Source organism: Streptomyces sp. NPDC007929 (genome assembly GCF_042959065.1).
GTDB lineage: Bacteria > Actinomycetota > Actinomycetes > Streptomycetales > Streptomycetaceae > Streptomyces.
The window spans coordinates 1-55,747 of sequence record NZ_JBIBKD010000018.1; the positions used below are offsets into that span (position 1 = coordinate 1).

At 72.2% G+C, this 55,747-nt stretch carries 55 protein-coding genes (1 of these 55 cut by a window edge); 17 read left to right on the forward strand and 38 right to left on the reverse strand.

Annotation, left to right across the window (positions count from 1 at the left end; genetic code table 11):
* The first annotated feature begins 126 nt into the window (after positions 1-126).
* Positions 127-483 (forward strand): 5-carboxymethyl-2-hydroxymuconate Delta-isomerase, encoded by a 357-nt coding sequence (locus ACFZDE_RS37280; RefSeq protein WP_390997807.1) that lies wholly within the window; start codon positions 127-129, stop codon positions 481-483.
* Positions 484-489: 6 nt separating this feature from the next.
* Here the strand turns inward: ACFZDE_RS37280 and ACFZDE_RS37285 are convergent, their stop codons facing one another.
* From ACFZDE_RS37285 to ACFZDE_RS37295, 3 genes are all read right to left on the reverse strand, one after another.
* Positions 490-1,179 (reverse strand): TetR family transcriptional regulator, encoded by a 690-nt coding sequence (locus tag ACFZDE_RS37285; protein ID WP_391212290.1) that lies wholly within the window; start codon positions 1,177-1,179, stop codon positions 490-492.
* A gap of 94 nt (positions 1,180-1,273) precedes the next feature.
* Complete coding sequence (locus ACFZDE_RS37290) at positions 1,274-3,196, reverse strand: hypothetical protein (protein ID WP_391212300.1); 1,923 nt, start codon at positions 3,194-3,196, stop codon at positions 1,274-1,276.
* A 47-nt stretch (positions 3,197-3,243) separates the two neighbouring features.
* A complete protein-coding gene (locus ACFZDE_RS37295) occupies positions 3,244-3,771 on the reverse strand; it encodes a tetratricopeptide repeat protein (RefSeq protein WP_391212311.1) in 528 nt (175 codons plus the stop codon).
* 162 nt (positions 3,772-3,933) lie between these two features.
* On the opposite strand from ACFZDE_RS37295, the gene ACFZDE_RS37300 reads away from it, so the two are divergent.
* Positions 3,934-4,386 (forward strand): hypothetical protein, encoded by a 453-nt coding sequence (locus tag ACFZDE_RS37300; protein WP_391212318.1) that lies wholly within the window; start codon positions 3,934-3,936, stop codon positions 4,384-4,386.
* A 76-nt stretch (positions 4,387-4,462) separates the two neighbouring features.
* Here ACFZDE_RS37300 and ACFZDE_RS37305 read toward each other — a convergent pair whose 3' ends face one another.
* The 8 genes from ACFZDE_RS37305 to ACFZDE_RS37340 form a co-directional block, all read right to left on the reverse strand.
* Positions 4,463-6,007 carry a DUF1996 domain-containing protein gene (locus ACFZDE_RS37305; RefSeq protein ID WP_391212327.1) on the reverse strand — a complete coding sequence of 515 codons (1,545 nt, stop codon included), beginning with the start codon at positions 6,005-6,007 and terminating at the stop codon, positions 4,463-4,465.
* A 204-nt stretch (positions 6,008-6,211) separates the two neighbouring features.
* The gene (locus tag ACFZDE_RS37310) at positions 6,212-6,865 is read right to left on the reverse strand and encodes a LuxR C-terminal-related transcriptional regulator (RefSeq protein WP_391212338.1); all 654 of its coding nucleotides are present in this window, start codon (positions 6,863-6,865) and stop codon (positions 6,212-6,214) included.
* Positions 6,856-8,115 carry a sensor domain-containing protein gene (locus ACFZDE_RS37315; RefSeq protein ID WP_391212349.1) on the reverse strand — a complete coding sequence of 420 codons (1,260 nt, stop codon included), beginning with the start codon at positions 8,113-8,115 and terminating at the stop codon, positions 6,856-6,858. The genes ACFZDE_RS37310 and ACFZDE_RS37315 overlap by 10 nt, the downstream gene beginning before the upstream one ends.
* A gap of 132 nt (positions 8,116-8,247) precedes the next feature.
* Positions 8,248-9,258, reverse strand: a complete 1,011-nt coding sequence (locus tag ACFZDE_RS37320) for an NAD-dependent epimerase/dehydratase family protein (protein ID WP_391212362.1) — start codon at positions 9,256-9,258, stop codon at positions 8,248-8,250.
* A gap of 86 nt (positions 9,259-9,344) precedes the next feature.
* Entirely contained in the window at positions 9,345-9,935 is a 591-nt protein-coding gene (locus tag ACFZDE_RS37325; RefSeq protein WP_391212371.1) for a winged helix-turn-helix domain-containing protein, read from the reverse strand.
* A gap of 479 nt (positions 9,936-10,414) precedes the next feature.
* Positions 10,415-11,446 carry a glutamine synthetase gene (gene glnII, locus ACFZDE_RS37330; RefSeq protein WP_390997836.1) on the reverse strand — a complete coding sequence of 344 codons (1,032 nt, stop codon included), beginning with the start codon at positions 11,444-11,446 and terminating at the stop codon, positions 10,415-10,417.
* A gap of 372 nt (positions 11,447-11,818) precedes the next feature.
* Positions 11,819-12,505 (reverse strand): hypothetical protein, encoded by a 687-nt coding sequence (locus ACFZDE_RS37335; RefSeq protein WP_390997838.1) that lies wholly within the window; start codon positions 12,503-12,505, stop codon positions 11,819-11,821.
* 119 nt (positions 12,506-12,624) lie between these two features.
* Entirely contained in the window at positions 12,625-12,984 is a 360-nt protein-coding gene (locus ACFZDE_RS37340; RefSeq protein ID WP_391212394.1) for an ArsC/Spx/MgsR family protein, read from the reverse strand.
* Positions 12,985-13,212: 228 nt separating this feature from the next.
* On the opposite strand from ACFZDE_RS37340, the gene ACFZDE_RS37345 reads away from it, so the two are divergent.
* Entirely contained in the window at positions 13,213-13,527 is a 315-nt protein-coding gene (locus ACFZDE_RS37345) for a hypothetical protein (RefSeq protein WP_184912193.1), read from the forward strand.
* A 301-nt stretch (positions 13,528-13,828) separates the two neighbouring features.
* On the opposite strand, the gene ACFZDE_RS37350 is transcribed toward ACFZDE_RS37345, so the two are convergent.
* The 6 genes from ACFZDE_RS37350 to glnA form a co-directional block, all read right to left on the reverse strand.
* Positions 13,829-15,448: an alpha/beta fold hydrolase gene (locus ACFZDE_RS37350; RefSeq protein WP_391212407.1), complete on the reverse strand. Its 1,620-nt coding sequence runs from the start codon at positions 15,446-15,448 to the stop codon at positions 13,829-13,831.
* Between the two features lie 41 nt (positions 15,449-15,489).
* On the reverse strand, positions 15,490-16,074 hold the full coding sequence (locus tag ACFZDE_RS37355) for a hypothetical protein (protein WP_390997846.1): 585 nt from the start codon (positions 16,072-16,074) through the stop codon (positions 15,490-15,492).
* 7 nt (positions 16,075-16,081) lie between these two features.
* Entirely contained in the window at positions 16,082-16,999 is a 918-nt protein-coding gene (gene htpX, locus ACFZDE_RS37360; RefSeq protein WP_390997848.1) for a zinc metalloprotease HtpX, read from the reverse strand.
* Positions 17,000-17,096: 97 nt separating this feature from the next.
* On the reverse strand, positions 17,097-17,462 hold the full coding sequence (locus ACFZDE_RS37365; protein ID WP_391212426.1) for a signal peptidase I: 366 nt from the start codon (positions 17,460-17,462) through the stop codon (positions 17,097-17,099).
* Between the two features lie 49 nt (positions 17,463-17,511).
* Positions 17,512-17,778, reverse strand: coding sequence for a hypothetical protein (locus ACFZDE_RS37370; protein ID WP_391212433.1), 267 nt, complete (start codon positions 17,776-17,778; stop codon positions 17,512-17,514).
* A 112-nt stretch (positions 17,779-17,890) separates the two neighbouring features.
* Positions 17,891-19,300 carry a type I glutamate--ammonia ligase gene (glnA, locus tag ACFZDE_RS37375; protein ID WP_391212442.1) on the reverse strand — a complete coding sequence of 470 codons (1,410 nt, stop codon included), beginning with the start codon at positions 19,298-19,300 and terminating at the stop codon, positions 17,891-17,893.
* Positions 19,301-19,510: 210 nt separating this feature from the next.
* Here glnA and ACFZDE_RS37380 point away from each other — a divergent pair, with 210 nt between their 5' ends.
* A complete protein-coding gene (locus ACFZDE_RS37380; RefSeq protein ID WP_189594573.1) occupies positions 19,511-19,978 on the forward strand; it encodes an RDD family protein in 468 nt (155 codons plus the stop codon).
* 105 nt (positions 19,979-20,083) lie between these two features.
* Here ACFZDE_RS37380 and ACFZDE_RS37385 read toward each other — a convergent pair whose 3' ends face one another.
* From ACFZDE_RS37385 to lipB, 4 genes are all read right to left on the reverse strand, one after another.
* Positions 20,084-20,785, reverse strand: a complete 702-nt coding sequence (locus ACFZDE_RS37385; RefSeq protein WP_390997860.1) for a DUF4191 family protein — start codon at positions 20,783-20,785, stop codon at positions 20,084-20,086.
* 71 nt (positions 20,786-20,856) lie between these two features.
* Positions 20,857-21,060, reverse strand: a complete 204-nt coding sequence (locus tag ACFZDE_RS37390; protein ID WP_030837456.1) for a hypothetical protein — start codon at positions 21,058-21,060, stop codon at positions 20,857-20,859.
* Between the two features lie 289 nt (positions 21,061-21,349).
* The gene (lipA, locus tag ACFZDE_RS37395) at positions 21,350-22,315 is read right to left on the reverse strand and encodes a lipoyl synthase (protein WP_390997864.1); all 966 of its coding nucleotides are present in this window, start codon (positions 22,313-22,315) and stop codon (positions 21,350-21,352) included.
* Positions 22,316-22,419: 104 nt separating this feature from the next.
* Complete coding sequence (lipB, locus tag ACFZDE_RS37400; RefSeq protein ID WP_390997867.1) at positions 22,420-23,220, reverse strand: lipoyl(octanoyl) transferase LipB; 801 nt, start codon at positions 23,218-23,220, stop codon at positions 22,420-22,422.
* A 238-nt stretch (positions 23,221-23,458) separates the two neighbouring features.
* Here lipB and ACFZDE_RS37405 point away from each other — a divergent pair, with 238 nt between their 5' ends.
* Positions 23,459-24,937 (forward strand): regulator, encoded by a 1,479-nt coding sequence (locus tag ACFZDE_RS37405; RefSeq protein ID WP_390997870.1) that lies wholly within the window; start codon positions 23,459-23,461, stop codon positions 24,935-24,937.
* 78 nt (positions 24,938-25,015) lie between these two features.
* Here ACFZDE_RS37405 and ACFZDE_RS37410 read toward each other — a convergent pair whose 3' ends face one another.
* Both ACFZDE_RS37410 and ACFZDE_RS37415 read right to left on the reverse strand, forming a co-directional pair.
* A complete protein-coding gene (locus ACFZDE_RS37410) occupies positions 25,016-26,422 on the reverse strand; it encodes an FAD-dependent oxidoreductase (RefSeq protein WP_391212474.1) in 1,407 nt (468 codons plus the stop codon).
* 283 nt (positions 26,423-26,705) lie between these two features.
* Positions 26,706-27,605, reverse strand: coding sequence for a TIGR01777 family oxidoreductase (locus tag ACFZDE_RS37415; protein ID WP_391212479.1), 900 nt, complete (start codon positions 27,603-27,605; stop codon positions 26,706-26,708).
* A gap of 143 nt (positions 27,606-27,748) precedes the next feature.
* Here ACFZDE_RS37415 and ACFZDE_RS37420 point away from each other — a divergent pair, with 143 nt between their 5' ends.
* On the forward strand, positions 27,749-28,246 hold the full coding sequence (locus tag ACFZDE_RS37420) for a GNAT family N-acetyltransferase (protein ID WP_391212497.1): 498 nt from the start codon (positions 27,749-27,751) through the stop codon (positions 28,244-28,246).
* Positions 28,247-28,253: 7 nt separating this feature from the next.
* Here ACFZDE_RS37420 and ACFZDE_RS37425 read toward each other — a convergent pair whose 3' ends face one another.
* Complete coding sequence (locus tag ACFZDE_RS37425; RefSeq protein ID WP_390997879.1) at positions 28,254-29,438, reverse strand: MarP family serine protease; 1,185 nt, start codon at positions 29,436-29,438, stop codon at positions 28,254-28,256.
* A 189-nt stretch (positions 29,439-29,627) separates the two neighbouring features.
* Here ACFZDE_RS37425 and ACFZDE_RS37430 point away from each other — a divergent pair, with 189 nt between their 5' ends.
* Positions 29,628-30,488 (forward strand): N-acetylmuramoyl-L-alanine amidase, encoded by an 861-nt coding sequence (locus ACFZDE_RS37430; RefSeq protein WP_391212511.1) that lies wholly within the window; start codon positions 29,628-29,630, stop codon positions 30,486-30,488.
* A gap of 53 nt (positions 30,489-30,541) precedes the next feature.
* Positions 30,542-30,787 carry a hypothetical protein gene (locus ACFZDE_RS37435; protein ID WP_391212516.1) on the forward strand — a complete coding sequence of 82 codons (246 nt, stop codon included), beginning with the start codon at positions 30,542-30,544 and terminating at the stop codon, positions 30,785-30,787.
* Here ACFZDE_RS37435 and ACFZDE_RS37440 read toward each other — a convergent pair whose 3' ends face one another.
* The 7 genes from ACFZDE_RS37440 to ACFZDE_RS37470 all read right to left on the reverse strand — a co-directional run bounded on the left by ACFZDE_RS37440 (position 30,788) and on the right by ACFZDE_RS37470 (position 41,419).
* On the reverse strand, positions 30,788-31,306 hold the full coding sequence (locus tag ACFZDE_RS37440) for a DUF4240 domain-containing protein (protein WP_298565787.1): 519 nt from the start codon (positions 31,304-31,306) through the stop codon (positions 30,788-30,790).
* Between the two features lie 56 nt (positions 31,307-31,362).
* Complete coding sequence (locus ACFZDE_RS37445; protein ID WP_391212522.1) at positions 31,363-32,349, reverse strand: WYL domain-containing protein; 987 nt, start codon at positions 32,347-32,349, stop codon at positions 31,363-31,365.
* A 138-nt stretch (positions 32,350-32,487) separates the two neighbouring features.
* Positions 32,488-35,190, reverse strand: coding sequence for a pyruvate dehydrogenase (acetyl-transferring), homodimeric type (gene aceE / locus ACFZDE_RS37450; RefSeq protein ID WP_390997890.1), 2,703 nt, complete (start codon positions 35,188-35,190; stop codon positions 32,488-32,490).
* A 293-nt stretch (positions 35,191-35,483) separates the two neighbouring features.
* Positions 35,484-36,107, reverse strand: a complete 624-nt coding sequence (locus ACFZDE_RS37455) for an FCD domain-containing protein (RefSeq protein ID WP_391212531.1) — start codon at positions 36,105-36,107, stop codon at positions 35,484-35,486.
* A 236-nt stretch (positions 36,108-36,343) separates the two neighbouring features.
* Positions 36,344-38,128 (reverse strand): 2-oxoglutarate dehydrogenase, E2 component, dihydrolipoamide succinyltransferase, encoded by a 1,785-nt coding sequence (gene sucB, locus ACFZDE_RS37460; protein ID WP_390997896.1) that lies wholly within the window; start codon positions 38,126-38,128, stop codon positions 36,344-36,346.
* A gap of 62 nt (positions 38,129-38,190) precedes the next feature.
* Positions 38,191-39,579, reverse strand: coding sequence for a dihydrolipoyl dehydrogenase (lpdA, locus tag ACFZDE_RS37465; RefSeq protein ID WP_266462833.1), 1,389 nt, complete (start codon positions 39,577-39,579; stop codon positions 38,191-38,193).
* A gap of 313 nt (positions 39,580-39,892) precedes the next feature.
* Positions 39,893-41,419 (reverse strand): leucyl aminopeptidase, encoded by a 1,527-nt coding sequence (locus ACFZDE_RS37470; protein WP_390997900.1) that lies wholly within the window; start codon positions 41,417-41,419, stop codon positions 39,893-39,895.
* Positions 41,420-41,789: 370 nt separating this feature from the next.
* On the opposite strand from ACFZDE_RS37470, the gene ACFZDE_RS37475 reads away from it, so the two are divergent.
* Positions 41,790-42,569 (forward strand): endo alpha-1,4 polygalactosaminidase, encoded by a 780-nt coding sequence (locus ACFZDE_RS37475; protein ID WP_391212557.1) that lies wholly within the window; start codon positions 41,790-41,792, stop codon positions 42,567-42,569.
* Here the strand turns inward: ACFZDE_RS37475 and ACFZDE_RS37480 are convergent.
* Positions 42,529-43,140, reverse strand: a complete 612-nt coding sequence (locus ACFZDE_RS37480; RefSeq protein ID WP_391212564.1) for an RDD family protein — start codon at positions 43,138-43,140, stop codon at positions 42,529-42,531. The two genes, ACFZDE_RS37475 and ACFZDE_RS37480, sit on opposite strands and share 41 nt — an antisense overlap.
* 128 nt (positions 43,141-43,268) lie before the next feature.
* Positions 43,269-44,051 (reverse strand): adenosylcobinamide-GDP ribazoletransferase, encoded by a 783-nt coding sequence (locus tag ACFZDE_RS37485; protein ID WP_391212571.1) that lies wholly within the window; start codon positions 44,049-44,051, stop codon positions 43,269-43,271.
* 60 nt (positions 44,052-44,111) lie between these two features.
* On the opposite strand from ACFZDE_RS37485, the gene ACFZDE_RS37490 reads away from it, so the two are divergent.
* Positions 44,112-44,873 (forward strand): hypothetical protein, encoded by a 762-nt coding sequence (locus tag ACFZDE_RS37490; RefSeq protein WP_391212579.1) that lies wholly within the window; start codon positions 44,112-44,114, stop codon positions 44,871-44,873.
* Here the strand turns inward: ACFZDE_RS37490 and ACFZDE_RS37495 are convergent.
* Positions 44,813-45,511, reverse strand: a complete 699-nt coding sequence (locus tag ACFZDE_RS37495; RefSeq protein WP_391212585.1) for a hypothetical protein — start codon at positions 45,509-45,511, stop codon at positions 44,813-44,815. The genes ACFZDE_RS37490 and ACFZDE_RS37495 overlap by 61 nt on opposite strands.
* 134 nt (positions 45,512-45,645) lie before the next feature.
* Positions 45,646-46,806: a nicotinate-nucleotide--dimethylbenzimidazole phosphoribosyltransferase gene (gene cobT, locus ACFZDE_RS37500; RefSeq protein ID WP_391212597.1), complete on the reverse strand. Its 1,161-nt coding sequence runs from the start codon at positions 46,804-46,806 to the stop codon at positions 45,646-45,648.
* Between the two features lie 139 nt (positions 46,807-46,945).
* Between cobT and ACFZDE_RS37505 the strand changes: the two genes are divergently transcribed.
* Positions 46,946-47,992, forward strand: a complete 1,047-nt coding sequence (locus ACFZDE_RS37505; RefSeq protein ID WP_391212605.1) for a methyltransferase domain-containing protein — start codon at positions 46,946-46,948, stop codon at positions 47,990-47,992.
* 28 nt (positions 47,993-48,020) lie between these two features.
* Here ACFZDE_RS37505 and ACFZDE_RS37510 read toward each other — a convergent pair whose 3' ends face one another.
* Positions 48,021-49,220 (reverse strand): bifunctional adenosylcobinamide kinase/adenosylcobinamide-phosphate guanylyltransferase, encoded by a 1,200-nt coding sequence (locus tag ACFZDE_RS37510; protein ID WP_390997921.1) that lies wholly within the window; start codon positions 49,218-49,220, stop codon positions 48,021-48,023.
* 212 nt (positions 49,221-49,432) lie between these two features.
* Between ACFZDE_RS37510 and ACFZDE_RS37515 the strand changes: the two genes are divergently transcribed.
* The gene (locus ACFZDE_RS37515; protein WP_030837510.1) at positions 49,433-49,645 is read left to right on the forward strand and encodes a hypothetical protein; all 213 of its coding nucleotides are present in this window, start codon (positions 49,433-49,435) and stop codon (positions 49,643-49,645) included.
* 51 nt (positions 49,646-49,696) lie between these two features.
* Here the strand turns inward: ACFZDE_RS37515 and ACFZDE_RS37520 are convergent, their stop codons facing one another.
* Both ACFZDE_RS37520 and ACFZDE_RS37525 read right to left on the reverse strand, forming a co-directional pair.
* Complete coding sequence (locus ACFZDE_RS37520; RefSeq protein ID WP_391212621.1) at positions 49,697-50,398, reverse strand: methyltransferase domain-containing protein; 702 nt, start codon at positions 50,396-50,398, stop codon at positions 49,697-49,699.
* An 83-nt stretch (positions 50,399-50,481) separates the two neighbouring features.
* Positions 50,482-51,081: a DUF3043 domain-containing protein gene (locus tag ACFZDE_RS37525; RefSeq protein ID WP_390997928.1), complete on the reverse strand. Its 600-nt coding sequence runs from the start codon at positions 51,079-51,081 to the stop codon at positions 50,482-50,484.
* Positions 51,082-51,397: 316 nt separating this feature from the next.
* On the opposite strand from ACFZDE_RS37525, the gene ACFZDE_RS37530 reads away from it, so the two are divergent.
* From ACFZDE_RS37530 to ACFZDE_RS37550, 5 genes are all read left to right on the forward strand, one after another.
* The gene (locus ACFZDE_RS37530; RefSeq protein ID WP_390997931.1) at positions 51,398-52,183 is read left to right on the forward strand and encodes a PspA/IM30 family protein; all 786 of its coding nucleotides are present in this window, start codon (positions 51,398-51,400) and stop codon (positions 52,181-52,183) included.
* A 23-nt stretch (positions 52,184-52,206) separates the two neighbouring features.
* Positions 52,207-52,485: a hypothetical protein gene (locus tag ACFZDE_RS37535; RefSeq protein WP_391212632.1), complete on the forward strand. Its 279-nt coding sequence runs from the start codon at positions 52,207-52,209 to the stop codon at positions 52,483-52,485.
* Positions 52,486-52,631: 146 nt separating this feature from the next.
* Positions 52,632-53,852, forward strand: a complete 1,221-nt coding sequence (locus ACFZDE_RS37540; protein WP_390997936.1) for a histidine kinase — start codon at positions 52,632-52,634, stop codon at positions 53,850-53,852.
* Entirely contained in the window at positions 53,849-54,532 is a 684-nt protein-coding gene (locus tag ACFZDE_RS37545; RefSeq protein WP_390997938.1) for a response regulator, read from the forward strand. The genes ACFZDE_RS37540 and ACFZDE_RS37545 overlap by 4 nt, the downstream gene beginning before the upstream one ends.
* Before the next feature lie 160 nt (positions 54,533-54,692).
* Positions 54,693-55,747, forward strand: the 5' end (the start) of a protein-coding gene (locus tag ACFZDE_RS37550) for an efflux RND transporter permease subunit (RefSeq protein WP_391212655.1). Its footprint extends 2,065 nt past the window's final position; only the first 1,055 of its 3,120 coding nucleotides appear in the window; it begins with the start codon at positions 54,693-54,695; the stop codon falls past the right edge of the window.

A 55,747-nucleotide genomic window follows, 5' to 3' on the forward strand; every position in this document is an offset into this window, starting at 1 on the left:
GGAGTCGATGCGGAGCATCGGCGAGTGACGACAACGCGGCAGATGCGCGTGCCAGGCCCCGCGTCTGCGGGCTGATCCAAACGACAGGCCCTAGGGTGAGCAGACCCACCTGGAACAGGAGTACTGATGCCGCAGATCACCGTCGACTACTCGGCCGACCTCGCCGGCGACTTCGACCGGCCCGGTTTCGCGAAGGCGCTGCACGAGGCGACGGTCGAGATCGCGGCCGCCAAGCCGCCCGCCTGCAAGACCCGGTTCCGCCCCACCGAGGACATCGTGGTCGGCCCCGAGACCGCGGGGCACGCCCATGTGCACATCCACATCGCCCTGCTCGCCGGCCGCACCGACGAGGTCAAGGCCCGGCTCACCCAGGCCGCACTGGAACTGCTCCGGGCCCATCTGAAGCCGGCCGAGGGCCTCGCACTGCACGCCTCCGCCGAGGTCCGCGACCTGGACCCGTCGTACGCGAAGTTCGAGAGCTGAACGGGATCAGCTCGCCAGGGCGATGAGCCGGCCGACCAGGTGCGCGAACGGGCCGTCGGCCGGCTCGTCCTTGACGACCTCCCGCAGCAGCGTGGCCATCTCCTCGTCGTAGGCGGCACTGACCGCGGCGAGGGCGGCGAAGTCGTTGACGAGCTGGGGTTCCAGCTCCTCGCGCGGGATGCGCCGGCCGTCCAGCCAGATCAGCGCCGTCGACTCGGCCAGCGAGATCCAGGAACGGACCACCAGTTCCAGGCGCGCGGGCGGATCGGTCACGCCCAGGTGCGAAATGATCTGGACATACGCGGCCTGCCGCACCGAGTCGACGAGCGCGTTGGTCGTGGAGGAGCCGACGGCCGGGCCACCGCGCATGAGGGCGGAGAAGCCGGGCCCGTGCTCGTCCACGAAGTCGAAGTAGCGGTGCATGACACGCAGCAGCCGCGCTCCCAGCGGACCCTCGTGCGGCTCCACGAAACGGGCCGCGAGATCGTCCGACGCCCGTTGCAACGCCGCCTCGTACAGGCTGAGTTTGCCGGGAAAGTAGTGATAGACCAACGGGCGTGAAATGCCCGCGGCCGACGCTATCTCGTCGATCGAGACCTCGTCGGGCGAGCGGCGGCTGAACAGTTCGAGGGCGACGCCGATCAACTGCTGCCGCCGCTCCTCGACTCCCATTCTGCGGCGAACCCCGATAGTCATACGAACACCTTACCGATCGATTCCGGCCTTGAACGGCCCGGATCGATCGCGGGATGCCGCGGGCGGCACCGGACGGCCCCGCGAGCCGCCCGCGTCAGCGCAGCCCGTTGAGCAAACGGCCGTCCTTCAGGGTCCCCTTGAGCTGGGCCCGCGCCCCCTGCTCGGCCGGCACGGTCAGCAGACTGCTCCGGGCCTGTCCGTTCACCGCGCCCGTCGCGCGGATCGACGCCGTCTCCCGGCTTCCCGCGGCCAGCAGGTACCAGTCACCCGCCTTCGCCTTCCACAACACCCCGGCCAGCACATGCGGGTCGCGCGGCCCGCACGCCGGGACGTTCTCGGCCTGCGCGGCGGCGGCCCCGTACGCCCCGCCCGGCGTGTGGAACTGCGCCAGCACCCGCGCCCCGCCGCCCCGCCAGGTCTCGGCCCGGGTGCACACCCACGCCGCCGAGCCGCTCGCGTCGGGCAGCGGCTGCTCGTTGAACGCCCAGGCGTTGACGCTGCGCACCCCCGCCGAGCGCATCGTGCCCAGCGAGCATGCGAACGGCTGCCAGGTGCGCAGCGCCGCGGCCCCGGACACCTCGCGCGCGGAGCCCGGCCGTCCGGTGGTGAGCCGGGCCGGGACCAGTTCGCCCAGGTCGGTCAGCAGCCGGGTCCTGGGGCCGTCGGTCACCTGCAGCACGTTCCACGAGGAGCAGTCGCCGGACCGCAGCGCCGGGCTGGCCAGCGGTGCGGTCACCCCGTCGGTGACCGCGAGATCCATCGCGCCCGAGCCCGGCTTCATCAGGTCCCGCTCCCCGGCCTTACGCACCCAGGGGGCCGTCAGATAGCGGACGTTGCCGTCGGAGCGGCCCAGGACCACCGCGCCCGACTCGGCCCGGCCGGCCCCGTCGACCCGGGCGAAGTCGAGGGCGGCGCCCTGGGTGCCGTCCTTCGGCTCGGCGTACCGGGCGATGCGCAGACCGTCGTAGAGGATCACCACGCGCGCCGCGTCGACCGTCCCCGCGTACAGCAGCTGGGGCGGTCCGGCCGGGCCGCCGGACAGGGTGCCGGGGGTCACCGACACCTGGACCGTCTCGCCGGGGCGGGCCCACACCGCCAGGGCGCGGCGCAGCAGGGCCTTGTCGCCGGTCAGGTCCCCGCGGGCCGGCCACACGGAGAAGTCGGCGCGTGCGGAGCTGCGCCAGGCGGACGGGGGCATCCGGGTCAGCTTCGCGGGGTCAAGGGCAGCCTGCGCGGCCGGGTTGCGCGCGTACGGGGGTGCCGCGGCGCCCTCGGGGCCCCAGCCCTCACCGGGCAGGCCGAGCAGCGCCCCGCAGGCCAGCAGCGCGGCACCGGCGGCCAGGGCGGCCTTCAGATGCTGGCGTCGGCGCATCAGGTCGGTGGGGCGGGCCTGGAGCGAGCAGGGGTCGAACTCGGGGGAGTCGAGCAGCCCGTACTGGGCGGGGATCCCGCCGGCCTCCAGGACGGCGCCCTCGGGGTCGGCGACACCCGCCGCCGCGAGGACCTCGCACACCCCGTCGTCCGTCAGCCGCTCCAGGCCGCTGAGCGCGTAGGCGGCCCGGGCCGGGCCCGACAGCGTGGACAGCCTCTGGTCCAGGGAGAGTTCGTCGGCGCCGCCGGAGCGCGGGAACAGTTTCAGACCCCACACGTGTGGCAGGAGCGGCGGCAGCTGAGCCCTCTTGGGCCATGCCCTCGCCCTCAGCGGCAGCCCCGCCTCCAGCGCCGTGCGCAGCACCTGGAGGCGGACCAGGGCGTACCCCGGGTCGCCGTCCCGGCCGGTGGACTGGGCCGGGATCACCGGGGCCGGGGTGCGGGTGCGGGGCAGGGCCCGCTGGGTGAGGGCGTGCGCGGTCAGGACACGGCGGCTGCGGCCCAGCCCGGGCGGCAGCACCAGGTAGGCCAGCCGGACGAGCCGCGGGTAGTGCTCGACGAGCGCGGCCTCGGCCTGCTCGACGTCGACGACCGGGCCGGCCGGGGAGGGGGGTGCGGGGCGCTGGGCGACATCCTGTGACTGCACGTTCAGCAGAACGAGCGAATCGTTGGATGGTCACCTGGCCCGGCGCGTCACGCGCTCGGGTGTTCTCCGGGTTCCACGAGCAGCCGGGCGTAGTTCGCCATGGACCGTTGGTAGCGCGGCAGGTGCGGGGCCAGGGCGCCCAGGGTCAGCGCCAGGGCCTCCCGGTCGCGGCCGAGGCTCGACAGGCACAGGGCCAGACATGCCCGCACGGCGTCGTCAAGCTCGTCGGACGGCGCGACGAGCTCGGGCGTCAGCAGGGCGACGCCCTCCTCGGCCCGGCCGGTGTTCCGCAGGGAACTGGCCAGCTGGATCTTCGCCCGGCGGGCCTTGTAGGGGCTGGCGTCGGCGAGGCCGTTCTCCAGCGCCTGCCGGTACAGCGGGACCGCCTTGTCGGAGCGGCCGGTGGAGTCCCAGGCGCAGGCCTGCTCGAACGGGCCGTGCGGACTGCCCCCGGGCAGCTCGGCGACGAGGGCGCCGACGTCGGCGCGGAAGCGGGCCTCGCCCTCCTCCGTCTCGGCGTAGTCGTCGAAACGGTCCCACAGGGCGGCCACACGGTCTTCCCAGTCCTGATCCACCGGACCACCCTCGCACAGGAGTGCACACCGGGGCAGCGGGATTTTGAGCACGGCGGGCTTCTCGGCCGTATCGAGGGCGAGAGCCTCTTGCCGGGGCTCCGTGCGGCATGCGTCCGGATCGTGCCGTGACAGGGACCGTGCCGACAAGGACCGGAGGAACAGATGAGGGTGACCCGACCGATGCTGGCGCTGAGCGGCGCGGTGGCGATACTGGCGCTGACCGGCTGCGGCGGATCCGGCGACAAGGACGAGGCGGCCGTTCCGAAGGAGGTGAGCGGCAGCCTGGAGCACATCGCGGCGGAGGCCGACTGCAAGCCGAACATGCAGACCGACGCGGACACCATCCGCCAGGCCCTGTGCAAGAAGGGCAAGGACAAGTACGTCCTGGCGACCTTCGCCACCGACCGAGGGCAGCGCGAGTGGCTGAACACCGCCAAGGACTACGGCGGCTACTACCTCGTCGGCCGCAAGTGGGTCGCCGTCGGCGCGCAGAAGACGGTCACGGCGTTGCAGGGCACCCTCGGCGGCACCATGGAGGAGGGCTCCGAGCACATGAACCCCGGCGGCAGCCACAACAAGGGCGGGCACGACGGCGGCGCCGGCCACCACGGCTGACCCCACGGGCCGCGACAAGCCGAAGGCCGGCGGTGGGAATTCCCACCGCCGGCCTTCCGCCGTCATCGGCCCGGGACTACTGGCAGTCCTGACCGTTGTTGATGCACTGGACCATCTTGTTCATCAGGTTGTCGTCGAAGAAGTTGATGAAGTCGTTGTGGTCGGTGATCGGCTTGTGCAGCTGCTCCGGGAAGGAGTCGAGCGCGAAGGCGTTCTGCACCTGCCCGTTGTTGATCTGCGGCGCCTGGATGTCGTAGACCAGACGGACCTGGAGCTGGGGGATGGCCTGGAAGCCGTTCGAGCAGCTGCCGTCCGCCTCCACGAAGTCCACGTGGGTGCGGTGGTTGGCGCTGTCGGTGTTCTGGCCGTCCCAGCAGCTCTGGAAGTTGGTCGTACGGACCACGCTGCTGCCGTCGGGGCAGAGCGGGTACTTGTCCGTCACCTGCCGGTCCTCGAAGCCGGTGCAGCTCCAGGAGGTGTTGGCGTTGTTCAGGCCGTTGGTGAGGGACTTGGCGTCACCGGTGATGATGCGCAGGGCCTTCGGCATCGCGACGACGTCGCTGGTGCGGTTGCCGACGAACTTCAGCTGAGCCTCGCTCGGGCCGACGATCTTGCCGACGTTGCCGTCCTGACCGCCGCCGGGCTGACCCTGGTCGGCTTCCTGCGTGCCGTCCTGGATCCGGATGACCGGCCAGAAGTACGTGGACTTGTCGCCCTGGTTCTGGCAGCTCGTCTGGCCGTTGGCCAGGTCCTGGTCGCTGGCGAAGGCGTTGTTGTTCTGGTTGCCGACGTAGTCGTGCATGTGCTGCGCGCCGTTGGAGACACCGGGGGCCGCGATCACGTTGTCCGAGTTGCGGTTGTTGTTCTCGTTGGTACCGCAGTTCGTGGTGAACGTGCCCGTGGAGCCGCCGTCGCCGTTCGCCGGTAGGCCGTTCGGCAGGTTGCGGGAGTTGGGCTGGACGTTCTCGATGTTGATGAAGTCGTCCGCCGCGGGGCCGTTGCCACCCTGGCCGCCGTTGCCGCCCTGACCCTGCCCGTTGTCCTGGCCGCCGTTGTCCTGGCCCTGGTCCTGACCGCCGTTGTTGTTCTGGCCGTCGTTGTTCTGACCGTCGTTGTTCTGGCCACCGCCGCCCTGGCCGTCGTTGGTGTTGGCGTCGGCCGCCATGCCCTGGCACTTGGCCAGCTGCTCGAGGTTGGCCGGGGCCTTGCCGCCGACCCGGCGGATGTTGATGCCGATCCGGTCGATGACCGCGGTCCGCTTCGACTTCAGCGGGCCGAGGATGGCGTTGTCGACGAAGCCGGCGTCACCGGCCTGGGCCTGGCGGGTGGAGGCGAGCCGGGTGTAGGCCTCGCTGATCTGCTTGTCGAGGTTGGCCAGCTCCTTGTCCACCCCCTGGCGGGCACGGTCGGGGACGTCGGTCAGTTTCTGTCCGACGTCCGGGCACTGGATCGTGGCGATCTGCGCGCCCGCGGACTTGGTCTGGTTCGCCGAGTTCTCCTCGTGCGCCGAGGCGTAGAAGTTTGCCCAGATCAGCCCGCCCCCACCGAGCGCTAGGGCCGCCGATGCGGCAATGGCCTTGGTGGCCAGCGGCGTACGGCGTTTTCTTGTGTTGCGTCCCATGGAACTCCTCTGACTTCCTTTTTCGGGGGCATCGAGGCGCCCGACAGGAGTGAAGCGGCTCCCTTCCATACGGAGGTGGTCCCAGGGGTGTTCAGATGTCTCGGAAATTGATGCGAGATTCGTGGGAGGCCATCTGTTCTCAACAACCCTTCTAACACCGGGAGTTGTTGATCCCCCACGGTAGGTGAATGGGCTCGTCCGGTTTCACCGGCCATGGTCGAGATAGGCCAGAACCGCCAGCACGCGACGGTTGTCGTCGTCCGAGACCTCAAGGCCCAGTTTGGCGAAGATATTGGCGGTGTGCTTGGCGATCGCCCGTTCCGTCACGACCAGCTTCCCCGCGATCGCCGCGTTGGAGCGGCCCTGCGCCATCAGCTCCAGCACCTCCCGTTCCCGGGGCGTCAGCCGCGCCAGCGGCCGGTCCTCGCCCGAACGGCGGGCCAGCAGCTGCTGGATGACCTGCGGGTCCATCGTCGTGCCCCCGGCCGCGACCCGCCGTACCGCGTCCACGAACTGCTCGGCGTCGAAGACCCGGTCCTTCAGCAGGTAGCCGACCCCGCCGGTGCCGTCGGCCAGCAGCTCGCGCGCGTACAGCTGCTCCACGTGCTGGGAGAGCACCAGCACCGGCAGCCCGGGCCGCTTCCGGCGGGCGTCGAGCGCGCACTGCAGACCCTCGTCGGTGTGTGTCGGGGGCAGACGGACGTCGACCACGGCGACGTCCGGGTTCTGCTCGGCCAGCGCGGCAGCCAGTTCCGGCCCGGTCTCGACGGCCGCCGCGATCTCGAAGTCGTGTGCCTGGAGCAGCCGGACGAGTCCGTCGCGCAGCAGGAAGAGGTCTTCGGCCAGGACTACGCGCAAGGGATCTCCATGGTGACCATGGTGGGGCCGCCCGCGGGACTGCTGACGGCCAGGACGCCGTCGAATGTACCCAGTCGCCGCTCGACCCCGGCCAGCCCCGAACCGGCCCCGATCACCGCACCGCCCTTGCCGTTGTCCGTGACCGTCGCCCGCAGCATGCCGTCCGCCCGGTGCAGGTCGACCCAGATCCGGTCGGCGCCCGAGTGCTTCACGGAGTTGGTGAGCACCTCGCTGACGGCGAAGTACGCTGCCGACTCCACGGGCGCCTCGTACCGCCCCGGCAGCTCCACGCTCACCTCGGTGGCCACCGGCAGCCGCAGCGCCAGCGCCCGTACGGCGTCTCCCAGGCCGCGCTCGGCGAGGACCGGCGGGTGGATGCCCCGCACCAGCTCGCGCAGCTCGGTCAGCGCCTCCACCGAGGACTCCCTGGCCTGCGCGATCAGCTCCTTGGCCCGGGCCGGGTCCTTGTCGACGAGCATCTCGATGGTGCCCAGGTCCATGCCGACGGCGACCAGCCGGGCCTGCGCCCCGTCGTGCAGGTCCCGCTCGATACGGCGCAGTTCGGCGGCGGAGGTGTCGACGGCGTCGCGCCGCGTCTCGGTCAGCACCCGCACCCGCTCGGCCAGTTCCCCCCGGCCACCGGTGAGCACGGCCCGGGTGAGCCGGAAGTGGAGGCCGAGCAGGCGCGGGGTGAGGAAGTGCGCGAGGAACAACAGCACCAGACCCAGGGCCGCCGCACCGAACGCGGAGGCCTGCCCGGTGACCGGCACGAACCCGTACCAGTACCCGTCGGGGAAGACCCGCCACAGCCCGAGCGCCAGCGCGAACCCCTCCAGCGGGTACAGCAGCAGCACCGCCGGCAGCAGCGCCGTGAGGAACCCGGCGGTCATGTCGACCGGCAGCCACCGCAGGTCCCGCCAGGTCGCCGGGTCGCGCAGCATCCCGAAGGTGCGCGCCCACGGGTTGGCGTCCTCGGGGAGCGGCCGGTACGTGGCGGGGATCCGCACCTCGCCCCACTCCGCCGCGAGCACCCGCCGCGCGTTGGCGAACGCCCGCACCCCCATCAGCACGTACGGCGTGGTGACGAGCCCGACCCCGACCGGGATGAGCGCGATCGAGACCAGGGCCAGGCAGAGGCACAGCACCGCCCCCGGCAGACCGACGAGGGCCAGCGCCAGCCCCCGCATCGCGGCGAGTCCGATGCCCCGCCCTGCCGTCCGCCCGCTGCCGTTCTCCGTGTCCATGGTCATGACGTCAGTCTCGTCGAGCCCGCCCGCCCGGTCACGGGGCCGGGACACCCGGCCGGGGGTGGTGCCAGGTACACCCCGGGGCACCGGAGTACACCTCGGACGGATCACAGCTGCCGGTCCGGGACGGCTCGTTCAGGTACCCGCGTCGGACGCCAGCACCTTCGCCTCCACCTCCGGGTCGAGGCCGCAGCGCGGCCGGTCCGGGCGCTGGGGCGCCACGCCCCCGAGGCCCAGGAGCCAGCGCCAGGTGTCCGCCACGGTCTCCTCGACGGGCCGGCACACCAGCCCCGCCCCGACCGCCCGGGAGACGTCCGCGCTGTGCAGGGCGTCGTGCAGGTCGCTGCCCGGCGGCACCCACACCGGCAGCTCGGTCCACGGCTCGATGCCCGCCTCCAGGATCACCCCGGGCTCGGTCCAGCGGAGCTCGGCGGTGCCGCCGGTGACCCGCGCGCATGCCTCCAGCAACGTGCCCATCGTGGCGTGCCCCTGCGGACTGACCAGGTTGTACGGCCCGCTCAGCCCCCGCTCGGCCGCGAGCAGCAGCCACTCGGCCAGGTCCCGGACGTCCACGTACTGAAGGGGCAGTTCACGCGGACCGGGCGCCAGCACCGGGCCGCCGCGTGCCGTACGGCCCTGCCACCAGGGCAGCCGGCCGATGTTCTCGTACGGGCCGAGGATCAGCCCGGACCGTACGAGCACCGACCGCTCCGCGCCGAAGGCGTCCAGCACGGCCCGTTCGCCGCCCCGCTTGTCCTGCGGGTACGCGGTCTGCTCCGCGTCGGCCGACGCCCCCTCCACCAGGGGCGCGTCCTCGTCGTACCCGGCGGGCGGGGCCCAGTCGTACACCGAGCAGCTCGACACGTACACGCACCGTCCGGCGCGGCCCCGCAGCAGCCGCGCCGTGTCCCGCACCGCGCGGGGCGCCGCCGACCAGGTGTCGACGACGACGTCCCAGTCGCCCGCGTCGTCGGCGAGGGCGGCCAGGCCGCCGGGCGCGGTGCGGTCGCCGAGCAACGACCGCACACCCGGCGGCGCGTCGTGCCGCCCCCGGTGGAAGACGGTCACGTCCCAGCCCCGCCCACGCGCCGCCTCCACGACGGCCCGCCCCACGAACTCCGTACCACCCAGCATCAGAAGCCTCATGCGGTGACTCTGCCCGGCCGGGGGAGAGGGGGGAACGGGGATCTGCTGTCAGCAGAGGGAACGCGGCGGGACGGCGCAGGGCGGTGTCAACGCGCGGTCGGCGGCACGTACTTGTAGCCCACGCGGCGCACGGTGCGGATCGCGTCGCGGTGCTCCGCGCCCAGCTTGCGGCGCAGCCGGGCGATGTGGACGTCGACCGTACGGCCGTCACCCACGTGCCCGTAGCCCCACACCGTGCCCACCAGCTGATCGCGGGTGTGCACCCGGCCCGGGTGCGCCACCAGGTGCGCCAGCAGCTCGAACTCCAGGTACGTGAGGTCGAGCGGCCGCCCGGCCACCCGGGCGGTGCGCTGCACGGTGTCGACGTGGATCAGCGGCTCGCCGCCCGGCTCGGGGCCGGGGTCCTGGTCGGCGGAGTGCGGCAGGTCGGGCACCGCCACCGGGAACGGCGGCTGCTGGTCGGCCGGGACGAGCACCAGGTAGCCGACCATCGGCGGCTGTCCCGGCAGCGTGGGCAGGGTGTGCTGCGGAGCGGGCAGCCAGGTGGCGCCCGGCGGCAGCAGATCCGCGACCGTCACCACCTCGTCCCGGTCGACGGCACGCAACCGGTGCCGGGGGCCGTGCGGCGCGGGGGCGGTGAGGGGGGCGGCGGTGGACAGGGAACGAGTGGTCGCCATGAGAGGTCAGCTCTTTCGCGCGAGGAGTTCGTCGGGAGGACGACGGCCGCGATGCGTGTCGGGCTCGCCGAGGGACGTACGCGGTTCGCGCGGGCCGAAGGCCGGGGTGTACGGCTTTAGAGGGCCTGCGCGTTCATCGCGCGGCAACACACCCGGTCGAAGTCGTGGTCCTGACGGGACGGCCAGAAGGGCTCAAGGTCGTGACGACCCGTCGCGATGCACTTCCGGTGGCTGGCCATGACTCCATTGAAGCAGAGCCGATCCGTCACGGGGACCCTCCTCTCACTGCTTGGACAACAACGTCCCCGTCAGGGGCGCGGGGAACTGCGCGACGAGCCACGACGGTGCGGCAGACGAAATTGGACAACAGCGTCCCCGTCAGGGGCGCGGGGAACTGCGCGAGAAGCCACGACGCCGCGGCAGACGAACCGAGGCGCCCACCGCGAACGGTGAACGCCTCGGGGAGCTCGCGGGACAGGTCAGACCTGGCCGGCCTTCTCCAGCGCCGAGCAGCACGTGTCGACGAGCAGCCGCGTCACCACGTACGGGTCGACGTTGGCGTTCGGGCGGCGGTCCTCGATGTAGCCCTTGCCGTCCTTCTCGACCTGCCAGGGGATGCGCACCGAGGCGCCGCGGTTGGAGACGCCGTAGGAGTACTCGTTCCACGGGGCGGTCTCGTGCAGACCGGTCAGGCGGTCGTCGATGCCGGCGCCGTAGTTCTTGACGTGGTCGAGCGGCTTGGAGCCCTCACCGAGCGACTCGGCCGCGGTGATGATCGCGTCGTAGGACTCGCGCATCGCCTTGGTGGAGAAGTTGGTGTGCGCACCGGCGCCGTTCCAGTCGCCCTTGACCGGCTTGGGGTCGAGGGTGGCGGCGACGTCGAAGTCCTCGGCGGTGCGGTAGAGCAGCCAGCGGGCCACCCACAGCTGGTCGGAGACCTCCAGCGGGGCCAGCGGGCCGACCTGGAACTCCCACTGGCCGGGCATGACCTCGGCGTTGATGCCGGACAGGCCGAGGCCCGCCTTCAGGCAGTTGTCGAGGTGGGCCTCGACGACGTCACGGCCGAAGATCTCGTCCGCGCCGACACCGCAGTAGTAGCCGCCCTGCGGGGCCGGGAAGCCGCCCTTGGGGAAGCCGAGCGGGTAGCCGTCCTTGAAGAACGTGTACTCCTGCTCGATGCCGAAGATCGGCTCCTGCGCCGCGAACTTCTCCGCCACCTCGGCCAGCGCCGCGCGGGTGTTGCTGGCGTGCGGGGTGAGGTCGATGTTCAGGACCTCGCACAGCACCAGGATGTCGTCGCCGCCGCGGATCGGGTCCGGGCAGGTGAAGACCGGCTTGAGGACGCAGTCCGAGGCGTGCCCCTCGGCCTGGTTGGTGGAGGACCCGTCGAAGCCCCAGATCGGCAGCGCGTCGAGACCGGCGGGCGAGCCCGAGATGATCTTGGTCTTGGAGCGCAGTTTGGCCGTCGGCTCGGTGCCGTCGATCCAGATGTACTCAGCCTTGAAGGTCACGGGCCACATCCTTCGGGGGTGTGTCTGGGCGCGTATCGCGGGTGCTGCGGCGCTGCGGCACCGGTGCGCCGCCTCTGCTGCCCGGCAGCCTGGCAACGGGCGATTTCCCGGCCATTGCTCGGATGTGAACCCCGTGTTACCTGGTGACACTGTGCCGTACTTCACGCCGGGAGGGGTGTTGCCGGCGCGTGACGGCGCCGGTCACCGGCTCCCCTCCGTCAAAGCCGGTGACCGGCGCCGCACGGCCCGAGCCCCTGGCCGGACGCGCCGGTCCTGCCACCCCTGGCCGGGGGTGGCAGGACCGGTGACACGTACGAGGGGGGCGGCCGAGGGGGTGGCCGCCGCCTCATGCGTTCAGTCGGTCGAGACGCCTCACCCCACCTTCTCGATCAGGGCCCGGCGGATCAGGAACTTGCCGGGCTCACGGACCTGTTCGAAGGCCGCGTTGTTGAGCAGCGCACAGCTGCCGGAGACCGAAGTGACCTCCACCGTCGTGGACTTGTTGTTGTCCAGGTTGGTGACCTTCAGCTTCGTGCCGGCCGGGAACTGGTTGCTGGACGCGGCAGGCGCGCCGCCCTCGCCGGAGAGCGTGACCGTGGAGCCGTTGCACACCTGCTGCCCGGAGGCCGCATCGCCGCCGGTGTCTCCCGCGGGGGCGGACGCGGCGGGCTGTGACGGCTGGGCCGACGCCGCGGGCGGCTGCGCCGGCTGGGCGGGCTGCGAGGGCTGTCCGGTCTGGGAGTCCTGAGCCGACTCCCCGACGGCGCACCCCGACGCCTCCTGCTTCCGCTTGATCTCCGCGACGACCGCCTCGCGGTTGGCGATCCGCGCCTCGGACTGCGCGTCCGGGTTGGCCCGCTGGTCGGCGATGAACTTCTGGTTGTTGCCGAGGGCGGTGGCGAGGCCGAGGCAGACCGTCGACTCCGACGCCGACTTGGGGGCCGGCGGCGCCGCGTTCGACGTGCTCGCCATGACGAAGGCCCCGCCTCCCGCCACCGTCGCCGCGCTGACCAGCAGCGCGATCTTCTTCTTCGTGCCGAGAGTTCTCCTGCGCGACATGCGCGCCTCCTGAAGAGATAGGGGAGCGTACGCCGCTATGTACGAGATACCGAACGGGGTTACTCATCGGTTACAGGAGTCACTCAAGTGACCTGCGCCACACGGGAGTGGATGGCTGGTCAGCGCGACAGAGCGTCCCGCACGGCCTCGTCGGTACGGCCGACCACCGCCGTGCCGTCGTCGGCGGTGATGATCGGGCGCTGGATCAGCTTGGGGTGCCCGGCGAGTGCGCTGATCCAGCGCTCGCGCGAAGCGGCGTCCCGCGGCCACTCCTTGAGCCCGAGCTCCCTGGCCTCGGCCTCCTGGGTGCGGGTGATGTCCCAGGGTTCGAGACCGAGGCGCTCCAGCACGCCCCGGATCTCGTCCTCGCTCGGCACGTCCTCCAGATAGCGGCGGACGGTGTAGTCGGCGCCCTCGGCGTCGAGCAGTGTCAGGGCGCTGCGGCACTTCGAGCACGCGGGGTTGATCCAGATCTCCATGCGCACACGGTACGCGCCACCCTGCTTGTTCGATTTCCTGACGCCCCACGGGCACCTCGCCGACCTGCCGTGACATGCCGTCAAATTCCCTGCTCACCTGGGCTTTTGCCGGTCCTTGCGGACTCCCCGTTGTCAGTGCCGGGCGGTAGACTGTAAGCAGTGTTCGAGGGTGGCGCCGGGGATGCCGACGTCTTCGGTGAGCCGCCCGACCGCGACAGGAGGATGCCTGTGCCCGCTGCCGCCCTGAAGTCGAAGCCGCTGCCCACCCAGTCCACCGCGAAGCGTCCCGTCCTGCTCGACCTGCCCTATGTACCCGTGCAGAAGCGCCCCCTGCCGCCGGGCCGGCCGCGCCAGTGGTACGTGACGCACAACCGTCGTCTCAAGGCGATGCGCCTCGCCATCGCCCTGCTCGACTCGGGCGTCTACATGCCCAACCAGGCCCGCAACGAGACAATCCGCGACACCGCCGAAATGATCGGCGTACACCCGCCGTCGGACACGACGTGCCACATGGTCCGGGCCTTCATGCGGTACGCGCGCTGACCTCCTCCACCCCGAGCGCCGGCACCCCGAACGACGGGGCACCGGCGCTCGCTCACACCACCCGGCCGTGCGTCGCGTCGAGCTTCGCCACCTGCCCGGGGGAGGCTCCGGCCGAGGGCGCCGGAACCCCGGCGCGGCTGCCGCTCGGCCGCCGTCGTCCCCTTCGGGGGTCTCACCCCGCCGCCCGTTCCTTCTCCAGCGGGGTGCGGAAGCGGCGCCCGTGCCCGGCCTCCACTCGCCGCGTCCGAACGGCCCTTCCGCATCCTCGCGGACGCCACCGACCAGCATCCCCAACGACGCCTCAGCCGTACCGCTCCAGCAGCCCCGTCACATACGCATCGAGCCGCCCGCCCAGCACCTCGGGCGTCAGGTCGGTCCGGCCCAGTTCCCGCCACGGCCCCGCCAGTTTCGCCGCGTCGGGGACGTAGGCCAGGGCATCGAGCAGCCGCCAGTACAGATGCTCCGGACCGTCGGCCAGACGGCGCCCGCCCCCGGCCTCGTAGCGCTCCCGGAAGGTGAGGCCGCACTCCGGGCCGTACAGCAGCGCGAGTGCCGTGGAGCAGTGGGCGACATCCAGGTCGGCGGGCCCCCACGAGGTCTCCACCCAGTCCACGACCCCGCTGATCCGCAGCCCGGCCCCCGACCCGGTGAACAGGACGTTCCCGGGGTGGAAGTCCCGGTGCAGGAAGCAGCCGTCGTACGGCGGGGGATCGCGGCGGATGACGTCGACCGCCCGCTCCCACCCCGCAGGGACCGCCGCCGGTGACGTCCACGCCTGGTAGGTACGCGGACGCTCCCGGGGCACGACCCGGTGGATCCGGGCCAGCTGGGCCGCCAGCAGGTCCGCCCGCGCGTCGACTTCCTCCTTGTCGACCCGGACCCGGCCCGGCAGCAAGGACATCAGCAGGGACGGATGGTCGCAGTGCTCCCCGGTCGCGTCCACGCCGACCAGCTCGGGGGCCGGCACGCCCTCCTGCTCCGCCAGCAGCGTGAGCATCTCCGCCTCGCGGGTCAGCAGTCCGGGCGCGTGCCGCCGGAAGAACGGCTTCACGAACGTCCGCAGCGCCAGCTCGCCGCCGTCGTCGAGGACCAGCCTCCGCATCTGCGCGCTCCAGCCCCCGGCCAGAAAGGACGACCTGGCGACCGTACGGCCGTGGGGGAGCTGTTTGGCCACCCAGGCGCGGGTCGCCGACCAGCCCTGCTCGCCCAGCCCGGCCAGCACGGCGGTGACGAACTCCCGCCGATCGACCGGGTGATCGCCGAGCCACAGGCCCAACCGGTGCCCGGCGCCCGGGAGTTCCCGGTGGGTGAACTGCGCGCGCCGGGCCAGCGCCTCGCAGAGGGCCGCCGTCACGGCCGGCGGGATCACCTCGTCCGTGTCCGGCACCGCGAGCACCGCCCGGCCCTCGAACCCCCGCAGCACGTCCAGCGCGGGCGCCGCACGCCAGCTCCCGGGCCTCCGGATGATCTCGCTGAACCGCCCGTCGCCCGAGCCGAACGGCACGTCCCACGCCTCACCGGCGTACACCGCCGGCGCGCACAGCCCCAGGGCCGCCACCCGCTCCCCGTAGTGCCGTACGAGATCCGCCACCGTCTGGCCGCTCATGCTGAACCCCACCAGGACCAGCGGCGCCTCCGCACGCGCGCGTGCGTCGATGACGGACACGGCCTGCTCGAAACGGCGGCGCAGACTCAGCTCCGGCAGCAGGCCCGTGCTCTGCCCGTGCCCCGAGAAGTCGAAGGCGAGGGCGTGGCAGCCGTGTGCCGCGAACTCGACCAGCAGCGGCATCAGTCGCTCCTTGCTGCCGTTGCCCGCGCCGTGCAGCAGGACGACCGTCGCCCGGGCCCGCTCGCCTCCGGCGGACAGCCCGCTGAGCCGTTCGCCGTCGGTGACGTGGGTGAAGGGGATCAGCTCACTCATACGGCCATTCACTCACGCGGCACCGGCGCCTCGTGGGCCGTTCAGAGCCCGGGCGCTCCCCACACGGGGAACCAGCGGCCCAGGTCCGGCTCGATGCGCAGGTCGCCCGAGAGCGCGGCCCGCACCCGGAGTTCGAGTGCGTTGTCACGCCGCTGGGTGCCGCCCGGCAGGGGCGCGAACGGGTAGAACGTGCCGCGCTTGTAGAGGTAGACCAGCGCGAGCCGGCGGCCCGGTGGATCCTCGAACCCGGCCAGGGAGCACAGCAGTTGGGGGCCGAACCCGTTGACCTCCAGCTGGCTGTTCACGGCGTGCAGGTCGTTCACGAGCGCGGAGAGCTGGTCGGGGGCACGGCGGGAGACCAGCCAGGAGTAGCCGTAGTCGTCCAGGCTCAGCTCCACCGGCGGGCCGTCGCGGTCGGTGTCGGCGTCCAGCAGCGCCCGCACCTCGCGGTGGGACTGCTCGAAGGCCGCGCCCTCGACCGTGGCGAAGCACACCGCGCCCTGCCCGGTCGGGGTGAAGCCCGCGGCGGCCTCCAGGGTCACGGCCGCCGAGGGCAGCGCGAAGAGCCGGTCGAGATCCGCCACGACCGGTTTCGTGCGGCCGAGCAGGATGTCCAGCAGCCCCATGCGCCGATCACACCCCTCCCGGTGCTGCCGCCTCGCCCAGCTCGGCGGAGATCCGGCCCAGCTGGTCGAGCCGCTGCTCCAGGCTCGGGTGGGTCGAGAAGAGGCGGGCGATGCCGGGCTCACGGCCCAGCGCGGGCGTGAAGTAGAAGGCGTTGAAGGCCTGGGCCGTGCGCAGGTCCTTGGTGGGGATGCGGGCGATGTCGCCGGTGACCTTGGTGAGCGCGGAGGCCAGTGCCGAGGGGCGGCCGGTGAGCTGAGCGGCAGCCCGGTCGGCGGCCAGTTCCCGGTACCGGGACAGGGCCCTGATCAGCAGGAAGCTGATCGCGTAGACGGCCGCCGACACCCCCATCACCGCGGCGAAGACGGCCGCCGTGTTCTGGTCCCTGCGGCCCCCGCCGAACAGCTGCGAGTAGAACGCGAACCGCACGATCAGCCCCGCGATCACCCCGAGGAACGACGCGACGGTGATCACGGCGACGTCCTTGTGCGCCACGTGCGACAGCTCGTGGGCGAGCACGCCCTCCAGCTCGGCCGGCTCCAGCCGCCGCAGCAGCCCGGTCGTCACACAGACCACCGCGTGGTCGGCGTTCCGCCCGGTGGCGAACGCGTTCGGCATGTCCATAGCGGACACCGCCACCACCGGCTTGGGCATGTCGGCCAGGGCGCACAACCGGTCGACCACCGCGTGCAGCTCGGGATACTCCGCACGCTCCACGACCCGCCCGCGCATGGCGTACAGCGCGATCCGGTCGGAGAACCAGTACTGCGCCCCGAGCAGCCCCGCCGCGATCACCACGACCAGCACCCACGACTTCAGCAGCACGATCAACGCGGCGACGAACCCCACGTACAACAATCCGAGCAGGAACAGCGTGATCCCCATCCGGGTGGTCAACCGCCGGTCGCTCCGGAAACGGCTGTGCATCTGCATCACCCCGCAGTCACGCACTCGTCCCACAGCCAGTGTGCACCCGGGCCCGCCCATGAACGGGTCGCGATCATCCCCAGGCCGGGCAAAGCCGTCAGTTCCCGACCGCGTACCCCGGCACCGAGGGCCACCGCACCGTCAGCACGACCGACTCCTCCTCCGCGACCCACGAGTGATCGACCCCGCGCCCCCACACGACATAGTCGCCCTGCCGCTCCAGCAGCACACTGCGCCCGGGCAGCTCGACCCGGAAACGCCCGCTGACCAGCACGAGCAGCGCGGTCCGCTCCTCCCCGCGCACCCACGCGGCCCGCTCGTCCCCCGGGGGATGCACCCCCCACTTGACCTCCACGTCCGCACTGCGCCGCGGATCCCCGGCCCCCTTGAAATGCCCGAGAATCCACCCCCGATCCAACGCGGCATCCACACCGGCGTTCCCCACATACACACTGTCGTCCACGGAGCCGGACGCTAGCAGCGGTCTCAGGCGCAGTGCCGACGGACAGGCCCTAGTACGGCGCCCTGAAGTTGATGTATCCCAGCAGCATGATCACCGCCGCCACGCAGCCCAGCACCACGACCGTGGAGATCCACGAGGAACGGTGGCGGGAACCGACGTGCTCCGGGTCGGCGCGGAAGGGGACGGGGCCGGGCGGGTTGTGCTTCCAGCGGGCGGCGAGCATGCGGGCGCGGGCCGAGGGCTCCTTGTGCTCGGCTCCGTCCGCCCACCTGAGGTCGAACTCGCGCTCCTGGTCGTCCTGTTCGTGCTCGGGCATTCCCGCTCCACCCCCGTGTGGTCCGTGCCTCCAAGAATAGAACAGACGCCCGCGCCCCCGCCGTCGGAACGGACGGCGGGGGCGCGGGCGTGCTGCCTCGGTCAGGTGCCGATCACACGTCGAAGTAGAGCTCGAACTCGTGCGGGTGCGGGCGCAGCGCCAGCGGGGCGATCTCGTTGGCGCGCTTGAAGTCGATCCACGTCTCGATCAGGTCCGGGGTGAAGACGTCACCCTGGAGCAGGAACTCGTGGTCGGCCTCCAGGCGGTCCAGGACCGCGCCGAGGGAGGTCGGGACCTGGGCGACGTTCGCGTGCTCCTCGGGAGCCAGCTCGTACAGGTCCTTGTCGATCGGCTCGGCCGGCTCGATCTTGTTCTTGATGCCGTCGAGGCCCGCGAGCAGCAGCGCCGAGAAGGCCAGGTACGGGTTGCCGGAGGCGTCGGGCGCGCGGAACTCGACGCGCTTGGCCTTCGGGTTGGAGCCCGTGATCGGGATGCGCATCGCGGCGGAGCGGTTGCGCTGCGAGTACACCAGGTTCACCGGCGCCTCGAAGCCCGGCACCAGACGGTGGTACGAGTTCACCGTCGGGTTGGTGAAGGCCAGCAGCGACGGAGCGTGCTTGAGGATGCCGCCGATGTAGTAGCGGGCGGTGTCCGACAGGCCCGCGTAACCGGCCTCGTCGTAGAAGAGCGGCTGGCCGCCGGTCCACAGCGACTGGTGGACGTGCATGCCGGAGCCGTTGTCACCGAAGATCGGCTTCGGCATGAAGGTCGCGGTCTTGCCGTTCTGCCAGGCCACGTTCTTCACGATGTACTTGAAGAGCTGGAGGTCGTCGGCGGCGGCGAGCAGCGTGTTGAACTTGTAGTTGATCTCGGCCTGGCCGGCGGTGCCCACCTCGTGGTGCTGGCGCTCGACCTGCAGCCCGGCGCGGTCCAGCTCCAGGGAGATCTGGGCACGCAGGTCGGCGAAGTGGTCGACCGGCGGGACCGGGAAGTAGCCGCCCTTGTAGCGGACCTTGTAACCACGGTTGTTCTCGAGGGCGCCGGTGTTCCAGGCGCCGGCCTCGGAGTCGATGTGGTAGAAGCTCTCGTTCGCCGAGGTGGCGAAGCGGACGCTGTCGAAGACGTAGAACTCAGCCTCGGGACCGAAGTACGCCGTGTCGGCGATGCCGGTCGACGCGAGGTAGGCCTCGGCCTTCTTCGCCACGTTGCGCGGGTCACGGGAGTACTGCTCGCCCGTGATCGGGTCGTGGATGAAGAAGTTGATGTTGACCGTCTTGTCGCGGCGGAACGGGTCGACCCGGGCGGTCGAGAGGTCCGCGCGCAGAGCCATGTCGGACTCGTGGATGGCCTGGAAGCCGCGGATCGAGGAGCCGTCGAAGGCCAGCTCCTCGGCCGGGTCGAAGGCCGATGCGGGGATCGTGAAGTGCTGCATCACGCCCGGCAGGTCGCAGAAGCGGACGTCGATGAACTTGACGTCCTCGTCCGCGATGAACTTCTTGGCCTCGTCGGCGTTCTGGAACATCCAGCTCCTCCTACTCCCGACCGTCCCGCCGGGGTGGTAGTTCGTTCGTGCGGCCAGTGCGGGTGGCACACGCTGACCTCGACCCTAGGGACGGGTGGTTTCTCGGGCGTGACTCATTTGTTTCGCACAAGTTAACCGGCTCAGCCTCCACCGTAGCCCGGACACACCCCGCCGTGCCCTGGTCATTTACGGGCGCAGTACCGTGGACGGGTGGACAACAGGCAAGCACTCGGATCGTGGCTCTCCGGGCCCCGCGCGGCCGCGGAAGAGGCCGGTGTCGACTTCGGATACCGGGGCGAGCAGCTCGGTCTGCCCGAGGAGGGACCCGGCTCGATCGCCCGCCCGGGCCGCCGGATCGGCGCCCTCGCCGTCGACTGGGGCCTGTGTCTTCTGATCGCATACGGTCTCATCACCCAGAGCTACAACGAGGCGGCGCAGATCTGGGCGCCGCTCATCATGTTCGCGCTGATGGTCCTCACGGTCGGTACCGTCGGCTTCACGCCCGGCAAGCGCCTGTTCGGCCTGCGGGTGCTCGCCCTGGACACCGGCCGGGTCAGCCCGTGGCGCGCCGCGCTGCGCACGGTCCTGCTCTTCCTCGCGATCCCCGCCCTGATCTGGGACCGTGACGGACGCGGACTGCACGACCGGCTGGCGGGCACGGTCGAGGTCCGCATCTGACCCGAGCGGTGCAGGAACGTCCGACATGAAGCAAGAACGTCCGACATGAAGGAGGGGCGCCCGGTGTGATCCGGGCGCCCCTCCTTCATGTCGGTGTGCGGAGTGTCAGCGAGCCTTCGGCCCGCCCTTCGGCAGCCGCATGCCCTTCGGCATCGGGCCCTTCGGCAGCGGCATGTTGCTCATCAGGTCACCGAGGGCGCGCAGCCGGTCGTTGGTGGCCGTGACCTGCGGGCCGGTCAGCACGCGCGGGAGCTTGAGCATGGTCGTGCGCAGCTTCTTCAGCTCGACCTGGCCCTCGCCCGTGCCCACGAGCAGGTCGTGCACCGGGACGTCCGCAACGATGCGGTTCATCTTCCGCTTCTCGGCGGCCAGCAGGGTCTTCACCCGGTTCGGGTTGCCCTCGGCGACCAGCACGATGCCGGCCTTGCCGACCGCGCGGTGCACCACGTCCTGGTTGCGGTTCATCGCCACCGCGGGGGTCGTCGTCCAGCCCCGGCCGATGTTGTCGAGCACCGCCGCCGCGGCGCCGGGCTGTCCCTCCATCTGCCCGAAGGCGGCCCGCTCGGCCCGGCGCCCGAACACGATCGCCGACGCGAGGAAGGCGAGCAGGAGGCCCAGGATGCCGAGATAGATGGGGTGACCGATCAAGAAACCGATCGCGAGGAAGACACCGAAGGTGACGATTCCGACTGCCGCGAGTACAAGGCCGATCTTCTTGTCGGCCTTGCGGGTCATCTTGTAGGTCAGAGCGATCTGCTTCAGTCGCCCGGGGTTCGCAGCGTCCGCTGCAGGTTCCTTCCTCGCCATGCCACGAAGTCTACGTGGCCCCACAAGCCCCGACGACGGCAGTGTCCGCGGGGCCCCGGGGAGGGCCGGGGTCAGGGACGGACGGACAGGGACTGCTCGATGACGCGCTGCGTCTCGACCCGGTCCTTGGCACGACGGCGGTCCTCCAGCACGGAGGTCCAGGCGTTGCGGCGGGCGGTGCGCTGACCGCTGCTCATCAGCAGCGACTCGACGGCGCGCAGTGCGGTCGTGAAGGACGGAATCGCGGTGGCGCGGACGGGCGGCGCGGCCTGCATGGGTGAGGTCCCCCCTCGGGTGACGGATGTACGTGCGGTGAGCGGTGACGGATGTACGTGCTGTGAGTTCAGCGTCACTGATTGGTGTTACCAGGGCGTGACCGGGCGGTCAAACACCCATGAAGCCCTGGCGGGGAGGGGTGGAACGCCGACGCGGTCCTGACATGTGCCCTCATCTGCGAGGACGGTCAGGACCGCGTCGAATCGGTCACTACCGGTGGGTAGTCTCTTGTGCGCGAATTCACACGCTTGTCCTGCCCTTATGTGGGCAGCGGCTGGTGACGATGCGTCAGACGGCCTGCGCCGCGATGTACCCGTCCCGCTTCTCGACGGCCATCTGGTACAGCCGCCCGGCGCGGTACGAGGAGCGCACCAGCGGTCCGGACATCACGCCGGAGAAGCCGATCTGCTCGGCCTCCTCCTTCAGCTCCACGAACTCGTGGGGCTTCACCCAGCGCTCCACCGGGTGGTGGCGCACGGAGGGCCGCAGGTACTGGGTGATGGTGACCAGCTCGCAGCCCGCGTCGTGCAGCTGCTTGAGCGCCTCGCTGACCTCCTCGCGGGTCTCGCCCATGCCGAGGATCAGGTTCGACTTGGTGACCAGGCCGTAGTCGCGGGCCTCGGTGATCACCTTCAGGGAGCGCTCGTAGCGGAAGCCCGGGCGGATGCGCTTGAAGATCCGCGGGACCGTCTCGACGTTGTGCGCGAAGACCTCGGGCCGCGCGGAGAAGACCTCCGCGAGCTGCTCGGGGACCGCGTTGAAGTCGGGGGCCAGCAGCTCGACCTTGGTACGGCCGGCTTCGCGGCCCGCGGTCTGCTGGTGGATCTGGCGCACGGTCTCGGCGTACAGCCAGGCGCCGCCGTCCTCCAGGTCGTCGCGGGCGACGCCGGTGATCGTGGCGTAGTTCAGGTCCATCGTGACCACGGACTCGCCCACGCGGCGGGGCTCGTCACGGTCGAGCGCCTCGGGCTTGCCGGTGTCGATCTGGCAGAAGTCGCAGCGCCGGGTGCACTGGTCGCCACCGATGAGGAAGGTGGCCTCCCGGTCCTCCCAGCACTCGTAGATGTTGGGGCAGCCGGCTTCCTGGCAGACCGTGTGCAGGCCCTCGCTCTTCACGAGTTTCTGCATCGCGGTGTACTCGGGGCCCATTTTCGCCCGGGTCTTGATCCACTCGGGCTTGCGCTCGATGGGGGTCTGGCTGTTGCGGACCTCCAGGCGCAGCATCTTGCGTCCGTCGGGTGCGACTGCGGACACGACCGGCTCCCTAGCGATTGATTCTTCGGCGTCCTCAAGGGTACGCCCGTTGATTTGAAAGCCTGCGGGGGTGCTGACCCCTTTCAGCTCCCGCGGGGGCCGATTTATGCCGCCGGGGTCTTCTCGATCTCCCGCGGCTTCAGGTCCGCGTTCTCCAGGACCTCCCGCAGATGGCGCTCCACCACCGGCAGCACCTCCTCGATCGTGACGTCCCGGCCGAGCTCACCGGCCAGCGAGGCGACGCCCGCGTCCCGGATGCCGCACGGGATGATCCGGTCGAACCACTTGTTGTCCGGGTTCACATTGAGCGCGAAGCCGTGCATCGTGACGCCCTTGGCCACGCGGATGCCGATCGCGGCGATCTTGCGGTCCTCCCGGCGCTGCCCCGCGTTGGACGGCGCGTACTCCGGGCCGTTCATGCGCGGGTCGAACTCCTCGTCGTGCAGCCGGGGGTCGAAGTCCAGCGAAAGACCGCCGAGCGCGGGACGCCGCTCGACCGGGTCGCCCAGGACCCACACGCCGCTGCGGCCCTCGACCCGGCTCGTCTCCAGGCCGAACTCCGCGCAGGCGCGGATCAGGGCCTCCTCCAGGCGGCGCACGTGCGCCACGACGTCCACCGGGCGGGGGAGCTTCTGGATGGGGTAGCCCACCAGCTGGCCGGGGCCGTGCCAGGTGATCTTGCCGCCGCGGTCCACGTCGATGACGGGCGTGCCGTCGAGGGGGCGCTCGTTGTCCGCGGTGCGGCGCCCGGCCGTGTAGACCGGGGGATGCTCCAGGAGCAGCACGGTGTCCGGGATCTCGTCGGCGAACCGCGCCGCGTGCACCCGGCGCTGCTCGTCCCACGCCGCCTGGTACTCGACGGCCTCGTCACCGAACCCCATGCGGACGAACCGCAACTCACTCACGGCAAGCGCCTCCCTCGGACGGGTGTATCAGGCACGTAGCGCGCCCAAGCCACTGTACGTCCGGCCCGGACACGTCAGTCCCGGGGCCAATCCTCACACGATCGGATGAATGTCCGCGAAAATGTGTGATGGCGTGCTTACTCTCCGCTACATTCGCGCCGTCCAGCAAGCCAAAAGGCCTGCTCACAGGCAATCCGGCACATCACCAACACCGGAAGGCAGGAGACCGCACCGCACCATGACGGAACGACCCGCGCAGCGCACCCCCAACCGACAGCTCGCCGCGCTCATCGCAGAAGCGGGGTTCTCCAACGCGGGACTCGCCCGTCGCGTGGACCAGCTCGGTCTCGAACACGGGCTCGACCTGAGATACGACAAGACATCCGTCACCCGGTGGCTGCGCGGTCAGCAGCCCAGGGGCACCACGCCCGCCCTGATCGCCGAGGTCTTCACCCGGCGCCTGGGCCGTCGCCTCACCGCCCAGGACCTCGGCCTGGACGCCTGCGCCCCCGTCTACGCGGGGCTGGAGTTCGCCGCCGCCCCCGAGGAGGCCGTCGACATCGTCAGCGGGCTGTGGCGCAAGGACTCCGGCAGCCATGCCGAGCTCCGCAAGATCGCCTTCACCCCGGCCGGGCTCGTCGTGCCCAGCCGGGACTGGCTCATCGGCCGGGCCGACGAGAAGGTCGCCCGCGGCGAACCGGCCCCCGCCCGCCTTCCCGCCCAGGGCCGCCCCGCCCTGCGCCCCCCGGGCACGGCCGAGCCGGGCGTGCCGACCCTGCCCCGCCAGCGCGGCCAGGCCGAACGCGGACCCGGCCAGAAGGTCACCGCCGGTGATATCGCCGCCCTGCGCTCGGTCGCCGAGTTGTTCCGCACCCTCGACGACGCCTACGGCGGCGGCCACGCCCGCCAGGCCCTCGTGCGCTACCTGGAGCACGAGTGCGAGCCCATGCTGCGCGGCACCTACGGCGAGCAGACCGGCCGCCGGCTGTTCGCGGCCGCCGCCGACCTGACCCGGCTCGCGGGCTGGACCTCGTACGACATCGCCGCGCACGGACTCGCCCAGCGCTACTTCGTTCAGGCCCTGCGGCTCGCCCAGGCGGCCGGGGACCGCACGTACGGGGCCTATGTGCTGGTCACCATGAGCCGCCAGGCCGTCTACCTCGGGCACGGGCGGGAGGCCGTCCAGCTCGCCCGGGTGGCCCAGCAGGGCGTCGGCACCTCCGGGCCGCCCGTCGTCCAGGCCCTGCTGCACGCCTCCGAGGCGCGCGGGCACGGGGTGCTCGGCGAGGTCCGGGCCTGCACCGCCGCCCTGGTCCGCGCCGAACGCGCCCTGGAGACGGCCCGGCCCGGCGACGACGTCCCGTACTGGGCACGGTTCTTCGACGAGGCCCAGCTCGCCGACGAGTTCGGCCACTGCCACCGCGACCTTCAGCAGTTCCGTGCCGCCGCCCAGCACGCCGAACGCTCACTCCAGCTGCGCGCCCCCTCCTTCGCCCGCAGCCGCCTCTTCTGCCGCGTCGTCCTCGCCACCGCCCGCCTGGGCCTCGGCGAACTCGACCAGGCCTGCCAACTGGGAGCGGAGGCGGCGGGCCAGGCCGCGGAGATGCGCTCGGTGCGGGCGGTGGAGTACGTGCGGGACTTCGAGCGGCGTCTGGAGCCCTACAAGGACGCGGCTCCGGTGCGGACGTACCGCGACAAGGTGGCGGCCCTTCTCTAGGGGCGCGGGGCTGTTTCGATCTGCGGCTTTGCCGCGTGGGCGCGAGCAGCCCCCACGCGCCCGCACCCGACGCATCACCTACGCGGCCCGCGGCACCGTAGGCAACGGATCGGCGACGTGCATCGACCGCCCCGCCCCCAGGTCCGCCAGGATCGCCGCCGACGCCCGATGCCCCGAGTGCAGAGCACCCTGGACCGTGCTGGTGTCGCGGTGATCCCCGCACACGTACAGCCCGGCGATCAACCGCACCGGCCGCCGCAGATCATGCGGCGGCCGCATCGCCGGCACCGCCTCCACCGTCCGGTGCACGGCCAGCGTCTCCCACCGGGCCGTCGACACCCCGTACAGCCGCGCCAGATGCATCCGCACCGCCGTGTCGACGTCACCCGGCGGCCGCCCCAGCACGGTGGAGGAGACCAGCGCCCGCCCGGCCGGGGCCCGGGTGGGATCGACGTCACTGACCACCGCCGTGTGCGCGACCGGCCCGCCGAGGTCCGCGTCGAGCAGCAGGGACGCCCCCGTAGCCGGAGGTTCGTCCGTGGTGTGGTGCACCACCGTCACCGGGTGGAACTCCGGCACCCGCAACCCGGGCAGCAGTTCGGCGGCGGCCTGGGCGCCCGTCGCCACCAGGACCGCCCGGCACCGGATCTCACCGTGCTCCGCGGTCGTCACCGCTGTCGTCGAGACGGAGGTGACGCGCACGCCGGTACGGACCGTCCCCGGCGGCAGGGTGCGCGCCAGCAGCTCCGGCAGGGCCTCCGCGCCGCCCTCCGGCAGACACAACCGGCCCCGTGCGAAGGCGCGCAGCGCGAGGTCGGCGCACCGGCTGGAGGTCGTCAGGTCCGGGTCGTACAGCAGCGCGGCGAGCAGCGGACGCAGAAAGCCGTCGATCGTACGGGCGGGCAGCCCGCGGGCCGCCAGTGCCTGACCGGCGGGCAACTCCGGGCGGGCCAGCAGCCGTTCGGCCGGTGTGCCCGCCAGCCGGGTCAGGGCGGCACCCAGCCGGGCCTGGTCGACGGCCGTGCCGAGCGGGGCGCCGGAGCGGCTGCGGGGGACGGAGACCTGCCGGCCGGGCACGGCCACCGGCCTCCTGGGCGGCCTCGGCGCGGACGGCGGGCGGGGAGCACTCGCCAGCGCACGTACGGCGTGCAGTGCGCCCCGTGCGCCCCCCGCACCCGGCTGGACGCCCGCGCGGTGGTGGCGTCCGTCGCCGTGCAGCAGGACACCGGGCGCGAAGGGCCGCAGCACCAGCCCGTCGAGACCGGGTGTCTGCCGTAGCTCGGGATACGCCGTGGACAGCAACTGGCCGATCCTGTCGAGCCGGAAGCCGTCGACCTTCTCCGTCGCCATGCGGCCGCCGACCCCGTGGGCGGCCTCCAGGACCATGGTCGTCACTCCTGCGCTGGTCAGCCGGTGCGCGGCCGAGAGTCCGGCGACCCCGGCCCCTACGACGACCACGTCCGCCTGGTACGCGGGCTCAAGCACGTGCCCCTCCTCGAGGTTGCGCGGGCGCTGGAGACGTCATGCCCTCAACAGGCCGCAGGGATACGCGAGTTCTGGTCGAGGGTAGGACCGTGATCGGTCAGGGGGAGTCGCGCATCGGCAGGGCACGGTCGCACGGCGGTCGCATACGGACATCTGGTGGGCATGAAGTGGTCGCAGGGGGCTGGTGTGCGCCCAGGGGAGCTGTCTCGGAACGACCGGTCGGATCCCGGACAGGCGGCCGGAGTGCGTCGCCCGCCCGGCTTCCGGCGAGGCGGCGAGGCCGTCACAGGGCCGCCCGGATCGCCCCCTCGATCTCTGGGAAGGCGAAGCGGAACCCCGACTCCAGCAGGCGGGCCGGCAGCACCCGGGCGCTGCCGAGGACGTCCCCGGCCATGTCGCCGAGCACGGTGCGCAGCACGGCCGCGGGCACCGGGAAAAGGGTCGGGCGGTGCAGCACGCGGCCCATCGCCGCCGTGATCTCACGGTTCGTCACGGGATTGGGAGCGGTGATGTTGAACGGTCCGGACAGACCGTCGGTCTCGATCAGGTGCCGGATCGCGGCGACCTCGTCGTGCAGCGCGATGAACGACCAGTACTGCCGCCCGTCGCCCATCCGCCCGCCGACGCCCGCCCGGAACAGCGGGAACAGCCGCCCCCAGGCGCCGCCCGCACGGGAGACGACCAGCCCGGTCCGGGTGAACACCGTGCGGACACCGGCCTCCTGGGCGGGTGCGGCGGCCCCCTCCCACTCCACGCACAGCTCGGGCAGGAAGCCCACTCCCGCGGGCGCGCTCTCGTCGACTGCCCGCTCGCCGGTCTCGCCGTAGTAGCCGATGGCGCTGCCGTTGACGAAGACCCGCGGACGGTCCTTCGCGTCCAGCGCGGCGACCGCCGCGGCGAGGGCGGCCGTGCCGTTCACCCGGCTGTCGCGGATCCGCCGCTTGTAGGCGTCCGACCAGCGCCGGTCGCCGACGCCGGCCCCCGCCAGGTTGACCACGGCGTGGCAGCCGGCCAGCCCGGCCGCGTCCACCCGCCCGCCCTCGGGATCCCAGCGGATCTCCCCGGCCCCGGGCGTGCCGCGCACCAGGCGGCGCACCTCGTGCCCGTCGGCGGTCAGGGACCGCGCCAGAGCGCCGCCGATCAGGCCGGACGCCCCGGCCACCGCGATTCTTGAACGTTCCATGAACCCATCCTGCCGGGTCGCTCAGTAAACGCCGTGCAAGCGGTAGACGCCGTGCAGGCGGGAAATGCCGTGCAAGCGGTAGACGCCGTGCAAGCGGGAAATGCCTTGCGAGGCCTTGATCCGCCCGTCGTAGGGTGACGCCCATGCCTGAGCACCCCGCACCGCGCATCCGTGTCGCCCGGCCCGAGGACGACGCGGAGCTGGCCCTGCTCGACCGGCTCACCTGGTCGCCCCGGCACGCGGTGACCCCCGAACCGCGGCCGCCCCACCCTCCCTTCTTCAGCGAGCGGCACGCCCCCGAGGACTGCCTGGTCGCCGAGCTCGGCGGGCGCCTCGCGGGCTATGTCCAGCTCGGTTTCCCCACCCCGCTCGACTCCAACCGGCATGTGCGCCAGATCCAGGGCCTCGCCGTCGCCGAGGAGGCACGCGGCCGTGGCGCCGGGCGGGCGCTGGTCCGGGCCGCAGTCGACGAGGCCCGCCGACGCGGTGCCCGCCGCATCACCCTGAGGGTTCTCGGCCACAACACAGCGGCCCGGGCGCTCTACGAGGCCGAGGGTTTCGTCGTCGAGGGGGTCTTGCCCGAGGAGTTCCTGGTCGGCGGGGCCTATGTCGACGACGTGTTCATGGGGCGCTCGCTGTGAGCCGGGGCTACGACGCGGCCGGCTCGCCGGTGTCCACCGGGGTCGTCGCCCGCGCGGCGCCGCGCGCGTCGGAGGCGACCTCGTCCGCCGTCAGGACGTAGCCCGTCTCGGCGTCCGAGGTGGAGCGCGCGAAGACCACGCCGAACACCCGGCCGTCCGTGGTGAGCAGCGGGCCGCCGGAGTTGCCGGGGCGGACCGTGGAGCGGATCGAGTAGATCTCGCGGGTGGCCGTCCCGTCGTTGTAGATGTTCTGGCCCGTCGCCCGCACCCGGTTCGCGACCGTCGCCGCCTGGAGGTCCAGGTCGCCGTCCTGCGGATAGCCCGCGACCACCGCGGAGTCGCCGCGCTCGGCGTCGTCGTGGAACCGCAGCACCGGCGCCTTCAGACCCGGCACGTACAGCACGGCCACGTCCTTCTGCGGGTCGAACAGCACCACCCGCGCCTCGTACGTCCGCCCGACCCCGCCGATCTGCACGGTCGGCTCGTCGATGCCGGCCACCACATGGGCGTTGGTCATCACGTGCTCGCGCGCGTACACGAACCCGCTGCCCTCGCGGCCCTGGGTGCCGGTGACGCCCTCGACCTTCACCGTGCTCCGCTTGGCCGCCTCGGTCGCGGCGGCCGTGACACTGTCGCCGGTGGGCCGGGCGACCTCGGCCGTCGACTCGTTCTCGAAGGGGTTGAAGACCTGCGGGAAGCCCGCCTGCGTCAGCGCGGAGGTGGCGCCCGAGAACCAGGCCGGCGTGGTGTCCGGCATCGTCCGCTGCACCGCGCCCAGCAGCCGCGAGTCCCGGATCGCCGAGGTGACCAACGGCGACGACGACGCGCCGAGGACACTCGCCGCCACCCACGCCACGATCAGCACCGCCACCGCGTTGGCCACGGCCCCGCCGACGCCGTCGGCCACTCGCAGCGGCCCCCGGTCCAGCTCCCGCCGCAGCCGCAGCGCCAGGCGCCCCGCCAGCTCGTGCCCCACCACCGCCGGGAGCAGCACTGTGAACACCGCCGCCACCGTCGCCCGCGTGGTGCCCGGCTCCACCAGGTCCATGACCCACGGCAGGACCCATACGCCGATGACCGCGCCGCCCACGAAGCCCGCCAGCGACACACAGCCGGCCACCAGACCGCGCCGGTACCCGGACGCCGCGTAGGCCAGGACGACCAGCAACAGCAGGATGTCGAGCAGGTCCACGCACGCCGCCTTTCTCTCGGAACCCCTTAATACGCGGGGGGAGGGCCCGGTGATCAGTCACACGCGCACGCGTTGACCGGAATCGGCCGCGGCCGTGCACAGGGAGAAACGTCGCGGACCGTGACGATGGTTCCACCGGGTGGCACATCACACATCGCGGACGGACCGGATCAGGCCGACAGTGGGACCATGCGTGTCTTCCGAAGACGGCGGGGCGCACGCAGGCACTCCGCCGACGGGACACCCGGCATAGCCGGCCTGCCACGCGCGGCCCGGGTACTGCTCGGCTGTCTGCCGGGCGTCGCCGCCGTCGTGGCGCTGTTCCTGTGCGCCCACGGCGTCGAGAACGCCGCGGACACCGGCCCCCGCGCCGCGCCCCGCCCCCCGGCCACCGCCCACACCGCCCCGCGCCCGCCCATCGAGCCGAGAGCGCACTGGCTGGGGGACGCCGCCCGCGCCCAGCCGCGCCCCCGCTACGACGACCGGGTCGCCGCCGTCTTCGTCCACCACACCGACTCGCCCAACGGCTACGACTGCGCCGACGCGCCCCGCATCATCCGGGACCTCTACACCGGCCAGACCGGCACCCGCGATTGGGACGACATCGGCTACAACTTCGTCGTCGACCGCTGCGGCACCATCTACGAGGGTCGCGCCGGGGGCGTGGAACGGGCCGTCACCGGCGCCCACACTCAGGGCTTCAACCACCGCACCGCGGGCATCGCCGCCCTCGGCACCTTCACCGAGGGCATGCCCGTCCCGCAGCCCATGATCCGCTCGATCGCCGCGCTGGCCGCCTGGAAACTGGGCCTGACCGGCACCGACCCGCGCTCCAGCGTCCGCCTGGTCTCCAGCAACGGCCTGAGCCGGTACGCCGCCGGCGCCACCGCCCGGCTGCCCGCCCTGGCCGGACACAACGACGGCTACATGACCAGCTGCCCGGGCGCCGCCCTGCACGCCCGCCTGCCCGAGATCCGGGAGCTCGCGGCCCGGCTCCAGGGCCGGCCGGACGGCCCACAGCAAGGCCACAGCGAACGCGCGGCGTCCTGAGAGCCCGGCCTCCTACGGTCGTCCCCACAGACAGCCGACCGGAGGTGGGGACCATGGACAACGGCCTTACGAAGACCCTGGGGCACGCGGGAAGCACCCGGGAGCCGGGGACCCGGGCAGTGGCCCCGCGCGGCGCCTGGGCGGTGCTGTGCGCGGTCGTGACCGTCGTCCTGGGCCCGGCCGCGGTCACCGCCGCCGCGCTCGACCAGGCCAACGCCGCCCCGCCGCACCACACGGTGCGGGCCGATCAGGCCCAGGCGTACCTCCCGTCCGACGCGAGCCGCCGCCGGGCCGCCTGATCAGCCCCTGAAGCGCTCCCACAGCCGCGGGTAGCGCTCGGCGAGCAGCCCCTCGTTCTCGAAGTCCAGCGGCGTGCCCTCCGGTTCCGGGGGCGCCGGCGCGATCTCCAGGTCGGGCGCGACCACACCGGTGAGCTGTTCGTAGGCCTCGTCCGCCGCGTAGCCGAGCTCCTCGCCGTCGCCGTCGATCTCCTCGTCGAAGTCGTCCAGCAGGTCGGCGAGCGCGTCCGGGTCGTGCACGGCGCCCTCGAACACCTCGCGCCCCTGGCCGATCAGCCAGCACCGGAAGAAGTCGAAGGCGTCGTCGCTCGCCCCGTCGAGCAGCACCCACGCGGCGCCCCACAGGTCCCAGCGGTAGGCGCGGTTGTAGCGCGACTCGAAGTGCCGGGCGAAGTCCAGGACCGAGTCCGGGTCCAGCTGGGCGAGCCGGTCCACGAGCAGGTCGGCCTGCTCCTCGGGGTCGCCCTCGGAGGCCTCCCGGGCGTCGTCCACCAGCTCCCAGAACTCCGTCTCGTCCATCACGGGTCAAGCATCGGCCCTGGCGCACAGGGGCGCACCCGGAGTGCGCGGGATCGTTATGCGCCGCTCTCGGGCCGGTAGAGCCGGGCCAGCCGCTCCGCGTCGGCGGCGAACCGCTCGCGCAGGCTCGGCGGCTCCAGCACCTCCACCTCCGGTCCCAGCGCCGCCAGCTGCGTACGGGCGACCTCCTCGGACTCCACCGGGAGGTCCACCGTGACCCAGCCGTCCTCGTCCGGGTCGTCCGCGTCCGCCAGGGCCTCCCGGGCGGTCAGCGCGTCGAGGGCGTACGGCAGGGCGCGTACGCCGTCGGGGGACAGCCGCACCACGACCCGCGCCCGCAGGATGGACCGGGCGAACTGCTCGGCCCGCTCCTCCCAGAACGCGGGCAGGTCGAAGCCGGGCTCCCGCTCGAAGCGCTCACCGTCCGCGTCCACCGCCGTGAACCGGTCGATCCGGTACACCCGGAAGGACGCGCTCCCGGCGACCCGCGCGCACAGGTACCAGACGCCCGCCTTCAGCACGAGCCCGTACGGCTCCAGCTCCCGGACGACCTCGTCCTCACCGCGCCGGTAGCGGGCGCTGATCCGCCGGTCGTCCCACACCGCGTCGGCGACGGCCGGCAGCAGCTCGGGCGTCCTCGGCTCCCTGAACCAGTTCGGCGCGTCCAGGTGGAACCGCTGGGCGGCCGTCCGAGAGGCGTCCCGCAGGGAGGGCAGCAGCGCCGCCGACACCTTCAGCCGGGCCGCCGAGGCGGCGTCCTCCAGACCCATCTCGCGCAGCGCCCCGGGCACCCCGGACAGGAACAGCGCCTCCGCCTCGCCGCGGTGCAGCCCGGTCAGCCGCGTCCGGTACCCGCCGACCAGCCGGTAGCCACCGGCCCGGCCCCGGTCGGCGTACACCGGCACGCCCGCCTCCGACAGCGCCTGCGCGTCCCGGGTGACCGTCCGTTCCGACACCTCCAGCTCCCGGGCGAGCTCGGCGGCCGTCATGGCGGGCCGGGACTGGAGCAGCAACACCATCTTGATCAGCCGGGCAGCACGCATGGGGCCATCATGGTGGGTGTCCGGGCCCGAGTGTGTTTCAGGGGCGGGGGCGGGTTCTCAGGGGCGCGGGGAACTGCGCGAAGGCCCCCACCGGTCCGCAGCCGACGTACGACCGGGACCGATGGGGGCCGTGGAGACCTACAGGCCGTACTTCTCGCGCGCTTCCTTCACCGCCGTCGCCTTGACCTCGCCGCGCTTGGCCAGCTGGGCCAGCGCCGCGACGACGATCGACTCGGCGTCCACACCGAAGTGGCGGCGGGCCGCCTCACGGGTGTCCGAGAGGCCGAAGCCGTCGGCGCCCAGCGAGGACCAGTCCTGCTCGACCCACTGCGCGATCTGGTCCGGGACCTGGCGCATGTAGTCGGAGACCGCCAGCACCGGGCCCTCGGCGCCCTGAAGCGCCTGCCGCACGAACGGCACCCGCTCCTCGCCGCGCAGCAGCGCCTCGTCCGCCTCCAGGGCGTCCCGGCGCAGCTCGCTCCAGGACGTCGCCGACCACACGTCGGCCGCCACGCCCCACTCCTCGGCCAGCAGCCGCTGCGCCTTGAGCGCCCAGTGGATCGCCGTACCGGAGCCGAGCAGCTGGATCCGCGGGGCGTTGGCCGGGGGCGTGATGCCCGCCGACTCCGCCGTGTTGAAGCGGTACAGGCCCTTGACGATGCCCTCGTCGACCCCGTCCACCGACGGCTTCGCCGGCTGCGGCATCGGCTCGTTGTAGACCGTCAGGTAGTAGAAGACGTTCTGGTCCTCACCCGGGGCCGCCTCGCCGTACATCCGGCGCAGACCGTCCTTGACGATCGTCGCGACCTCGTAGGCGAACGCCGGGTCGTACGACAGCGCCGCCGGGTTGGTCGCCGCGATCACGGGGGAGTGGCCGTCGGCGTGCTGCAGGCCCTCGCCCGTCAGGGTCGTACGGCCGGCCGTGGCGCCGACGAGGAAACCGCGGCCGAGCTGGTCGCCGAGCTGCCACATCTGGTCGGCCGTGCGCTGCCAGCCGAACATCGAGTAGAAGATGTAGAACGGGATCATCGCCTCGCCGTGCGTCGCGTACGACGTCGAAGCGGCGATGAAGTCGGCCATCGAACCGGCCTCGGTGATCCCCTCGTTGAGGATCTGGCCGTTCTTGGCCTCCTTGTAGTACATCAGCTGGTCACGGTCGACCGGCTCGTACGTCTGGCCCTTGGGCGAGTAGATGCCGAGCGACGGGAACAGCGACTCCATGCCGAAGGTGCGCGCCTCGTCCGGGACGATCGGCACCCAGCGCTTGCCCGTCTCCTTGTCGCGGACCAGGTCCTTGACCAGACGGACGAACGCCATGGTGGTGGCCACGTTCTGCGAGCCGGAGCCCTTGTCGAAGGCGGCGAACGCCTTCTGGGCCGGGGCGGGCAGCGGGGCGACCGGGTGGACGCGCCGGGCCGGGGCCGGACCGCCGAGGGCGGCACGCCGCTCCTGGAGGTAGCGGACCTCGGGGGAGTCGGCGCCCGGGTGGCCGTAGGGCACCACGCCGTCGACGAAGTCGCTGTCCTTGATGGGCAGTTCGAGCAGATCGCGCATGTTCTTGAACTCGTCCACCGAGAGCTTCTTCATCTGGTGGTTGGCGTTCTTCGACGCGAAGCCCTCGCCGAGGGTGTGACCCTTGACCGTCTGGGCCAGGATCACGGTCGGCGCGCCCTTGAACTCGACGGCGGCCTTGTACGCGGCGAACACCTTGCGCGCCTCGTGGCCACCGCGCGAGAGGTGGAAGCACTCGAGGATCTTGTCGTCGCTCAGCAGCTTCGCCATCTCCACGAGCGCCGGGTCGCCACCGAAGAAGTCCTGGCGGATGTAGGCGGCGTCGCGGGTCTGGTACGTCTGGATCTGCGCGTCCGGTACCTGGCGCAGGCGGCGTACGAGCGCGCCCGTGGTGTCGAGCCGGAACAGCTCGTCCCAGGCGGTGCCCCAGAGCGTCTTGACGACGTTCCAGCCGGCGCCACGGAACTGGGCCTCCAGCTCCTGCACGATCTTGAAGTTGGCGCGGACCGGGCCGTCGAGGCGCTGCAGGTTGCAGTTGATGACGAACGTGAGGTTGTCCAGCTCCTCACGGGCCGCGAGCGCCAGGGCCGCCGTCGACTCGGGCTCGTCCATCTCGCCGTCGCCGAGGAACGCCCACACGTGCGAACCGGCGGTGTCCTTGATGCCGCGGTTGGCCAGGTAGCGGTTGAAGCGCGCCTGGTAGATCGCGGACAGCGGGCCGAGGCCCATGGAGACCGTCGGGAACTCCCACAGCCAGGGCAGGCGGCGCGGGTGCGGATAGGAGGGCAGGCCGTTGCCGCCCGACTCCCGGCGGAAGTTGTCGAGCTGCTCCTCGTTCAGCCGGCCGTCGAGGAAGGCGCGGGCGTAGATGCCGGGGGAGGCGTGGCCCTGGATGTAGAGCTGGTCGCCGGAGCCGTCGGCCTCCTTCCCCCGGAAGAAGTGGTTGAAGCCGGTCTCGTACAGCCAGGCGGCCGAGGCGAAGGTGGCGATGTGGCCGCCGACGCCGTACTTGCTGCCCCGGGTCACCATGGCGGCCGCGTTCCAGCGGTTCCACGCGGTGATCCGCTGCTCCAGCGCCTCGTCACCGGGCACGGGCGGCTCGGCGGACGTGGGGATGGAGTTGACGTAGTCGGTCTCGAGGAGCTTCGGCAGCGCGATGCCGGCGCCCTCGGCGCGCTCCAGCGTGCGGCGCATCAGGTATGCGGCACGGTGCGGCCCGGCTGCCTTGGTGACCGCGTCCAGGGAGGCCTGCCATTCGGCGGTCTCCTCCGGGTCCCGGTCGGGGAGCTGGTCGAGCTCGCTCGGCTGGATGGCGTTGGGGTCGGTCATGTCGCCGCCTTCCTCAGTCGAAGGGGGTTCCCTCACGTAAGGGGATCGGGGGTGCCCTTTGTCTTTGGCAGGACAGGGCGCGGGGCTTGGGTGCTGTAGCACCGTGCGGCGCTGCCGCGTAGGCCCGTCGGCGACTCTAACTCCCTGATCGATGATCGATCAAAGGGTTGAGGGGCAAAACCTCTTGATCACGAGAAAGTAGGCACGGGGTGCCTCCGGCGGTGGCACGCGGTGACCTAATTCTGGTGGGTTTTCGCAGGTGAGGGGCGTTTGAGCGGGGGAGCGCTCGGGTGTCACGCCCGGGGTGCGCAGCCCAGCACGTGGGCCTTCACCAGCTCGGCGATCCTGGGGTCACGGCGCTGGAAGGCGGCGACGAGCTCCTCGTGCTCCTCGGCGTACGACTGCTGCTGCGTGCCCAGCCAGCGGATGGACAGGGCCGTGAACACCTCGATGCCGAGGCCTTCCCAGGTGTGCAGCAGGACGGAGTTGCCGGCGGCGCGGACCAGTTCGCGGTGGAAGGCGACCGTGTGACGGACCTGGGCGGTGCCGTCCGAGACGCGGTCGGCCTCGTACAGGGCGCTGACGTGGGGTTCGAGCGCCGAGCAGTCCGTCGCCAGGCCCGGCGCGGCCAGCTCCGCCGCGATGGCCTCCAGACCGGCCCGGACGGGGTAGCTCTCCTCCAGGTCGGCGGCGGTCAGGTTCCGTACGCGCACGCCCTTGTTCGGCGCGGACTCGATCAGACGCAGCGACTCCAGCTCGCGCAGGGCCTCGCGGACCGGCGTCTGGCTGACCTCCAGCTCGGTGGCGATCCGGCGCTCGACGATCCGCTCGCCCGGCTGCCAGCGTCCGCTGATGATCCCCTCCAGGATGTGCTCGCGGATCTGCTCGCGGAGCGAGTGGATGACGGGCGCGGTCATGAGGGCTCCTTACGCGGGATCGACGTTTAGACAATACGGCCGGTTCGCTCCGCGGGTGGGGCGGGTGAGGGCGCTTTGGTGCAGGTGAGACGAGACTTACACAAGGGGTGTGGGGCGGTCGTTCGGCTGCCGCGCCGTCGTGGTTGGTCGCGCAGTTCCCCGCGCCCCTTGGGGACGACGGTGCCCCGCTCGGAAGATCCGAACGGGGCACCGTACAGCCGTACCGGCGATGGAGGTCAGAGGCCGAGCTCGACCTCGAACTCGCCTGCCTCCAGGATGGCCTTGACCGCCGTCAGGTAACGGGCCGCGTCGGCGCCGTCCACCAGGCGGTGGTCGTAGGAGAGGGTCAGGTAGGTCATGTCGCGGACGGCGATGACCGTGCCCTCCTCCGTCTCCAGAACGGCGGGACGCTTGACCGTCGCGCCGATGCCGAGGATCGCGACCTGGCCCGGCGGCACGATGATCGTGTCGAAGAGCGCGCCGCGCGACCCGGTGTTGGAGATGGTGAAGGTCGCGCCGGACAGCTCGTCCGGGGTGATCTTGTTGGCGCGGACCTTGCCCGCCAGGTCGGCCGTGGCCTTGGCGATACCGGCGAGGTTGAGGTCACCGGCGTTCTTGATGACCGGAGTCATCAGGCCCTTCTCGGAGTCCACCGCGATACCGACGTTCTCGGTGTCGAAGTAGGTGATGGTCCCCTCGGCCTCGTTGATCTTGGCGTTGATCGGCGCGTGCGCCTTCAGCGCCTGGGCCGCCGCCTTGACGAAGAACGGCATCGGCGAGAGCTTGACGCCCTCACGCGACGCGAACGCGTCCTTGGCACGGGCACGCAGCTTCATCAGGCGCGTGACGTCGACCTCGACGACCGAGGACAGCTGCGCCTGCTCGTGCAGCGCCTTGACCATGTTGTCGCCGATGACCTTGCGGATCCGCGGCATCTTCACGGTCTGGCCGCGCAGCGGCGACGCCTCCAGCACCGGGGCCTTCTTCGCGGCCGACGGGGCGGCAGCGGCGGGGGCCGGGGTGGCGGCGGCGCTCTTCGCGGCCTCGGCGGCGGCGACGACGTCCTGCTTGCGGATACGACCGCCGACGCCGGTGCCCTTGACGGTGGCCAGGTCGACGCCCTGCTCGGCGGCGAGCTTGCGCACCAGCGGGGTGACATAGGCGCCGTCGTCGGCCGGCTTGGCGGCGGCCGGAGCGGCCGGGGCCTGGGCCGGAGCCGGGGCGGGAGCAGGAGCGGCCGGGGCCGGCTCGGGAGCCGGGGTGACCTGCTGCTGCGGGGCCGGGGCCGACGGGGCCTGCGGAGCCGGGGCGGGCTGCGCCGGGGCCGGAGCCGGGGTGGGCTCGGGCTGGGCCGGAGCGGCCGGGGCCTCCTGCGCCGGGGCGGCGGCCGGAGCCGCACCCGCCTCGCCGATGACGGCGAGCTTGGCGCCGACCTCGGCGGTCTCGTCCTCGCCGACCACGATCTCCAGCAGCGTGCCGGAGGTGGGGGCGGGGATCTCGGTGTCGACCTTGTCCGTCGACACCTCCAGCAGCGGCTCGTCGGCCTCGACGCTGTCACCGACCGACTTCAGCCAGCGGGTGACGGTGCCCTCGGTGACGGACTCGCCGAGCGCGGGCAGGACGACGTCCGTGCCCTCGGCGGAGCCGCCGCCGGTGGCGGCGTCGGCACTGGGAGCGGGCGCCGGGGCGGCCTGCTCGGTGGACGGGGCGGCAGCGGCCGGCTCGGGCGCCGGCTCGGCGACCTGCTCCGCGGCCGGGGCCTCGGCGGCGGCCGGCGCGCCGCTGCCGTCGTCGATCAGGGCCAGCTCGGCGCCGACCTCGACCGTCTCGTCCTCTGCGACCTTGATGGAGGCCAGGACACCGGCGGCGGGCGAAGGAATCTCGGTGTCGACCTTGTCGGTCGACACCTCGAGCAGCGGCTCGTCGGCCTCGACGCGCTCGCCCTCGGCCTTCAGCCAGCGGGTGACAGTGCCCTCGGTGACGCTCTCGCCGAGCGCCGGAAGGGTTACGGAAACCGCCATGGTTTCGGTTGCTCCTTACGGAAAGTGCGGAAGTCTGTGTCGTCGCGTGTGTCGACCGAGGGTCAGTCGTGCGCGTGGAGGGGCTTGCCGGCCAGGGCCAGGTGGGCCTCGCCGAGCGCCTCGCTCTGGGTCGGGTGGGCGTGGATGAGCTGCGCGACCTCGGCGGGCAGCGCCTCCCAGTTGTAGATCAGCTGGGCTTCGCCGACCTGCTCGCCCATGCGGTCGCCGACCATGTGGACGCCGACGACGGCACCGTCCTTGACCTGGACGAGCTTGATCTCGCCCGCGGTGCCAAGGATCTTGCTCCTGCCGTTGCCCGCGAGGTTGTACTTGAGAGCGACGACCTTGTCCGCGCCGTAGATCTCCTTGGCCTTGGCCTCGGTGATCCCCACGGAGGCGACCTCCGGGTGGCAGTACGTCACCCGCGGCACACCGTCGTAGTCGATCGGAACGGTCTTCAGACCGGCCAGGCGCTCCGCCACCAGGATGCCCTCGGCGAAGCCGACGTGCGCGAGCTGGAGGGTCGGGACGAGGTCACCGACGGCGGAGACGGTCGGCACGTTCGTGCGCATGTACTCGTCGACCAGGACATAGCCGCGGTCCATGGCGACGCCCTGCTCCTCGTAGCCGAGGCCCTGGGAGACCGGGCCGCGGCCGATGGCCACCAGCAGGATCTCGGCCTCGAACTCCTTGCCGTCGGCGAGGGTGACCTTGACGCCGTCCTGGGTGTACTCGGCCTTCTGGAAGAAGGTGCCCAGGTTGAACTTGATGCCGCGCTTGCGGAACGAGCGCTCCAGCAGCTTGGAGGAGTTCTCGTCCTCGACCGGGACGAGGTGCTTCAGGCCCTCGACGATCGTGACCTCGGTGCCGAAGGACTTCCACGCGGAGGCGAACTCGACGCCGATGACACCGCCGCCCAGGATGATCGCGGACTTCGGCACGCGGTCCAGGACGAGGGCGTGGTCGGAGGAGATGATCCGGTTGCCGTCGATGTCCAGGCCGGGCAGCGACTTCGGCACGGAGCCGGTCGCGAGCAGGATGTGGCGGCCCTCGACGCGGCGGCCGTTCACGTCGACGGAGGTGGGGGAGGACAGCCGGCCCTCACCCTCGATGTACGTCACCTTCCGGGAGGCGACGAGCCCCTGCAGGCCCTTGTACAGACCGGCGATCACGCCGTCCTTGTACTTGTGGACCCCGGCGATGTCGATGCCCTCGAAGGAGGCCTTCACACCGAACTGCTCGCTCTCGCGGGCCTGGTCGGCGATCTCGCCCGCGTGCAGCAGGGCCTTGGTGGGGATGCATCCCCGGTGCAGGCAGGTGCCGCCGACCTTGTCCTTCTCGATCAGGGCGACGTCCAGGCCCAGCTGCGCCCCGCGCAGGGCCGCGGCGTAACCACCGCTGCCACCGCCGAGGATCACTAGGTCGAAAACGGTGCTGGCGTCGTTCGCCACGTCACGTCCTCCATGCATGTGCGCCGTGAGCCGGTCGTCAGTGACCGGCAGGCGGCTGGTGTCCGGCCGCTCGTTCTTCGGCCCTTCGGTGGGGCCCTGTCCTGCCGAGCCCCATCTTCGCACTTGTCGGCACACATGGAGACGCCGGGCTGCGGTGTGAGACGCCACACGTTCAGATGAGAGCGCCCCGAACGCGCGCGGGGCTGTGCTTGATCTGCGGCTCTGCCGCCAAGGGGCGCGGGGAACTGCGCGAACAGCCCCCACGCCCCCGCACTCGCCGCACAACGGGCGAGACCGAGCTACTGGGCGACGATCAGCCCAGATCCCCCGCGGCCGTCAGCTCCGCCAGCCGCACCAGCGTCCGCACGGCCGTCCCCGTACCACCCTTCGGCGTGTACCCGAACGGCCCGCCCTCGTTGAAGGCCGGACCGGCGATGTCCAGGTGCGCCCAGGTGATGCCCTCGCCCACGAACTCGCGCAGGAACAGCCCGGCCACCAGCCCGCCGCCCATCCGCTCACCCATGTTCGCGATGTCGGCCGTGGCCGAGTCCATCCCCTTGCGCAGGTGCTCCGGCAGCGGCATCGGCCACGCCGGCTCCCCGACCTCCTCGGCGGCCTCGACCAGCGCCGCACGGAACGCGTCGTCGTTGCCCATGATCCCGAACGTCCGGTTGCCCAGCGCCAGCACCATCGCCCCGGTCAGCGTCGCCACGTCCACGATCGCGTCCGGCTTCTCCTGCGACGCCGCCCACAGCGCGTCGGCCAGCACCAGCCGGCCCTCCGCGTCGGTGTTGAGCACCTCCACCGTCTTGCCGCTGTACATCCGCAGCACGTCGCCGGGACGGGTCGCGGACCCGGAGGGCATGTTCTCGGCCAGGGCGAGCCAGCCGGTGACGTTGACCTCCAGGCCGAGACGCGCGGCGGCGACGACCGCGGCGAACACCGAGGCCGCACCGGCCATGTCGCACTTCATCGTCTCGTTGTGACCGGCCGGCTTCAGCGAGATGCCGCCCGAGTCGTAGGTGATGCCCTTGCCGACGAAGGCGAGGTGCTTCTTCGCCTTGGAGGAGGTGTACGACAGCTTGACCAGGCGCGGGGTGGCCGAGGAGCCGGAGCCGACGCCGAGGATGCCGCCGTAGCCGCCCTTGGTCAGGGCCTTGTCGTCGAGCACCTGGATCTTGATGCCGTGTTCCTTGGCCGCGGCCTGGGCGATCGCGGCGAACGACTCGGGGTTCAGGTCGTTCGGAGGGGTGTTGACCAGGTCGCGGGAGCGGTTGAGCTCCTCGGACACGGCGACGGCACGCTCGACGGCGGCCTTGTACGCCTTGTCGCGCGGCTTGCCGCCGAGCAGGACGACCTCGGCGAGGGGCGCCTTGCCGTTCTTCGCCTTGGCGTCCTTGCCGTTGTCCTTGTAGGCGTCGAAGGAGTACGCCCCGAGCAGTGCGCCCTCCCCGATCGCACCGGCGTCGGCGGCGTCGCCAAGCGGCAGCGCGAAGGCGGCCTTCTTCGATCCGGCCAGGGCACGGGCGGCGACACCGGCGGCCTTGCGCAGCGCCTCGGTGCCGTACTCGGTGTCCTTCTCGGGCACCGCGCCCAGTCCGACCGCCAGGACGAGCGGTGTCTTGAAGCCGGACGGCGCCGGCAGCTTCGTCACCTCGCCCTCGCCGCCGGAGGCGCCGAGAGTCTCCAGGACGCCGGCGAGCCTGCCGTCGTACGCCTTGTCCACGGCCTCGGCGCCCGGTGCGACGACCGGTCCCTTGGCACCCTTGGCGACACCGATGACGATCGCGTCGGCCCGCAGGCCGGGCGCCGCCGAGGTGCTGAGAGTGAGAGCAGTCACGGTGGTGAAATCTCGCTTCCGATGTGAAGTTGCAGTGGTCGAACGGTGTGGGTCGACCGGGCCCGAAAGCCGACCCTAAGGGCCGGGCGGCAATCTCCCGTCGTCCGCCCGAAGGGCGGGCCCGGCGGGAGATTGCCGACCGACCCTAATCCGACCTCAGGGTCCGGTTACCACGGGGCCTTCCCAGGTGCGGCGAACACTCGACGACGAGACTACGCGCGTGGCCCCGTTCGCTCATTCCTGCGGGCGTTCACCGGTCGGTGGCGTAGTGGCCAATTCCTGACGCCTCACACCGGTGAGCCGGGTCACACTCGTCGCGATCCGGTGATCATCTTCGGGGTACGCCGCCCCACACCCTGGAGAACGCCCCGTGAGACGCCCGTCCCTGCTCGTCACCGTGCTCGTCCTGCTCCTCGCGGGCTGCGTCCAGGCCCCCGACGACAAGCCCGGCCCCCGCTGGCGGCCCCGCCCCGGTACCGCCTGGCAGTGGCAGCTCAGCGGACGCCTGGACACCTCCGTCGACGTGCCGGTCTACGACATCGACGGCTTCGACCACTCCGAGGACACCGTCACCCGGCTGCACCGCGACGGCCGCAAGGTCATCTGCTACCTCTCCACCGGCGCCTGGGAGGAGTTCCGCCCGGACGCCGGCGACTTCCCGAAGGGCGTCCTCGGCCGCGGCAACGGCTGGAAGGGCGAGCGCTGGCTCGACATCCGCCGTACCGACGTCCTGGAGCCGCTCATGGCGGCCCGCATCGACATGTGCCGCGACAAGGGCTTCGACGCGGTGGAGCCCGACAACATGGACGGCTACCGCAACGACACGGGCTTCGAGCTCACGGCCACCGACCAGCTGCGCTACAACCGCCTCGTCGCCCGGCTGGCCCACGACCGGGGCCTGGCCGTCGGCCTGAAGAACGACCTGGACCAGATCCCGGAACTGGTCGGGGACTTCGACTTCGCGGTCAACGAACAGTGCGCCCAGTACGGCGAATGCGCGGCCCTGAAGCCGTTCGTCGCCGTCGGCAAGGCCGTCTTCCACGTCGAGTACGAGCTCCCCACCGCCCGCTTCTGCGCCGACTCGCGGCGCCTGAAGCTCAGTTCACTGCTCAAGAAGTACGAACTAGGGGCGTGGCGACGGGCCTGCTGAGCCCGAAGCCGGTGACCGCGGTGCCCGCGACCCGGTCGGCGAGGGACCGGCGGCCGGGGGAGAGTACGGGCAGCGCGTTCAGCAGGAACAGCACCACGGCGACCGCCCACACCAGCACCGACAGCACCAGCTGACCCTCCACCAGCAGCACGCAGGCGACGGCGTACACGGCGACGTCCGTCACGGTGGTGACCGCGGCCCGCCGGGCGGCCCTGACCCTGCCGGGGAGGTGCGGGGCGACCTTCAGCCCGGTCAGGGCCTTGCCGAGGGTGCGCCCGGCCAGGGCCAGGCAGGCCCACTGGTAGAGGAACACCGTCAGCACCAGCAGCCCGAAGGCCTGCTCGACGTACAGCACCGACTTGTCCCACAGGGAGAGGCCCAGGTCCTGGGAGGCGTCGAGCACGTCACCGCGCGAGGTCAGCAGGTCCCAGCCGCCGCGGGTGGCCAGTTCGGGCACGTCCGTGACGAGCGCGGAGACCCGGTGGAAGGTGAGTACGGCGAGCGCCGAGGCCAGCGCCACGACCAGCGTGAAATCGACGAGCCAGGCCAGCACCCGGCGCAGCTTCGGCATGAACGTCCCCCGATCGATGGTGTGTCGCGGCAGGAAGCTAGCGGCTGGGCGCTCCGGGCAGGAGGGGCACGCGGAGATCGTTTCAGCCTGGTGACAGAAGGAGGTCCGGTCCGGCGACGGACGCGTTCTCAGCCCAGTGAGACAACGACCAGTGCCGTGGTCGCCGCCGTCTCCGCCAGAGCGCCGAAGACGTCACCCGTGATGCCGCCGAAGCGCCGGGTGCAGTGCCGCAGCAGGGCTTCGGCGGCGGCCAGGGAGAGGACGACCGCGAGTACGGCCCGGATCGTGTCGTACGGCCCGAAGAGGGCACCCACCGCCGCGGCGGCCCCGATGACGGCCACGACGGCCACCGCGGCCCCCCGCACCGGCACCACACCCGCGACCGCCGCCCCCAGCCCCTCCGGCCGCGCCGCCGGTACCCCGGCCCGGGCCGCCAGGGTCAGGGCCAGCCGCGCGACGGTCGCCGAGACGACGGCGGCGCACGCGCCCGCGCCCGGGGAGGCGTCGTAGGCCTGGGCGAGCGCGGCGGCCTGCGCGAGCAGGACGAGGACGAGGGTGATGACCCCGAACGGCCCGATGTCCGACTGCTTCATGATCCGCAGCGCGTCCTCGGCGGGCTTGCCGCTGCCCAGCCCGTCGGCGGTGTCCGCGAGCCCGTCGAGATGCAGTCCCCGGGTGAGGACGGCCGGTACGGCGACGGTCGCCACGGCGGCGAGCGGGGCGCCCGCGCCGAGGAGCAGCAGCACAAGCCCGAGCCCGGCGGCGGCGGTGCCGACCGCGAGACCGGCCAGCGGCGCGCACAGCATGCCGCCGCGTGCGGCCTCCCTGTCCCACCGCGTCACCCGGACGGGGATCACCGTGAGGGTGCCGAAGGCGAAGCGGAGGCCGTCGAGGGGCGAAGTGGTGGACACCGGCGCAGGCTACCCGCCGGTCAGGAGAGCCGGAGCGGCAGCCGAGGATAAAGTTCACATATGGGATGGCTGGAGCGGAACATCATCGAACCGGGCAAGCTGCCTCTGCTTCTCGCTCTCGTCGCCTTCGTGCTGACCTTCCTCATCACCCGGCTCATCACCCGCCTCATCCGGGCGGGCAAGGGCCCCTTCGGCAACATCAGCAGCGGCGGCGTCCATGTCCACCACGTGGTCCCCGGGGTCATCCTGACGATCGTCGGGGGCTTCGGAGCGGTCGCCGGGGGCCGGCACGGCTTCGGCGCGTGTCTGGCCGCGGTGGTCTTCGGCATCGGCGCGGGCCTCGTGCTGGACGAGTTCGCCCTGGTCCTGCACCTCGCCGACGTGTACTGGACCCCGGACGGCCGAAAGAGCGTGGAGATGGTCGTCCTCACCGCCTCACTGGTCGGCCTGCTGCTGATCGGCTTCTCGCCGCTGGGCGTCGACGACCTCAACGACGACCAGCAGCAGAACCGCGCCGTGGTCCTGGTGAACATCGTGGTGAACTTCGCGTTCGCCCTCATCGCCCTGTTCAAGGGCAAGGTCCGGCTCGCGGTCGTCGGCGTGATCATCCCCTTCGTGGCCCTGGTCGCGGCCGTACGGCTGGCCCGGCCCACCTCCCCGTGGGCCAAACGCTTCTACCGCAACCGGCCCCGCGCCCGGGCCAAGTCCGCCCTGCGCTCCTACCACCACGACCGCCGCTGGGCGACCCCCATGCGCGCCGTTCAGGACTGGATCGGTGGCGCGCCCGACCCCGAACCCGCCCGGTCCCTCGAACGCCGCTGACGCAGCTCGCCCACCGCGCACAGCACCAGCACCGCCACGATCGCCGCGAGGTGCTCCTTGCCCGCGAGGTTCTCCTTGAGCACCACCTCGACCACCATCGCCACGATGACCACCGAGGCCGTGACGTACGCCCGGTAGCGCCACCCCAGGAAGACCGCCAGGCCCACCACGGCCGCCGACGGCCCGGTGTCCACCACCCAGGCGTCCGAGGCGGGCAGACCGAGCGGAGAGTGCGGGCCGAGCCGGATGCCCAGGCGCGCGTACAGCGTGCCCGCGAGCGTCGCGACGTAGGCGACGGCCAGGGTCCGCCACCGGCCCAGGCACAGCTCGGCGATGCCGAACACCAGCAGGATCTGCACCAGCGCGCCCCACACCGGCAGATCCAGCGCGGGCACGAACAGCGACAGCGGCGTGCGCAGCAACGCCAGCCACAGCGGGTCCTCGGCGCGCACGGCGCCGACGTCCTGCACGAACCGGTAACCCCACGACTGGTGGTGCACGACATGCAGCACGGCCGTGAGACACACGGCCGTGACCGCCATCGGCACCGCCCGCCACCGCCGCGCGGCCAGCGGCCCGCGCGCCGCGGCGTACAGCGCACCCCATTCGGCGCGGGCCCAGCGGGCGAGCGTGGTCATCCGGCGGTCGTCCTCGTCGGTGCGTGGATACGTCTGCGGGTGTCTGCGACTCAGTCAAACCGACACCACGTTCCAAGACCGACCGGAACGGGACGACGTTGAGCCAGGCGTGCGTGACCTGGATCTCGGGACCGCTACTGCCCGGCGGCCCCCGGCGCGCCGGCCTCCCCGGACTGCTCGGATCCCTCAGACCCCTCAGGCCGCTCGGACCCCTCAGGCCGCTCGGATCCCTCGGGCTCCTCGGACTCCTTCGGCTTCTCGGGCAGCTCGGCCGCCAGCGCCGCCGCGGCCTGCACGAGCGGCAGGGCCAGCAGACCTCCCGCGCCCTCCCCGACGGTCACCCCGTGGTTCAGCAGCGGCTCCAGGGCCATCCGGTCCAGCGCCTTGGCCTGCCCGGGCTCGCCGCTGTCGTGCGCGGCCAGCCACCAGTCCGGCGCCCGGAACGCGATCCGCTGCGCGACCAGCGCGCACGCGGCCGTCACGACCCCGTCGAGCACCACCGGCAGTTTGCGCACCGCGCTCTGCAGCAGGAAGCCCGTCATCGCGGCGACATCGGCCCCGCCCACCGCGGCCAGCAGCCGCAACTGGTCCCCGAGCACCGGCCGGGCCCGGCGCAGGGCGTCCCGGATCGCCGCGCACTTGCGCATCCACGCCAGGTCGTCGATCGCCAGTCCGCCGCGCCCGGTGACGACCGACGCGTCGACCCCGCACAGCGCCGCGACCAGCACACCCGCCACCGTGGTCCCGCCGACGCTCACATCGCCGAGCACCACCAGGTCCGTACCGGCGTCGGCCTCCTCGTCGGCCACCGCGACACCGGCCCGGAACGCCGCCTCCGCCTCCTGTGCCGTCAGCGCGTCCTCGATGTCGATCCGGCCGCTGCCGCGCCGCACCCGGTGCCGTACGACGTCCTCCGGCAGGCCCTCGGGGTCGCAGTCCAGAGCCATGTCGACGATCCGCACCGGCACGCCCAGCCGCCGCGCCAGCACCGACACCGGCCGGCCGCCCTCCAGTACCTCGCGCACCAACTCCCCGGCGCCGCCCGCCGGCCGGGCCGAGACGCCCAGCTCGGCGATGCCGTGGTCACCGGCGAAGAGCACCACCCGCGGCCGTTCGACCGGCCGGACCGGCACCGCGGACTGCGCCGCCGCCAGCCACTCACCCAGTTCGTCGAGGCGGCCCAGCGATCCGGGGGGCACGATCTGTCGCTCCCGGCGTGCCTCGGCGTCACGGCGGACCCCGCCGTCCGGACGCTCGATCAGATCGGTGAAGTCGTCGAGATTAAGCGAGCTCATTCGCCGAACAGTACCGGCCCCGGTCGAACAGCAGGGCGCCACGTCACCACTCCGCCACGGCGACATCGTTGCACCCAAGATCGGCATCCCATACGTTCCGTTTTGCAGCGGATTGTCGTACTCGCGCCCGGAGCCGCCCATGCCCGCACAGCCCGTCTCCTCCGCACCCCCCGCCCCACAAGCGACCACACCGGTCCACGAACCGCGCCGGGAGGACTGCCCCTGGTGCGGCTCCGACCGGCTGCGCAACCGGCTGCGCACCGGTGACCTGCGGCAGTACAAGCCGGGCAGCTTCACCGTCGACTCCTGCCGGGAGTGCGGGCACACCTTCCAGAACCCCCGCCTCACCGTGGAGGGCCTGGCCCTCTACCACCGGACCGTGCGCGGGGCGCCCAGGGACCCGGCGAGCGACGGCCTCCTCGCCCTGCGCGGCAGCCCGCGCCGGCACCGCTCGGCCGCCCGCGCGATGCTGCGCTGCGGCGAGCCGGAGAGCTGGCTCGACGTCGGCACCGGCCACGCCCGCTTCCCCGCCACCGCCCGGCAGTTCTTCCCCTACACCGCCTTCGACGGCCTGGACCCCACCCCGCGCGTGGTCCGCGCCCGCACCGCCGAGCGCGTCGAGGAAGCCCACGTCGGCCGCCTCACCGACCCCCGGATCGCCGCCCCGCTGCGCGCCCGCTACGACGTGGTCAGCATGCTCCACCACCTGGAGGGCACCCCCGACCCCCGGGCCGAACTCCGGGCCGCCCTCCGCGTCCTGCGCCCCGGCGGCCACCTGCTCATCGAGACCCTGAGCCCGCGCAGCGTCTTCGCCGCCCTGCTGGGCCGCTGGTGGCTCCCCTACGACCAGCCGCGCCACCTCCACCTGCTGCCCCCGCAGAACGTCCGCGCGGAACTGGAGGCGGCCGGCTGCACGATCCTGACGCTGGACCACCGCCCGGTCCACGTCCCCCACGACCTCGCGGGCGCCACCTCCCTGGCCCTCTCGCACGCCCTGCCGGCCCCGGACACCCCCTGGCGGGCGATCCCCCCGCCCCCCGTGCAGCGGCACACCCGCGCGGCCCTGCTCCGCGCGGGCATCCCCCTGGTCGCCGTGGCGGCGCTGGCCGACCAGCTCATCGCCCCGGTGACCCGCCGCACCCGCTTCGCGAACACCTACCGGGTGATCGCCCGCACCGCCCCGTAGACCCGACGGTGGTCCTGCCGCGCCCCGGTCAGCCCCGCAGGACCACCGCCTGCCCCGCCACCACCAGCAGCACGTGCTCGCACTCGGCCGCGAACCCCGCGTTCAGCCGCCCGAGTTCATCGCGATAGCGCCGCCCCGACGCCGTCGACGGCACGATCCCCGACCCCACCTCGTTCGACACGGCCACCACCGTCCGCCGGGTGCCCCGCACCGCCTCGGTGAGCTCCAGCACCCGCTCCCGCAGGGCCTTCTCGCCCCGCTCCGCCCACACCGCGTCGTCCCACGCCCCGACGGAGTCCATCGCGTCCGTCAGCCACAACGACAGACAGTCGACCAGCAGCGGCGGCCCCTCCTCCGTCAGCAACGGCACCAGATCGCAGGTCTCGACCGTCTGCCACGAACCCGGCCGCCGCTCCCGGTGCGCCGCCACCCGCGAGGACCACTCCGTGTCCCCGTTGCGCGATCCGCCCGTCGCCACGTACAGCACGTCCGGGAAGGCCTCCAGCCGCCGCTCGGCCTCCACCGACTTGCCCGAACGGGCCCCGCCCAGCACCAGCGTCCGGCGCGGCACGTCCGGCACGTCCTCGTACGCCCCCACCGCCAGCGTCACCCCGTCCGGTACGGCCCGCGCCCCGGCCGCCGCGAGCCGCCGCCCGAGCTCGGGGCCGGGCGGCACGTCGTGGTCCAGATGGACGGCGAGCACGTCGGTCGTCGGCCCGATCGCCCCCACCGCCCGCAGCTTCGCCAGCGCGTCCGGCCGCCCCACCACGTCCGCGAGCACCATGTCGTACGACTCGGCCGGCTCCGCCAGACCCGCGGGCGCCCCGCCCGGCGGCAGATACAACAGCCGCTGCCCCTCCGGCCCGGTCACCGCGTACCCGGTGCCCGGCGCGTCCAGCGCCACCGCCCGCACCCGGTGCCCCGTCAGCAGCGTCAACTCCCGCCCGTCCGGAACCCGTCCGGGCTGCGGCAGCCCCGCGGGCACCTCGACCGCGGGACCGTTGTGCGGATGCGACAACAGCACCTGCCGCACGCCGGTCAGGGAACGGCCCGCCCGCGCAGCGGCGAACGCCGCGCCCGGTGTCAGGTCGAGCAGCAGCGCCCCGTCCACGAGCAACGCGGTGGCCGCCCGCGCGTCCGGCCCGAGAGCGGCCGCACAGGCCGCGCAGGGACAGTCGGGGCGGGGCAGACCCGCGGGGGCACCGGTGCCGAGCAGAGTAAGTTCCACGCCCCGATTCTGACCCGTGAGCATGAGACATGCGTGATGGAGACGCCCCCGAAGGGGCGCGGGCCGTGTCGATGTGCGGCTCCGCCGCGCGGGCGCGACCGGCCCACCACGATCTGTAACGCCCCACCCGGCGGAGCGCTTACGCTCTGAGAGGGGGCCGGACCAAGATCCGGCTTTTCGCTGTGCAGTGTGCTCACACATGGGAGGCGTACATGGCGGCATGGACGTGGCGGTTCGAGAAGACCGACGGGACGGAGGTCCAGCCCGCGGTGCCGCCGGAGGAGTTCCCCACCCAGGGGGACGCCGAGTCCTGGATCGGAGAGCACTGGAAGGCCCTTCAGGAGGGCGGCGCCGACCAGGTGCGGCTGTTCGAGGACGTCACGGAGATCTACGGGCCGATGAGCCTGCACGCGGCCGAGGCGTGAGCCCGGTGGGCGGGGGCCGACGGCCCTCGCCCACACCCCCTCCTCCGCGGATCAGCCGCGTACCCCGCACAGGTGCAGCAGCGCGGCCACCCCGCGGTACGGATCGGTCCGCCCGGCCTTCTCCTCCACCGCGAGCAGCGTCTCCACGTCGTCCGGGGCCTCGGCGCCGTCCGCCGCCGTGTCGGTGAACACCCGCACCCCGTACCAGGCGTGCAGCGGCGCCCCGATCCCCGCGAGCGTCGCCGTCAGGTCCTTCAGCCGGTCGGCCCGTACGTCGAGCCCGAGCCGGTTCCGGTAGGCGACCGTGTCGAAGGCCGCCAGCGCCGCGGACCAGTCGCCGGACAGGCCCGGCCGGATCGCGAGCGCGTCCCCGTTGCGCACGAGCAGCGACAGCAGCCCGCCCGGCGCGAGCATCCGGGCGAGGCCCGCCAGCAGCGGGTCGGGCTCCTCGACGTACATGAGGACGCCGTGGCACAGCACGACGTCGAAGCTGCCCGGCAGGAAGTGCACGCCGGTGTCCCGGCCGTCGCCCTCGATGATCCGCATCCGCTCCCGGATGCCCTCCGGTTCCCCGGCGAGGGACTCCCGGGCCACGGCGACCATCGTGGCGTCCTGCTCCAGACCGGTCACCTGGTGCCCGGCCCGGGCCAGCCGCAGCGCCTGGGTGCCCTGGCCCATCCCCACGTCCAGCACCCGCAGGCGCTTGCCGACCGGGAACCGGCCGACTATCTGCTCGTCCAGCTGGCGGGCCACCAGCTCCTGCCGGACGACATCGCGCAGCCCGCCCAGCTTGTCCAGCCAGGCATCCGCCGCACCCCCGGAGAACGGCGTCGTGGTCAGGGCCGCTCTCCGCGCTTGACCTGGGGCTTCGGCAGCCGGAGCCGGCGCATCTGGAGGGAGCGCATCAGGGCGTAGGCGACGGCGCCGCGCTTGTTCTCACCCGCGAAGCGCTCGTTCAGCTGCTTCTTCAGACGGAAGGACGTGACGAACGAGTCGAGCACGATCAGCACGATCACCACGAGCCACAGCAGCAGCGCGACGTTCTGCAGCGCGGCCACCCGCACCATGCTCAGCACGAGGATGACCACGGCCATCGGCAGGAAGAACTCCGCGATGTTGAACCGCGAGTCCACGAAGTCGCGCGCGAACCGGCGGACCGGCCCCTTGTCACGCGCGGGCAGATAGCGCTCGTCGCCGCTCGCCAGCGCCTGGCGCTGCCGCTCCATCGCGGTACGGCGCTCCTCGCGCTGTCGCTTGGCGGCCTCCTTGCGCGTCATCGACGTGTTGGCCACGCTGCGGCGCGAGGACTGGGCCTGGCTGCGCTTGGGCGTGGGGCGGCCCTTGGGGGCCTCGGGGTGACGGGGCTGACTGGAGTCGGTCACCGGCGCCTTGACGGCGTCCTGGGCCTTCTCATCCTTCGCACGGCTTCGGAACACAAAACCCAAGGGTAAGGGCTTCCGGGCATGGACCCCAGCCCCGTGGGGAACGATCCGGCAACACCAGTCGTCTGTAAGGGGACAGAGGGGACGTTGTGTACGCCTCCGGAGGATTCCGGGGTGCACGGCTCCGGTGACCCCGGGGACCACCTACTCCCTACGCCGGAGCGGGAGCGTACGCAGTCGTCCTTGGGGATGAGCGCATCCGTCCCCGAACAGTGCGGTAATGGATGCAGGGCCCGTACTGTGGGTTCTGTCGCAGGAGCAGCTGCCGGAGTCGGTCAGAAGGGGGCGCGCGAAGCCCATGAGCGGTGTCATGAAGCGTATGGGGATGATCTTCCGCGCGAAGGCGAACAAGGCCCTTGACCGGGCCGAGGACCCGCGCGAAACCCTCGATTACTCGTACCAGAAGCAGCTGGAGCTGCTCCAGAAGGTCCGCCGCGGGGTCGCCGACGTGGCGACCAGCCGCAAGCGCCTGGAACTGCAGCTGAACCAGCTGCAGTCGCAGTCCGGCAAGCTGGAGGACCAGGGCCGCAAGGCGCTCGCGCTGGGCCGTGAGGACCTGGCCCGGGAGGCGCTCTCCCGCCGCGCCGCCCTCCAGCAGCAGGTGACCGACCTGGAGACCCAGCACGCGACGCTCCAGGGCGAGGAGGAGAAGCTCACCCTCGCGGCCCAGCGGCTCCAGGCCAAGGTCGACGCCTTCCGCACGAAGAAGGAGACGATCAAGGCGACGTACACGGCGGCGCAGGCGCAGACCCGGATCGGCGAGGCCTTCTCCGGCATCTCCGAGGAGATGGGCGACGTCGGCCTGGCCATCCAGCGCGCCGAGGACAAGACCGCCCAGCTCCAGGCCCGCGCCGGCGCGATCGACGAGCTGCTCGCCTCCGGCGCCCTCGACGACCCCTCCGGCATGCACAAGGACGACATCCAGGCCGAGCTGGACCGGCTCTCCGGTGGTACGGATGTAGAGCTGGAGCTGCAGCGCATGAAGGCCGAGCTGGCCGGCGGGCCGAGCGGCGGACAGCAGGCCATCGAGGGCGGCTCCGACGGGCAGCAGGCCCAGCAGCAGCCGCAGGACACTCCGCGCTTCGACAAGCAGTAGGGGTCCACGCCTAGGAGGGCGACATGATCGTACGGATCATGGGGGAGGGCCAGGTGAGGCTGGCCGACGGCCACCTCGCCGAGCTGAACGAGCTGGACGACGAACTCCTCGCGGAGATGGAGAAGGGCGACGGCCCCGGCTTCCGCCGCACCCTCCAGGCCCTCCTGTCCAGGGTCCGCGACCTCGGCGACCCCCTCCCGGACGACTCCCTGGAACCGTCGGAACTGATCCTGCCGTCCCCCGACGCGACCCTGGAGGAGGTCCGGGAGCTGCTCAGCGACGACGGCTTGATCCCAGGCTGACCCCGATGCGGGCATGCGTGCCGCTAGGGGCGGCACGGGTGGGCGCAGCGGCACCCCGCTCCGCCGGGTTGCGCCAACGCCCCGACCTCAGCCCCAGCGCCCGGCACCTCACACACCCCCAGACGGCCCGGCTACCGTAAACACCCGTGAGCACCCTCGCGCGGGCCAGACACCAGGCCAAAGCGCACCCCCTGGCCCTGGACGCCGTCCTGGCCGCCGCCGTCCTGGTCTGCATGGTCGCCGGCTCCTTCGTGGAACCCCGGCACCGCGACAGCGTCAACTGGGTCCTGCGCACCCCCGACCCCCTCAGCCTCGTCCTCATGACCCTCGGCGCCGCGGCCCTGGTCTTCCGCCGCCGCGCCCCCATGGCGGTCCTCGCCCTCACCGGCACCCTGTCCGTCATCGAGTCCGTCACCGGCGACCCCCGCGCCCCCGTCGCGATGTCCGCGGTGATCGCCCTCTACACCGTCGCCTCCACCACCGACCGCCCCACCACCTGGCGGGTCGGCCTGCTCACCATGACCGTGCTGACCGGCGCCGCCATGGCCGCCGGACCACTGCCCTGGTACGCCCAGGAGAACCTCGGCATCTTCGCCTGGACCGGCATCGGCGCCACCGCCGGTGACGCCGTCCGCAGCCGCCGCGCCTTCGTCCAGGCCATCCGGGAACGCGCGGAGCGGGCCGAGCGCACCCGCGAGGAGGAGGCCCGCCGCCGGGTCGCCGAGGAACGGCTGCGCATCGCCCGGGACCTGCACGACGTGGTCGCCCATCACATCGCCCTGGTCAACGTGCAGGCCGGGGTCGCGGCCCACGTGATGGACAAGCGCCCCGACCAGGCCAAGGAGGCCCTCGCACACGTCCGCGAGGCCAGCCGCTCCGCGCTGGGCGAGCTCCGCGCCACCGTCGGCCTGCTCCGGCAGTCCGGCGACCCGGAGGCCCCCACCGAACCCGCCCCGGGCCTGGACCGCCTCGACGAACTCACCGGCACCTTCCGCAACGCCGGACTGCACGTCGAGGTGGCCCGCGCCGACCAGGGCACCACCCTTCCCGCCGCCGTCGACCTGGCCGCCTACCGGATCATCCAGGAGGCCCTCACCAACGTGCAGAAGCACGCCGGGCCCCGGGCCAGGGCCGAGATCAGCGTCGTACGCGTCGGACCGAACATCGAGATCACCGTGCTCGACGACGGCAGCGGCGAGAACGAGACCCAGGACAGCGGCGGCGGCCACGGGCTGCTCGGCATGCGCGAGCGCGTCAGCGCCCTGCGCGGCACCCTCACCACCGGTCCCCGCTACGGCGGCGGCTTCCGCGTCCATGCGATCCTGCCGCTCAAGAACCGCACACCGACCGGGGAGGACCCCGCATGACCATCCGTGTCCTGCTCGCCGACGACCAGGCGCTGCTGCGCAGCGCCTTTCGCGTGCTCGTCGACTCCGAGCCCGACATGGAGGTGGTCGGCGAGGCGTCCGACGGCGCGGAAGCGGTCCGGCTGTCGAAGGAGCAGCGCGCCGACGTCGTGCTGATGGACATCCGCATGCCGGGCACCGACGGTCTCGCCGCGACCCGCATGATCAGCGCCGACCCCGAGCTCGCCGACGTCCGGGTGGTGATCCTGACGACGTTCGAGGTCGACGACTACGTCGTGCAGTCGCTGCGGGCGGGCGCCTCCGGCTTCCTCGGCAAGGGCTCCGAGCCCGAGGAACTGCTGAACGCCATCCGGATCGCGGCCGGTGGGCAGGCCCTGCTCTCCCCGGCGGCCACCACCGGTCTGATCGCCCGGTTCCTCGCCACGGACGACCCGGCCGACGGCGACCGCGACCCGGCCCGCGGCGAACGGCTCGACTCGCTCACCGTCCGGGAGCGCGAGGTGCTGGTCCAGGTCGCCGGAGGGCACTCCAACGACGAGATCGCCGAGCGCCTCGAAGTCAGTCCGCTGACGGTGAAGACGCATGTCAACCGGGCCATGGCCAAGCTCGGCGCCCGGGACCGCGCCCAGCTCGTCGTCACCGCGTACGAATCCGGTCTGGTCCGCCCAAGGGTGGAGTGAGCTCGACCCGGGCGTACTGCGGCCGGAGTATGCGCCGCATAAGGATTTGGACCTGGGGGCTACGAAACCCGCTTCCCGCATGACTCAGGGTGTAAAGGCGGGCGCTCGTCCGCGCGTCCGCTGCCGCTTCTGCCGCTAAACAGAAGAGAGACCCTCACCCATGTCCTGGCTGTCCAGGTTCAGCCTCGCGCAACGGGCCTTGATCGGGCTGATGTCGATCATCGCGCTCGTCTTCGGGGCGATCGCGATACCCCAGCTCAAGCAGCAGCTGCTGCCCACCATCGAACTGCCCATGGTGTCCGTACTGGCGCCGTACCAGGGTGCGTCCCCGGACGTGGTCGAGAAGCAGGTCGTCGAGCCCATCGAGGACAGCCTCGAAGCCGTCGACGGCATCAGCGGCGTCACCTCCACCGCCAGCGAGGGCAACGCCGTGATCATGGCGTCCTTCGACTACGGCAGCGGCACCGAGCAGCTGGTCGCCGACGTTCAGCAGGCCGTCAACCGGGCCCGCGTCCAGCTCCCGGACGACGTCGACCCGCAGGTCGTCGCCGGTTCCACGGACGACATCCCCACCGTCGTCCTCGCCGTCACCTCCGGCCGCGACCAGCAGGCCCTGGCCGACCAGCTCGACAAGACCGTCGTGCCGGACCTCAAGAGCATCGACGGCGTCGGCCAGGTCACCGTCGACGGGGTGCGCGACCTCCAGGTCACCGTCACCCCCGACGACGCGAAGCTCGCCAAGGCGGGCCTGACCTCGCTGTCCGTCTCCGAGGCGCTCAAGGCCGGCGGCGCCACCGTCCCGGCGGGCTCCTTCGACGAGGACGGCGCCAACCGCACCGTCCAGGTCGGCGGCGGTCTCACCTCGCTGAAGCAGATCCAGGACCTGATGGTCACGGGCGAGCCCGGCAAGGGCAAGCCGGTGCGCCTCGGCGACGTGGCCACGGTGAAGCAGCAGGAGGCCCCGGCCGACTCCATCACCCGTACCGACGGCAAGCCCAGCCTCGCCGTCGCCGTCACCATGGACCGCGACGGCAGCGCGGTCGCCATCTCCGACGCCGTCCAGGACAAGCTCCCCGAGCTGCGCAAGGACCTCGGCTCGGGCGCCACCCTCACCGTCGTCAGCGACCAGGGCCCGGCGGTCTCGAAGTCCATCAAGGGCCTGACCACCGAGGGCGCGCTCGGTCTGCTCTTCGCCGTCCTGGTGATCCTGGTCTT

What these genes read in the sequence shown, in the direction of transcription:
- ACFZDE_RS37280 (WP_390997807.1), top strand. Translation starts at nt 127, where the DNA reads ATGCCGCAGATCACCGTCGACTACTCGGCCGACCTCGCCGGCGACTTC.
- ACFZDE_RS37285 (WP_391212290.1), bottom strand. Translation starts at nt 1,179, where the DNA reads ATGACTATCGGGGTTCGCCGCAGAATGGGAGTCGAGGAGCGGCGGCAG.
- ACFZDE_RS37300 (WP_391212318.1), top strand. Translation starts at nt 3,934, where the DNA reads ATGAGGGTGACCCGACCGATGCTGGCGCTGAGCGGCGCGGTGGCGATA.
- ACFZDE_RS37305 (WP_391212327.1), bottom strand. Translation starts at nt 6,007, where the DNA reads ATGGGACGCAACACAAGAAAACGCCGTACGCCGCTGGCCACCAAGGCC.
- ACFZDE_RS37315 (WP_391212349.1), bottom strand. Translation starts at nt 8,115, where the DNA reads ATGACCATGGACACGGAGAACGGCAGCGGGCGGACGGCAGGGCGGGGC.
- ACFZDE_RS37320 (WP_391212362.1), bottom strand. Translation starts at nt 9,258, where the DNA reads ATGAGGCTTCTGATGCTGGGTGGTACGGAGTTCGTGGGGCGGGCCGTC.
- ACFZDE_RS37325 (WP_391212371.1), bottom strand. Translation starts at nt 9,935, where the DNA reads ATGGCGACCACTCGTTCCCTGTCCACCGCCGCCCCCCTCACCGCCCCC.
- ACFZDE_RS37335 (WP_390997838.1), bottom strand. Translation starts at nt 12,505, where the DNA reads ATGTCGCGCAGGAGAACTCTCGGCACGAAGAAGAAGATCGCGCTGCTG.
- ACFZDE_RS37340 (WP_391212394.1), bottom strand. Translation starts at nt 12,984, where the DNA reads ATGGAGATCTGGATCAACCCCGCGTGCTCGAAGTGCCGCAGCGCCCTG.
- ACFZDE_RS37350 (WP_391212407.1), bottom strand. Translation starts at nt 15,448, where the DNA reads ATGAGTGAGCTGATCCCCTTCACCCACGTCACCGACGGCGAACGGCTC.
- ACFZDE_RS37355 (WP_390997846.1), bottom strand. Translation starts at nt 16,074, where the DNA reads ATGGGGCTGCTGGACATCCTGCTCGGCCGCACGAAACCGGTCGTGGCG.
- htpX (WP_390997848.1), bottom strand. Translation starts at nt 16,999, where the DNA reads ATGCACAGCCGTTTCCGGAGCGACCGGCGGTTGACCACCCGGATGGGG.
- ACFZDE_RS37370 (WP_391212433.1), bottom strand. Translation starts at nt 17,778, where the DNA reads ATGCCCGAGCACGAACAGGACGACCAGGAGCGCGAGTTCGACCTCAGG.
- glnA (WP_391212442.1), bottom strand. Translation starts at nt 19,300, where the DNA reads ATGTTCCAGAACGCCGACGAGGCCAAGAAGTTCATCGCGGACGAGGAC.
- ACFZDE_RS37385 (WP_390997860.1), bottom strand. Translation starts at nt 20,785, where the DNA reads ATGGCGAGGAAGGAACCTGCAGCGGACGCTGCGAACCCCGGGCGACTG.
- ACFZDE_RS37390 (WP_030837456.1), bottom strand. Translation starts at nt 21,060, where the DNA reads ATGCAGGCCGCGCCGCCCGTCCGCGCCACCGCGATTCCGTCCTTCACG.
- ACFZDE_RS37405 (WP_390997870.1), top strand. Translation starts at nt 23,459, where the DNA reads ATGACGGAACGACCCGCGCAGCGCACCCCCAACCGACAGCTCGCCGCG.
- ACFZDE_RS37415 (WP_391212479.1), bottom strand. Translation starts at nt 27,605, where the DNA reads ATGGAACGTTCAAGAATCGCGGTGGCCGGGGCGTCCGGCCTGATCGGC.
- ACFZDE_RS37420 (WP_391212497.1), top strand. Translation starts at nt 27,749, where the DNA reads ATGCCTGAGCACCCCGCACCGCGCATCCGTGTCGCCCGGCCCGAGGAC.
- ACFZDE_RS37430 (WP_391212511.1), top strand. Translation starts at nt 29,628, where the DNA reads ATGCGTGTCTTCCGAAGACGGCGGGGCGCACGCAGGCACTCCGCCGAC.
- ACFZDE_RS37435 (WP_391212516.1), top strand. Translation starts at nt 30,542, where the DNA reads ATGGACAACGGCCTTACGAAGACCCTGGGGCACGCGGGAAGCACCCGG.
- ACFZDE_RS37440 (WP_298565787.1), bottom strand. Translation starts at nt 31,306, where the DNA reads ATGGACGAGACGGAGTTCTGGGAGCTGGTGGACGACGCCCGGGAGGCC.
- ACFZDE_RS37445 (WP_391212522.1), bottom strand. Translation starts at nt 32,349, where the DNA reads ATGCGTGCTGCCCGGCTGATCAAGATGGTGTTGCTGCTCCAGTCCCGG.
- aceE (WP_390997890.1), bottom strand. Translation starts at nt 35,190, where the DNA reads ATGACCGACCCCAACGCCATCCAGCCGAGCGAGCTCGACCAGCTCCCC.
- ACFZDE_RS37455 (WP_391212531.1), bottom strand. Translation starts at nt 36,107, where the DNA reads ATGACCGCGCCCGTCATCCACTCGCTCCGCGAGCAGATCCGCGAGCAC.
- sucB (WP_390997896.1), bottom strand. Translation starts at nt 38,128, where the DNA reads ATGGCGGTTTCCGTAACCCTTCCGGCGCTCGGCGAGAGCGTCACCGAG.
- ACFZDE_RS37480 (WP_391212564.1), bottom strand. Translation starts at nt 43,140, where the DNA reads ATGCCGAAGCTGCGCCGGGTGCTGGCCTGGCTCGTCGATTTCACGCTG.
- ACFZDE_RS37490 (WP_391212579.1), top strand. Translation starts at nt 44,112, where the DNA reads ATGGGATGGCTGGAGCGGAACATCATCGAACCGGGCAAGCTGCCTCTG.
- ACFZDE_RS37495 (WP_391212585.1), bottom strand. Translation starts at nt 45,511, where the DNA reads ATGACCACGCTCGCCCGCTGGGCCCGCGCCGAATGGGGTGCGCTGTAC.
- cobT (WP_391212597.1), bottom strand. Translation starts at nt 46,806, where the DNA reads ATGAGCTCGCTTAATCTCGACGACTTCACCGATCTGATCGAGCGTCCG.
- ACFZDE_RS37505 (WP_391212605.1), top strand. Translation starts at nt 46,946, where the DNA reads ATGCCCGCACAGCCCGTCTCCTCCGCACCCCCCGCCCCACAAGCGACC.
- ACFZDE_RS37515 (WP_030837510.1), top strand. Translation starts at nt 49,433, where the DNA reads ATGGCGGCATGGACGTGGCGGTTCGAGAAGACCGACGGGACGGAGGTC.
- ACFZDE_RS37530 (WP_390997931.1), top strand. Translation starts at nt 51,398, where the DNA reads ATGAAGCGTATGGGGATGATCTTCCGCGCGAAGGCGAACAAGGCCCTT.
- ACFZDE_RS37535 (WP_391212632.1), top strand. Translation starts at nt 52,207, where the DNA reads ATGATCGTACGGATCATGGGGGAGGGCCAGGTGAGGCTGGCCGACGGC.
- ACFZDE_RS37545 (WP_390997938.1), top strand. Translation starts at nt 53,849, where the DNA reads ATGACCATCCGTGTCCTGCTCGCCGACGACCAGGCGCTGCTGCGCAGC.